Below are 57,671 nucleotides of genomic sequence, written 5' to 3'. Positions count from 1 at the left end.
TCGTTTTTGCCCAAAACTAAGTCTGTTACCATCGCTTCGCGGATGGTCAAATTCTCTTGATTTTCGACAATATTATTCATCACAGCGGCGTATTCCCGCTTGTCTGTTTGTGCTCGCAGGGCCCACACTGCGGGGCCTCTCGAAGCGTTGAGGACGCGCTTTTGTAAGTAGGTGCGATCGGCCATTTTGCCAATTTCCCCGCCTAACGCATCAACTTCGTTAGTAAGTTGGGTTTTAGCCGGGCCGCCGACAGCGGGATTGCAAGGTTGCCACGCAATTTTGTCGAGGTTGAGGGTGAGGAGAAGGGTGCGACAGCCGAGGCGAGATGTGGCGAGGGCGGCTTCGCAGCCGGAGTGTCCGCCACCTACTACGATGATGTCGAAACTGTCTTGGAATTGTACTGGAGTTTGTGCGGTCATTCGATTTTAGATTTTAGATTTTAGATTGAATAATAGACATCTGGCAAAATTAGGTTTTAGTTTCCTCAATTAAAACTATTCCTCTCCATTAGTGTAGCTGCTTTCTTCAAACATCGATGTTAATCCAGTAATTTTAACGGGGGGTCGATCTTTGAATTCTACGACAAATGACAACTCGCCACCCATTGCGGCGATATAACTTTGCAAAGTAGATACCAACAAATCCGCACGGCGTTCGAGTCGCGAGACATTTTCTTGACGCATATTTAATAATTCTGCCATGCGAATCTGAGTAAATTTCCTGGCTTTTCGTAAGTCTTGCAATGTCATTTCTTCAGCCATTAATTCAACCGATCGTTTTTCGACTATTGCTCGTTGTTCGGGAGGCAAATTCTCCATAATAGTCTTCAGGCTAATTGTCATCTGTTTCTTGCTCCATTAACTTATTCAAATGGCCGGTAAATCTACTATCTGCTATCTTAATTAGTTGCTTGTAAAATCGCTTCTCACTACTACCAGATTTGTCCCCAGCTACCAACAGAATCGCAGATCGGCGGGGGTCAAATGCAAAAGCGACTCGCCAAACTCCACCCGCCGCCTGAAACCTAAGTTCCTTCATATTGGTGTAGGTAGAACCATTGAGAGTATCGACGTGAGGACGCTTGAGGTTTGGGCCAAATTCTTGTAACAGTGTGAGTTTTGCTAAAAGCTCTAATCTGACATCAGTGGGGAATTCGGTAAACTCAGAGTAAAAATCAAAGTGAAACTCAATGTTCCATGTCATTTGGAGCAATTATGCCTTACATAGCATATTATAGGCAATAGTCGATCGAATAACAATATTTATATGCACCCTTCGCGTCTTCACGGTTCAATAATTCCGTACAATTGCAGTTTTGCGCTATGTTAGACAAAAAAATCTCAACAAGCGTACACAAGTGAAATACTTCTTCTTATCCGACGGCTGGAAAGTTGGGCGCGTCTGGGGCGTAGGTGGCGAGTGGAGTCACGCCGCCTGGAGGCGGGCGCCGGACATCCAGCAGCTAAACCTCTGTCTTGTCGATCGCAACGAAAAAATGTGGCTCTACCGCGTAGAAGACGCCGTACTCATGGTAGAGGTCCAACCAGGAGTCCGTCCCGATCCCGCCGATCCCGCCAAAAATATCGGCAACGTCACCCTCACCAGACTGATCGATGCCGAGCAAGTCCTCGAACGCCTCGGGACGATCGCCGCCCGCTGCGAAATGGGCAACCCACAACTAATGTAATGCCCAACATATTGCAATCGGTTCTAACACTCGATACACTTCTTTAAATAACTTTCATTTTTATGCCTCCACCTTTGAAGGTAGATGGCAGTCGGCAAAAGGCAGAGTTTACACCCTGCAGGTAACTGCTGGGATTCAGAATCTGATTTTTCCGTAAAAATAGACATCATCACTTACACCTTGGAGAACCGCAGTCAATGGGACTACCCTGGTATCGCGTACACACAGTCGTCTTAAATGACCCAGGCCGATTGATTTCTGTACACTTAATGCACACTGCCCTCGTGGCAGGTTGGGCCGGCTCGATGGCCCTTTATGAACTAGCAGTTTTTGATCCCACAGACCCAGTTCTGAACCCAATGTGGCGTCAAGGGATGTTCGTGTTACCCTTCATGACTCGCTTGGGAGTTACGGGTTCTTGGGGCGGTTGGAGCATCACCGGCGAAGGTAACGTCGATCCGGGCTTCTGGTCCTTTGAAGGCGTCGCCGTTGCTCACATCATCCTCTCTGGCCTGCTGTTCTTAGCAGCAGTTTGGCACTGGGTATTTTGGGACTTAGAACTTTTCAGAGACCCTCGCACCGGTGAACCAGCCCTCGACTTGCCAAAAATGTTTGGCATTCACCTGTTCCTCTCCGGCTTGCTTTGCTTCGGCTTCGGCGCATTTCACCTTTCGGGACTTTTTGGCCCGGGAATGTGGGTGTCCGACCCCTACGGCCTGACCGGTCACGTCCAGCCAGTGGCGCCTTCTTGGGGCCCTGAAGGCTTTGACCCGTATAATCCGGGCGGCATCGTGGCTCACCACATTGCAGCGGGCGTAGTCGGCGTAATTGCCGGTTTGTTCCACTTGACAGTGCGGCCGCCGGAACGTCTTTACAAAGCCCTGCGGATGGGGAATATCGAAACTGTACTTTCTAGCAGTATTGCTGCCGTGTTCTTCGCAGCCTTTGTGGTTGCGGGTACGATGTGGTACGGTTCTGCTGCGACTCCGATCGAACTTTTTGGCCCGACTCGCTATCAGTGGGACAGCGGCTATTTCCAACAAGAAATCGATCGCAGAGCTCAAGCTACCTTGGCCGGTGGTCAAGGGTTCCAAGAAGCTTACGAACAAATTCCTGAAAAATTGGCTTTCTACGACTACGTGGGCAACTCTCCTGCTAAAGGCGGTTTGTTCCGGGCCGGCGCGATGGTCAATGGCGACGGTATTGCTAAATCTTGGCTGGGCCATCCAGTATTTACTGATAGCGAAGGTCGGGTATTGTCGGTTCGCCGCCTCCCCAACTTCTTTGAAACTTTCCCAGTAATTTTGACAGACAAAGATGGGGTCGTTCGCGCTGACATCCCCTTCCGCCGTGCTGAATCAAAATACAGCTTTGAACAAAGCGGAGTTACCGTCAGCTTCTACGGTGGCGAACTTAACGGTCAAACCTTTGATAATCCTCAGGATGTTAAGAAGTTTGCTCGCGATGCTCAAAAAGGTGAAGTGTTTGAATTCGATCGCGAAACCTTGAATTCTGACGGGGTGTTCCGCACTTCGACTCGCGGTTGGTTCACTTTCGGACACGTTTGCTTTGCTTTGCTATTCTTCTTCGGCCATATCTGGCACGGTTCTCGGACTATTTTCCGCGACGTGTTTGCTGGAGTTGAGGCTGACTTGGAAGAACAAGTCGAGTGGGGCTTGTTCCAAAAGGTGGGCGACGTAACCACAAGAAGAGAAGAATCTATCTAGATTTCGCCAGCCTCTGGGTACGTGGGAAACTTCCCCCCTACACAAAAACCCGGTTTCTTGAAGAAACCGGGTTTTTTTAGTTAATAATAAAACCAACAATTAAGATAAAATAATACGGCAAGGGAAGATAGGGAAAATTTAACATGGAAAGTGTTGCTTACATTTTGATTCTGGCTTTAGCCATAGGCGTACTATTTTTTGCGATCGCCTTTCGGGAACCTCCCCGGATTGGCAAATAATTAGCTATACGCCTCCAGCAAGTCCAAAATATCTTGAACCGGACTGCGGTTAGCCCGCATCATAGGAATCTAATTTGATGCGGGACTATTTCACCGCTGTGTGCTAAGTGATTTTTCTAGTCCAGCCATTCATCAGACCCCAGGCGGTTAGATGAATGGCAATTTGCTGGCAACGCCTGTTAAAATCAGCAATCATGCGCTGTTCCTCCTGCCAACACACAAATAGCCGCGTTCTAGAATCGCGTTCAGCCGAATCAGGTCAAAGCATCCGTCGGCGGCGCGAGTGTTTGAGCTGCCAGCACCGCTTCACAACTTACGAACGCATAGAATTTGTGCCGATTACGGTGATCAAGCGGGACGGCAAGCGCGAATCTTTTGACAGGTCAAAATTAGTCAGGGGATTGATTCGGGCCTGCGAAAAAACAGGTTTGTCTTCGGGGCATCTCGAAACTCTGGCAGAAGAAATCGAAGCCCAACTCCAAGGTCGATCGCTCCGAGAAATCGCCAGCTCAGAAATAGGGGAACTGGTGCTGTTGCACCTGCGACCGCTCAGCGAAGTCGCTTATGTGCGTTTTGCCTCCGTATATCGGCAATTTCGAGGCATCCGAGATTTTGTAGATACCTTAAATCACCTTCAGAATCCCCTCAACGAAGCTGAAGATGCAGAAACTAGACCGAATTTTGACGCAGATTTGCCGGATTCGGAATCAGCCGATCGAGAAAGCCCAGCATCCTGCGCTACTCCCAGCTAAGCTCGCTTAAATTAATTTATAGAAATATTCTGGGAGATTGAAAACCGTGTTGCGAGGAAGGCCGGGAGGAATAGCGACTCAAGGGACTCTCATTCGAGCGAGTGTTCTTTTTTCTCAGTAAGAGTGCTGGGTGTGATATGATCGTCATCGGTCTAAAATAGAGTATAACTAGACAACGTAAAAACTTAACTGGATTAGTTGAGTGCGTAGTCACACCTAACGGTGTTGCAGTTTAGGAAAGCTCGCATTTGAACAAAACCTAACTAAAGATCGGTGACTAATTAAATACGGTAGGGCATACCGAAATTTACGCTTCTGGAGAAACCGACCTCTACTTAGACTGGAGTCATCCTGTCGCCAGCAAGTCGGCTCGTTGAATGAAGAATCTCAGTTTATTTATACCTGAGAGTGTCAAAATAGTCTACTTGACTCGGAATGTTAAGATCTCAACGTTTTAACACAGAGTATGGAGTAACAGTAATGGCAAGCGCTGGTGTGCATTTGCACCCGGCAAAAGTTAGCAAAAACTGACTTTAGTAAAAGATTTTGAAAGAAGTTAACCGCTTTTTCACCAAAATCTCGAATATCTGCCGGCACAAACGAAAAACATGAAGGAGAGAAATCCTAGGAAACTATTCGCATGGTCAATCTCAAAACCACAGTCAAAGACATCGGCTTTACTCACGAAGATTTTGCAGCCCTACTTGATAAATATGACTATCACTTTAGCCCGGGCGATGTAGTAGCGGGTACAGTTTTTAGTATAGAACCGAGGGGCGCTCTGATTGATATCGGTGCTAAAACAGCAGCGTACATTCCCATTCAGGAAATGTCGATCAATCGAGTCGAAACCCCTGAAGAGGTATTGCAATCAAACGAAACTAGAGAATTTTTCATCCTTACCGATGAAAATGAAGACGGACAATTAACCCTGTCCATCCGGCGCATCGAGTATATGCGGGCGTGGGAAAGAGTGCGACAACTGCAAGCAGAAGATGCCACAGTACGATCGCAAGTATTTGCCACCAACCGCGGCGGCGCACTCGTGAGAATAGAAGGCTTGCGAGGCTTTATTCCCGGTTCTCATATAAGTACCCGCAAACCGAAGGAAGAATTAGTCGCCGAAGAATTACCATTAAAATTCTTAGAGGTAGACGAAGACCGCAACCGCCTAGTGTTGAGTCACCGTCGCGCCTTAGTTGAGCGCAAGATGAACCGCCTCGAAGTTGGGGAAGTGGTCATCGGTACAGTACGCGGTATCAAGCCTTACGGTGCCTTTATCGACATCGGCGGCGTCAGCGGCTTGCTGCACATCTCGGAAATTTCGCACGATCACATCGATACGCCTCATAGCGTCTTCAATGTCAACGACGAAGTGAAAGTGATGATCATTGACTTGGATGCCGAGAGGGGCCGGATTTCTCTCTCCACTAAGCAGTTGGAACCGGAACCGGGCGCGATGGTCAAAAATCGCGAATTGGTGTACGAAAAAGCTGAGGAAATGGCAGCTAAGTTCCGCGAGAAAATGCTGGCTCAAAAGCAAGCTAAAGCAGGCATAGACATTCCTGTAGACTCAACTGATGCTGATGATGACTTCTCCGACGAACTCGAAGATGTGCCCTCAGCAATGGAAGAGGATCTGCCGGAAGTAGCACCCGAAGCAGCACCTGAAGCAGCACCCGAAGCAGCACCCGAAGCAGCACCCGAAGCAGTATTAGATGTAGAGGAAGAAATCCCTCCTGCGACGGAAGAATAACATCGCAGTTAGTGTGATTAAAAGAGGGAAAATTCCCTCTTTTTTTTTTATTTATTCATTAATTATTATCAATTCCGGTTGCACTCTTCCGGAATTGTTGACTGTTGACTGTTGACTGTTGACTGTTGACTCGATTTTATTACAATACGATTCAGTTAAGCTCGATCCCCCCTAGCCAAGGGCGGGCACGGGGGCACCGCCCCTACAAAGGGGGGGACAAGAACTTACTCAAAGTCCCCCTTCTTAAGGGGGATTTAGGGGGATCTCCGAGGAATAAATAGTTTTAACCCAAGCGTATTGGATTTTATTATTCCGATGCACGGAAACGATATTAGTCGCTGCTGGGTGGTTGACAATTCCCAATTCCCAATTCCCAATTCCCCATTTTTAATTACCGAGATTTAAGATATTTCTGTAGACCGATGCAGCGATCGCACTTTGAATTCAAACAAGTGACAGCGGAATCAATCTGCCTAAATAGGCATGGTTTTCATGGTGCTAATTTGTTAAGATTTATAAAGGCCAGAGACATCCGCACAGGTGCAAACTCATCAGAATTCTCCCGCCAAAACCAAGCAGACGAGCAAAGTATAAAACAAAATTCTTATAATTTCTTGCCCTGAGACTCAAAGGCAAGTGGATCATGAATATCGAACTATTAAAAGAAAAATTAGAACAGCTAAAAAAACGTCCCAATTGTAGCAAAGGAACGATCGACCAAATCGAAAAATGGTTAATCGGTTCCCACATTTTGCAGAGATTGAGAATTAACCCTTACTACGTCGCAGGGGATACAGTCAAGAATATTAAAAGAATTACTTCGGAATTTCTGCACGGAGTAAAAGCCGGGGCCTTCGACTTGCACTGGGATATTCACTGTCCCCACTGCAACATGATTACAGAAGAATTTAAGGACTTGGCAGATACATCAGAAATGTCTTTTTGCCCCATGTGCGAGCGCGAGTTTAAAATTGATTTGCTCGATCGCGTCGAAGTTACTTTTTCCCTAAACAAAGAAATCGAAGACCCGCAACTGCGGCCCGTCTGCGCTCCCCCTCCCGTACTCCAGAGCAAACTGCAACTGGTAACGCCTTTATACTGCACTGAATCGGAGATTGTCACCTTAGAAGAAGGTCGATACCGCTACTGCTGTCCCCTGACTTTAGCTAAAGGGATTTTAAAGGTTGAAGGCGAAGAAACAGAAGCCATACAAGAAATTAAAGTCCAGCAGTTAGCCGGCCCAGATTTTGACAAAAAAGAGCTGGCCGTGCGTCCGGGAAAAGTTAAGCTCGAACTAACTAATACCGATCACAATTTGTCCGGGTTGATTTTGCATTCAGATGAATTGCCCGAGGAACTGACAGTAGAACAACTGCCCTTGCGGCTATCAGGAATGCAACTGCTTCATCACCCGGATTATAAGCGTTTGTTCGGCGATCAAGTAATATCGGAAAGAGAGCGAGTCAAGATTCGGGCGATTACTATTATGTTTACTGATATTACCGGTTCTACCAGAATGTACGAAACGCTGGGAGATACTAAAGCTTACAATATTGTGCGCGACCATTTTGAAATTTTCTTTGACTCGATCGAGAAATTTGGCGGTAAAGTCATTAAAACCATCGGCGATGCCGTCATGGCTTCATTTATCAGCAACGAACAAGCAATTCAGGCAGCAGTCGGTGCTGTGGCTTGTTTCCGAGAGTACAATTTAACTCGCCCGCAAGCAGAGTGGGTTCAAGTCAGAATTGGCATTCATCGAGGTACGGCTTTGCTCGTAAATCTCAATAATTCGATCGACTATTTTGGCTCCACAGTCAACAAAGCCGCCCGCCTTCAAAATCTTTCTAAAAGTGACGAAGTTTCGTTTTCCGAAGATGTTTACAACGACCAAGCATTTTTAATAGCATTAAAAGCTGCTGGAGTGTCCGAAATTCACAAACGAGTTGAAGATTTAAAAGGGATACAAGGGGCCCAAGTCGCTTATACTGCTAGAATTAATACAGAATCTGTAATCGCGCTGTGTGCCTCATAGGTAATTGAAATCAGTAGAGAATTTTTAGAGCGCGATCGACTAATTTAGCAATTAGGTAGAAATCGGGTTTTTATTTCAAAAAAAAAAAACAGCCGGCAAAAGTAGAAAAAAACGGATTTATTCCGTATTTCTACATAAATTTTATAATCGCTATCAAACTCCGCCTAATCCTTAAGACGGTTGCCTTATCCGAGGAACTTAAGGTGCAATTAGAGTAGTCCGCATGACCTACTTCGAGGCTAACGAGATTGGTTGGCTGCGAATAAGTGCGCTTTAAATGGCTCTTATAAACTTATTTCCACAAAATACACAATAATAGATCGCGCCAGCTACCATCGACATGAAACCACCAGCAAAAAACGATGCCCCCTTTCCGATAGTTGGGATTGCCGCCTCAGCAGGAGGGCTGGAAGCATTCCGGGGGTTACTGAGCAATTTACCTGCAGATACGGGTATGGCGTTTGTGCTGATTCAGCATTTAGCGCCCCATCACAAGAGCCTGCTCACCGAGATTCTCGCGAGAGTCACGGAAATGCCTGTTAGTGAGGCAGAAGACGGCATAACTGTAGAGCCGAATCAAGTCTACGTCATTGCGCCCAACACCAAGATGGTGCTGTCTAAAGGCGTGCTGCAACTATCACCCCGCGAGAAGATTTATGGCAAATATATGCCGGGAGATGCGTTTTTTACGTCATTGGCAGCCGATCGCGGACACAAAGCGATCGGCGTAGTATTATCCGGGGGAGACGGAGACGGTTCACAGGGGCTCAGGGCAATCAAAGCAGCCGGAGGCATGACTTTTGCTCAATGTCAAGACTCGGCAAAATTCGATAGTATGCCGAATACCGCTGTTGCCACAGGGAATGTCGATTTCATTCTGCCACCGGAAAAAATTGCCGAGGCACTGGCAAACTACAGTCGCACTCCCCTTCTCTCTTCCACGATTTCCCTGAAAAAATTTCAGGAATCGCCCCAACAGGCAGATGCCCTGGCAACTATTTTTGCGCTGCTCAAATCGACCGCAGGCGTTGATTTTAGACACTATAAACCCACCACGATCGCTCGACGCATCCAGCGGCGGATGGTGTTGTACAAGCTCGATAGCTTGGAAGATTACGCCCAACACCTCCGACAAAATTCGGCTGAAGTCAAAGCTTTATATGAAGAAATCCTGATCCACGTTACCAGTTTCTTCCGCGATCCCGAAGTATTTGAAAAGTTAAAAGAGCTGGTTTTCCCCAGAATTATTCAAAATAAATGGCCAAACGATCCGATTCGGATTTGGGTGGCGGGATGTTCCACAGGTGAAGAAGTTTATTCGATCGCCATTTGCTTGTTAGAGTTTTTGAGCGATCGAATCACCCAGCCGCCGATCCAGATTTTTGCCACCGACATTAGCGAGAACGCGATCGGCAAAGCGAGGTCTGGTTTCTACTTAGAAAACCAGATGGTAGACGTTTCACCAGAACGGCGTACTCGCTTCTTTGTCCGCGCCGAACAAGCAGACGGTTATAGAATCTGCAAGGCAGTCCGCGAACTGTGTGTATTTGCCCGACAAGACTTAGGCAGCGACCCGCCTTTTTCCAATGTCGATTTAGTTAGCTGTCGCAATGTACTGATCTACTTGGCAGAACCATTGCAAAAAAAAGTGATGCCGATTTTTCATTACAGTCTTAGCCCAACGGGCTTTCTCCTGTTAGGCAATTCTGAGAGTACGGGAAAATTTTCATACTTGTTTACTTCAGTGGATAAAAAGTGTAAACTTTATGCGAAAAATTTGACTGCGAGTCGTCCCTCTTTTGCGTTTGCGCCGAGTTCCTATCACATCGCTAAAGCTGCTCAACAGCAGGGAGCGAATCAAGAAAAATTGATAAATAGGTTTGACTTGGATCGAGCAACTGACGAACTGATTGTGAATCGCTATTCCCCACCAAGTGTGGTTGTCAACGAGCAGATGAAAATCATGCAAGTGCGGGGAGACATCGATCCTTACTTGAGAGTGGCAGCCGGAACGCCGGACTTAAACTTGCTGACTATGGCAAGGGAAGGCTTGATTGTGGAGCTGCGGACTGCTATTTCTCAGGCACAAATGCAAAACATTACTGTTAGGAAAGAAAGGGTATCGATGGCTGCGGGCGGACGATATAATATCGTTAATATTGAGGTGATACCGTTCCCGTCACAACCCGCCGGAACACGCTATTTTTTGGTGCTATTTGAAGAAGCTTTACCCGCGGCGCTCAACTTCGACACCCTCTCTTCTGAAAGCCTCGATCGAGGTAATTTAGCTCCTGAAATTACACTGCTGAAGCAGGCACTTGTCAGCGCTAACGAAGAAAAAATGGCGGCTCAAGCGCACCTGCAATCGCTGATTCTAGAGCAGGAAATTCTCAACCAAGACCTCATAATTGCCAACGAAGAAATCCTATCGAGCAACGAGGAGTTGCAAAGCACCAACGAGGAGCTAGAAACTGCCAAAGAAGAGATTCAAGCTACTAACGAGGAACTCACCACTACTAACGACGAACTTCGCAATCGAAATTTTCAACAGCACCAGCTCAATAACGATCTGACAAATTTGCTGGCTAGTATTAATATCCCAGTCTTAATGCTGGCCAACGATTTACAAATTCGACGATTTACGCCAACGGCTCAGGAAATTTTTAATCTGATTCCGACAGATATTGGACGACCTTTTAACGATATTCGCTCGACTCTCGATCTGCCAGATTTGTCAGCGATGATTTTGGAGGTGATTAATACTCTCCAGACGCAAGAACAAGAAGTTCAAACTTTATCGGGATATTGGTACAACCTCCGCATTCGTCCTTACCGCACAGCGGAAAACAGGATTGACGGTGTGGTAATAGTTTTGATAGATATTGATGATCTTAAACGCAGTGCCAGAACTTTGGAGGAGTCCCGAAACTACGCTGAAACCATCGTGGAAACTGTGCAAACCCCTTTAGTCGCACTAAATGCTGATTTTCGAGTGAATAAAGCAAATCGAGCGTTCTATAAAACCTTTCAGGTTTCACCGTCAGAAACAACAAAATGTTCGCTGTTTGAGCTAGGCAACGGGCAGTGGAATATCCCCCAATTGCGATCGATATTGGAAAATATTTTGGTTAGCGATGTTGAGCTTCAAGACTTTGAGTTGGAGCACGTTTTTGAGCAGGTAGGGCAGAAAACTATGCTGCTCAATGCTTGTAAACTTGAACGAGAAGACCGAGCTTTAATGATTCTGTTGTCGATCGAGGATATTACAGAGCGCAAGCAATTTGACAAAGAGCGAGCGCAGTTATTCGAGCAGGAACAGTTGGCCCGCCAACAAGCAGAAACCGCTAACCGTGCTAAAGATGAATTTCTCGCAAATCTCTCTCACGAACTCCGCAATCCCCTGACTCCGATCCTGGGGTGGGCAAGCATCCTGCGCTCCGGCGTGCTTAAGGAAGCTGCAGTCGATCGCGCTCTAGAGGTGATCGAGCGCAGCGCGCAGACGCAATCTCAGTTAATCGAAGATATCCTGGATATTGCCAGGATTACGAGCGGCAAGCTGGCTCTTAATATCAATTGGATCGATCTGGTTGCGGTGGTGCAAGCTGCGCTCGATGTGGTTCAATTATCAGCCGCAGCAAAAAACATTGAAATTGTTTCGCAGTTGAGTGATGCGACTGTTTTAGGTGATGCTGGTCGCTTGCAGCAAGTTGTGTGGAATCTTCTGTCGAATGCCATTAAGTTTACTCCTGCGGGGGGACGAGTAGAAGTCACGCTGTCGGCGATCGAGAATCACGCTCAAATTCAAGTCAGCGACACGGGAAAAGGCATTGGGGCAGAATTTTTGCCGTATATTTTCGATCGTTTCCATCAAGTCGATTCCAGCATGACTAAGCGGGATCAAGGGCTAGGATTGGGTTTGGCGATCGTGCGCCATCTGGTAGAATTGCACGGAGGAACGGTGCAAGCCGAAAGTCCCGGTGACGGACAAGGAACTACGCTGACTGTGAGATTGCCGCTGCGATTGTTGCCTCAAGATTTGACTTCGGCGATCAATTTAAAGTCAACTGTTTTGCTAGGGCCTTTAAATCCCTCAAATGATACCGTCCCCTCTCTCGAAGGCTTGCACGTTTTAGTTGTAGACGATCGGATCGATACCCGGGAACTCTTAGAATTTGTGCTCAAAAACTACGGGGCGGAGATTACGACGGTGGGCTCTGCCAGAAGTGCGATCGTTGCTATGAAGGAAAACCCCGGCAGATATGACGTACTAATCTCGGATATCGGAATGCCAGAGGATGATGGGTATTTCTTAATTCGAGAAGTGCGAGCTCTGGCTGCAGAAGCCGGAGGAGAAATCCCAGCCGTTGCGCTGACTGCTTATGCGAGCGATCGAGAACGCGAAAGAGCGATCGAAGCTGGTTTTCAAATCCATATTTCCAAACCTGTCCAGCCCGATCAAATAGCATTAATAGTTGCCAATTTAGCGGGAAGATCTTAAATATTTTGGAGTTTTGATTTATGATATTTGAGATTAAATTAGGCAGTTAAACTCTTGTCCCCCCCTTCTTAAGGGGGGTTAGGGGGGATCGATCCGAGATTAGGAGGATGATGACCAAATTAAACGACTCGAATTTCCACCTACCTTACAACCCAAAACTCATCCCTATCGCCAAGGAACTTCGGAAAAATCCAACTCCAGCCGAAAAGAAACTTTGGGAAGATTTTCTCAGAAATTTCCCTTTTCGAGTTTTGAGACAGCGACCGATCGACAATTTTATTGTAGATTTTTATTGTGCTGCTTTAAGATTGGTAATTGAGGTTGATGGCGAGAGTCATTTTACCGAACAGGGGAAACAATATGATGCGGAAAGAACAGGGATTTTCGAGGGGTATGGACTGCAAGTTGTCAGGTTTACGAATGTTGATGTGTTGCAGTGTTTTGAGGGAGTTTGTCAGGAGTTGTTGGGTGCGTGCGATCGTCATTCTTAGGGGCAGATCCCCCCTAACCCCCCTTAATAAGGGGGGGACAAGAGTGCGATCGGGCATCTCGTAATAGTTAAGGCCAGATCCCCCCTAACCCCCCTTAATAAGGGGGGGACAAGAGTGCGATCGGGCATCTCGTAATAATTAAAGCCAGATCCCCCCTAACCCCCCTTATTAAGGGGGGGACAAGAGAGTTAGGTGGCGCTAAAAACAATTGCTAAAAATAGCGCCATATGGGAAAATATAAAATAATATAAAAATTGCGGAGTTATGATTCTTGGTAAATATTAAATGTCGGGGTATTACCTTCTCAAATATCGAAGCCGTAATCTTTGACAAAGACGGCACTCTAGAGGATTCTCAAGAATTTTTGAGACTCTTGGGAATTAAGCGAGCGCGCCTCGCAGACGCTCAAATTCCGGGCGTTGGAGAGCCTTTACAAATGGCTTTCGGTATCGAAAGCGGCAGCATCGACCCCACGGGCTTGCTAGCAGTCGGTAGTCGCAGGGAAAATGAGATTGTTGCAGCGGGATACATCGCCGAAACCGGCAGGGGATGGCTGGAATCTTTAACTATTGCGCGCCGCGCTTTTGACGAAGCTGACGAAATGTTTAAAAATAGTGCTGTTTCTCCTTTATTTGTCGGCAGTTTGGAGGTGCTGAAATATCTTTCGGAAGCGGGTTTAAAACTGGGAATTCTTTCGGCGGCTACGACGGAGGTTGTGCAGAAATTTGTGAAACACCACGCATTAGGTGACTACATTCAGTTAGAAATGGGAGTTGATTCAACGGTTCACAAACCCGATCCGAAATTGTTTTTGGAAGCTTGTGAGAAACTCGGAGTAAATCCCGCAGCAACTTTGATGGTGGGAGATTCAGCGGGCGATATTCAGATGGGTAAAAATGCGGGCGCGGCTGGCTGTATCGGGATTTGTTGGGGGAAGGCCCAGGTTAGTCATTTGGAAAATGCTGATGTGGCGATCGCATCTTTGGATGAAATTACAATTTTAGCAGATTGAGCAAACATCACATCGCCTGGGCAGGTTTTGCTTGGGAAAATCTCGCTTGTAGCCCAGGCCAGATCCCCCCTAACCCCCCTTAAGAAGGGGGGAACAAGAGTGTTCAAAGTCTCCCTTTTTTAACGGGGGGACAATAGTCTTCTGTTTCGTCCTCCCGTTAAGAAGGGGGCATAAGAAAGAGCATTCAAAGTCCCCCTTCTTAAGGGGGATTTAGGGGGATCTGGCCTCGGCTATAAGCGAGAGATACAAAGGTTTTTAATCTTAAGTTAACACGATAAAAAGCATTGGGGTGTCCCTACAGCTAACAACGCAAACCCAGAATTACGACATCTCTTTCAACACCGTCAAGTTCGGCAACTTGCGGCAGATATCCCCACCGCTGAAAGCCAAATTTCTCAAACAATTTTACACTCGGCTGATTGTGAGCAAAAATTATTCCGATGAGAGTTTTAAGCTTCAATTCTGGACTCCGCACAATTGCCGATTCCAATAAATTTTGTCCGATTCCGCAGCGTTGGCGATCGGGTGCGACGTAGATGCTAACTTCTGCTGTATGCTGATAGGCGGCGCGTCCGTAGAAAAGCTGAAAACTCAGCCAGCCAACAATATTTTGTTCTGATTCCATTACCAAAATCGGCCAGGAAGTGGGGCAGTGTTCTCTGTACCAGGGGAGGCGGCTTTCGACTGAGACTGGTTTTAAATCTGCTGTGGCCATTCTGCCCGGTATTGCTGCGTTGTATATTTGGACAATTGCTGGCAAATCGCTTTCTTCTGCGTCGCGGATTTTCATCGTTGGGTTGACTGTTGGCTGTTGGCTGTTGACGGTTGACTGTTGACGGTTGACTGTTGGCTGTTGACTGTTGACTGTTAACTAATGACTGTTGACTGTTAACTAATGAGTAATGACTAATAACTAATGAGTATTGTACAGTTCCATAATATCGCTGAGGGCCATGCGCGAATTTGCTCCCAAAGTTAGCGGCGATTTGTGTCCTCGCTGCAAGTGTTCTGCAGCGGCACAGCCAATCATTGCTGCGTTGTCCGTACAATATTTTAACGGGGGAAACAATACTCGCAAGTTGTGTTTTGCTGCTGCTGCTTGTAAATTTTTTCGCAGTCCGCTGTTTGCTGCAACTCCCCCACCCACTACAATAGTGGTCAGCCCGAAATTTACGGCGCAGTCGATCGCTCTTTTTGTTAAACCCTTGGCTACTGTTTCCTGAAAGCTGGCCGCAATATCATTAATTGTAGACGCAGGCAAGACGCCTTCCGCACCCACATTGTTATTTTGTTTCTTGAGTTTCTGTACTAATTGCAAAACAGCGGTTTTCAAGCCGCTGAAACTGCTGTCGTAAGGATGGTAGCCGCCACCAGGCAAGGAAATTCTGCCTTCTGGTAGAGGGTATGCTTGGGGATTGCCAAGGGCGGCCAATTTGTCAATCAGCGGTCCGCCGGGATATCCTAGCTGCAACAGTCTTGCAACTTTATCAAAAGCTTCGCCGGCGGCGTCGTCGCGTGTGTGTCCTACAGTTTCATAAACGCCGCAATCTTTGACATAAATAAAGCTAGTGTGTCCCCCGGAAACTAACAAACACAAAAACGGTGGCTGCAAGTCGGGTTCGGTAAGGTAAGAAGCGTAGATGTGCCCTTCGAGGTGGTGGACGCCTAAAAAAGGTTTTTGATGGACTATTGCCAAGCTTTTCGCCGCTGTCAGCCCGACTAACAATGCACCTACTAAACCGGGGGCACAAGTCGCTGCAATGCCGTCAATTTCTGACCAACTCAGGTTTGCTTCACCGAGACACTGGGCAATTACCTGATTGAGCATTTCTAGGTGACTCCGCGAAGCCACTTCCGGCACTACTCCGCCAAACTGCTCGTGGATTTTAATTTGCGATGCTACAACATTGCTGCAAACTTGACGATTCTTAACAATTGCTGCTGCTGTTTCGTCACAACTTGTTTCGATTGCGAAAATGGTTGCCATTAACTGGTAATTTTATTTGATAGGTTAGTTATTGCTAGCTTAACTAATTCGGCGCAAGTCCCCCGCTCTACCTGTACTCAGGTTATTGTTAAGGGATTTTTGCCCGATCGACAGGTAAGGCCATCATCTGATGCAATGAAGGAATATCCTTGCGGCATTGCTAGCTCAGCATTGACCTATCAAAACGCGAATCCCTCATTCTATTGGGATTTGCCGCATCAATGATGGATACTTTACACTGTCAACAAACACGGTAATCTGGGTTCCAGATTGGCAAGTTGAAATGCTTGTACAAAAACTTATTGTTTTGTAACAAAAGGAAACAATTCCATGCGACGATTGTTTGCTGCAATTTTAGTGTTGAGTGTCTGGTTCAGTTTTGCTCCAGTTGCTTCGGCTTACAATTTAGTGCCGTGCAAAGACTCTCCCGAATTCCAGGAACTGGCTAAAAATGCGCGTTCTACGAATGGCGACCCCGCATCTGCGAAAGCAAGATTCGATCGCTATTCTCAAGCTATGTGCGGCCCGGAAGGATACCCGCACTTAATCGTAGACGGTAACTTGAGCAGAGCAGGGGACTTTTTGATTCCTAGCATACTGTTCTTGTATATCGCAGGTTGGATTGGTTGGGTGGGCCGTTCTTATCTGCAAGTTACCAAAAAATCAGCAACTCCAGAGGAAAAAGAGATTATTATCGACGTTCCTTTGGCAATCAAATGTATGCTGAGCGGCTTTTTATGGCCTGTGGCAGCTCTCACATCAATCACCAGCGGTGAAATGTTTGCGAAGGAAGACGAAATTACTGTTTCCCCCCGCTAAAATAGGGAAATGGAGAAGCGCTAATAGCTAACAGTTAAGTAATTAACTGCAAATTAGCAATTAGGCGTAGACCGATCGGCAATTACCAACTGTCTCGAATTTTCAGGAGCAGAATTCATGCAATATTTTGTCAGGTTTCTTTCGACCGCACCAGTATTGGCTATCCTTTGGATATCTATTCAAGCTGCGGCTTTAATTGAATTTAACCGCTTTTTCCCAGACCTGCTTTTCCATCCGATGCCTTAAAAATTGAGGTAAATTAGGTTGCAAAACCTAGGGGTAAAAGTTGAGAGTTTTGATTTTTGAAGGATGAGTTACAGGTTAATTTAAAACTCAAATATCAAAACTCTCAAACCACACCAGTTGGTGCAAAACCAGCGCATAAATGGGTAAAAGCTAAGAATTTCAATTATTTAGTTATCAAATTAGTTCCAATGACTAATGATTAATGACTAATGATTAATGACTAAATGACTAATGACTAATATTGTGAATCGATGAAGTCTTATATCGCCGCAGCAATTCAAATGACTAGCTTGCCTGACCTGCAAAAAAATTTGGTTCAGGCAGAGGAATTAATCGACCTGGCAGTGCGTCGGGGTGCGGAGTTAGTTTCCTTACCAGAAAATTTCTCGTTTATGGGAGAAGAGGAGGAAAAGATTGCTTCAGCAGAGGCGATCGGACTCCAAAGCGAAAAATTCCTCAAAACGATGGCCCAACGGTTCCAGGTAACGATTCTGGGCGGCGGATTTCCAGTGCCGACTGCTGGGGGGAAGGTATACAATACTTGTTTGCTGGTAGACCCAAACGGCACTGAAGTGGCAAGGTACAAAAAAGTACATTTGTTCGATGTGGATGTTCCCGACGGCATTACTTACAGGGAATCGAACACAGTCAAAGCTGGTGAAGATTTGCCCCCTGTTTATGTGTCACCGGATTTGGGGACGCTGGGACTTTCGGTGTGCTATGACGTGCGGTTCCCGGAAGTGTACAGGCATTTGTCGTACAAGGGGGCTGATATTTTGTTCGTGCCGGCGGCGTTTACTGCTTACACTGGCAAGGATCACTGGAAGGTTTTGTTGCAAGCTAGGGCGATCGAGAATACTTGTTATATGATTGCCCCAGCACAAACTGGCCGCCACTACGGTCGCCGTCAAACTCACGGTCACGCGATGATTATAGACCCTTGGGGTGCCGTTTTGGCGGATGCTGGAGAGGAACCGGGTGTGGCGATCGCAGAAATTAATCCCGATCGACTAGAACAAGTCCGCCGCCAGATGCCGTCGCTGCAACACCGGGTTTTTATTTGAAGGAATTTTGAGATTAATTGGTCTGAAAATTTCAGTCCCCGTCAACGACAAGACCTGAAAAGTTTTTATTCTAGCGGGGAATTGTGTCGGTTCGTACACAAAAAAACTTAGATCGTGTGGGTGCGATCGACAACAATAAGCGGGTGGGGACGGATTTACGCCGATCGGTGAGTGATATTGTCGATCGAACGTGACTCTGGCCCCGACAGCTTAATATATTGTTTTTTCCCGCAGATGAACGGCCAATAACTCGCGATAAAATATCTAATGCAGGTTCAATGGGCGTGCACTTCTGCTAAAAGGCGAATTGGCGAAAGTAGAATTGCACGAAAAGCGTCTTTTTGGAGAAATGAAACACACTCTTTCGGTTTTAGTTGAAGATGAAGCGGGTGTCCTCACTCGAATTGCTGGTTTGTTTGCCCGTCGGGGTTTTAATATTGAAAGTCTGGCCGTTGGCCCGGCGGAACAAGGGGGAGTGTCTCGAATTACGATGGTTGTACCGGGAGATGACCAAATTATCGAGCAGTTGACAAAGCAACTGTACAAGTTGATTAACGTGCTTAAAGTTCAGGATATAACAGAAATTCCCTGTGTGGAACGGGAGTTGATGTTGCTGAAAGTTAATGCTGCTAGCGGGACGCGATCGGAGATAATTGAGTTAGCTCAAATTTTTAGAGCGCGAGTTGTGGATATTGGTGATGATACGCTGACATTGGAAGTTGTGGGAGATCCCGGTAAAATGGTGGCGATCGTCCAGGTTCTGAATAGATTTGGGATTAAGGAAATTGCTCGTACTGGAAAAATTGCCCTGACGCGCGAGTCGGGGGTCAATACTGAGTTTCTCAAGTCTTTGGAAGCGAAACTTTAAGGAAGTTGACGGTTGACTGTTGACGGTTGACTGTTGACGGTTGACTGTTGACGGTTGACTGTTAACCTTGAATTAAAGACACTTTTTATTATTATAAGGTCTAAAAGTTTATGCCAGTTCCTAATGAAGTTATAATTTTAGTGCCTGGTCTAAATACTCAAGAAAAAAATGAGTTTCTGGAAATTTTTTGTAGCTCTTTAAGCGAGCAGCTAGAGAGTTTTACTGTTCAAGAAAACGGTGAAATAAAAATAGCAGGACATACAGGAAAAAGATTTTCTATTTATAACAAACAAGAGTTGTACAAAACACTTGACATTTATGAAGCTTATTACATGGATGTATTCGCTAGTAATAAACTGAGTCAAAAAGATGAAAAAACTAAATTTATTAGAGGTGGTGAAGTATTGATATATTGGTTAATTTCTCCTATTTGGTTGTCCGTTAAGGAATCTCCTTCTTTATTTATATATTTTATTATTTCCGCTATTTTATTTACAGGTTGGTACTACGGAATTTTAGCGGCAGTTTTGATAGCTATAGGACAAACAAATAGTTTTTTTGGCGGGGCAATTCCGCTGGAGATGGCAAAAAAAATTGGATTTTTTGGTGAATCAATGAAAGGATGGTCTTTTTGGTTTTTTATTAGTATTTTATCAAGCTTTTTACCCATCAGTTCACTTATTGATATCTGTGAATTCTCCGCAGCCTATTTAGGGGAAGATACAGAGGGTAGTACAATCAGATCAAAGACTCGTGGTAGAGTATTAAATCTTCTCGAAGACGTATTGAAGAGCTCTAATTATGATAGAGCAACTATATTAGCTTATAGTTTTGGTGTGGCTGTGGCGACAGATACTCTGGCTGATTATCACAGAGAAAAATTTTTTCGATACATTACTTTAGGGGGAACTTTAAAGGTTTTATCTTATAAATCTAATTGGGGAGAGAGAGAAATAAATAAATGCTTAAACAATGCAACAATAACTACCTGGATTGACTGCTATTCTAATCAAGACTGGGTGGCTGCTAAGACTCCGTTACCTAAAGGAAGTTCCTCAGATAAAATGATTTACAAAAAAGTTTCGGCAAAATCTTCTTCTTTCCTCCAACGTTTCCTAGGAAAAACTCACGTTTGTTATTTTTATGACTCTAGCGTTTGGGAGACTATTATTGGGTAAAATTTATAACTTATGGAACTTTATAATACTAAATCCGGGTTGTCCACCCCCTTTATCATTCGGCGGTTGAACCGCAAAGAGAGTGACACGAAGTAGGCCGACGTAGACTCAAAGATAAAGGAGGTATTGAAGCCGGACTTGGTAGCAGACTCACTTCCACAGACAACTAGCCAGCTCTCTGTTTTTATTCCTAGAAACAGCAAACAGTCAACAGTCAACAGTCAAATCACCATTTAGGTTGACTTTCTATCAAAAGTGTGGCTGCGATGCTATCTATCGGCTTTGAGAAAAAGTATCCTTGTCCGTATTCGCATTGCAGAGCTCTGAGTAAATTAAGCTGTTCGCTGGTTTCGATTCCTTCAGCAATTACATCCATACCTAAATGACTGGCTAAAATTAAAATAGTCTGTACAATCGCTTCGTTGCCTTCATCTTCAGTCATGCGGCTGACAAAAGCTCGATCGATTTTTAAAGCATCAGTTGGAAAAGTGTGCAAGCGGCTCAAAGAAGAATAGCCAGTGCCGAAATCGTCAATATATAATTGAATTTCTAACTTTTTCAATTCCGCAAGGATAGCGACTGCTGATTCGGCATTTTCCATGATGACGCCTTCAGTAATTTCTAACTTTAAACTGCGGGGGTCAAGCTGAGTTTCTTGTAAAATTTCACGAATGCGATCGATTAAATCCGGTTGTTTAAATTGTTGGTTAGAAAGGTTGACGCTGACAGTCAACGGCGGATTTGCTGGGAATTTTTGGTGCCACTCGTGGATTTGACGACAAGCCGATCGCATCATCCACCAGCCCATAGGTATAATCAATCTAGTTTCTTCAGCTACTAAAATAAACTCGCCGGGAGATACGACACCCCGCTGCGGGTGATACCACCGGATCAGCGCTTCAAAACCGCTGATTTTACCGGTAACTAGAGAGACAATGGGCTGATAGTAAAGCTGAAATTCCTGGGAGTCTAAAGCGCGTCGCAGGTCGTTTTCCAGTTGCAAAAGGGCGACGGCGCGAGTGTGCATACTTAAGTCAAAAACTTCGTGGCGAGCTTTGCCCAATCCCTTAGCATGATACATGGCAGCATCTGCATCTCGGAGCAGTTCTTCAGGCCGATCGTACAAGATGGACAACGGGACATTGGAAACAGGAGAGTCGGAAGATAAGCAAGACAAAGAAGTTTCCCGATCGATATTTCCCAGATTTTCGGGACTCGACAGTTTGCTAGTTTCCGTTGGAGACGGAGGAAGACCAGAACAAACAATCCCAATGCTAGCACTGGTAAAAACTTGATACTCGTTAAGGTAAAAAGGCTCTGCTAGTTCTGCTTGCACTCGTTCGGCAATCTGGATCGCATCCTCGGTGCTTTTGATATTTTCCAGCAAAATAGCGAATTCGTCGCCCCCGAGACGGGCAACGGTATCTCCAGCGCGCAAACAGATTCCCAGGCGCTGCGCGATCGCGATCAGCAACCGATCGCCCACTAAATGCCCCAAACTGTCGTTAACAACCTTAAAGCGATCGAGATCGATAAACAGCACCGCAAACAAAATCTCGGGGCGGCGTTTTGAAAGATCGATCGCGTGTCCCAAGCGATCCATAAATAAAGATCGGTTGGGCAAACCGGTTAGCATATCGTGCAAAGCATCGTGTACTAACTTATCTTCTGCTATTTTGCGGAGGGTAATATCTTCGACAGTGCCTTCGTAATAAAGTAAATTTCCGTCAGGGTCGCGAACTGCCCGACCGTTCTCGGAAACCCAGATAGTAGTGCCGTCAGCGCGGTAAACTTGGGACTCGAACTCAGACACAAAACCGTGTTTTTCGATCGCGCGCAAAAACTCGACGCGCCGGTTGGGATCGACGTAAAGTTGGCGGTCTATGTCTTGGATATTCGCGATCAATTCGGCGGCCGACTCGTAGCCGTAAATTCTCGCCAAAGCAGGGTTAGCGCTGAGGTAGCGTCCGTCGGGCGTTGTCTGAAAAATGCCTTCGATCGCATTTTCAAAGATACTGCGGTATTTCTCTTCCGCCTGTTGCAGCGCGAATTCTGCCTGCTTGCGATCGGTGATATCCGTCAACGTGACGAGATAGCCTAGAACTTCACCGCTTTTGGTCATTTCTGGCACTGCTTGCCAAAAGACCCAGGTTGTGAAGTCACCCTTGCAAAAACGGTACTCTAACTTACAGGGCAACTGGTCTGTGACAGCGCGATACCACTGGCTCAAAACACGCTCGCGGTCTTCCGGATGCAAACTTTGCGCCCAACCTTCGCCTATTGCCTTTAGCGCAGTCAGTCCCGCCATCTCCAAAAATCGCTCATTGACGTACAAGCAATCTCCAGCAGCGTCGGCGCGGAAAATCCCCACCGGCAGTATTTTTGCCAAGGTGTAATAGCGGTATTCGCTTTCTAGCAGCGCGCTGGCAGCTACTTTAGTCTCTGTGATGTCAAACATGGCCCCCTGAAGAATGACAGACTTGCTTGCTTCATCGCGAACTGCGGTCGCTTGATCGCGGAACCAGACGACTCGACCGTTGCGGGCGATCGCGCGGTATTCTGAAACCAGCGACCCCTCGCAGAAGATATCTTCTCCATCAGTGAATTTCTGTGTGGCGTTTTCAACTAACACGCGGTCACGGTCTTCTGGATGAACGAGTTTCAGCCACAGGTCGGGATCTGCTCTCCATTCAGCTACAGAATAACCTAGAAAAGTCTCTATTTGCGGGCTGATGTAAAGTTTGGCAGCCTTGCGGTTGAGGGGAGAAATGTAGGTGACAGCGGGCATTTGTTCTACCAAGGCGCAGTATTTCGCTTCTACAGTGGACAGTGCAGCTTCTAGGCGCTGCCGCTCTAATTCGGCGGCGGCCCGTCCCGCAAAGATGCTGAGAATTAATCGGAATTTGGCAAGATGTGCTTCGACCAGGGGTCGATCGTGAAAAATACAAATAATGCCTAGAGGTTCCCCGTAAGAGTTTTTCAGCAAGACTCCCAGGAAACTGCGCGCACCTGTCACTATCGGTCTGCGGTCTTCTGGAAAGGTTTCCCAGAGGTAGTCGGGACACGAATACATTCCCGCCTCAAGCACCCGCGCTTCGGGAGTATTGGCGGTGTCGCACTCAAAGTTTGGCTGCTGCTGCTGTCCGTCGCTCCAAAAACTGATAAGTTGCAATCTATTGGCCGCAGCATTGGTGCGTGCCTTCGACTTAATCGATTTGGCAGCGACGGCGGTGCGAACTCCTAGTGCTGAGGCTAAGTGGCAAACTAAGGCATCAAAGAATTCAGCTCCCCCCGGCGAATCAGTAGCTGCTAGGATTTCGCCCAGCAAATGTTCCTCTAATTGCTCGGAAGCAGTAACTTTGGGAGGATTTTCGACATTCGGGCGATCGAGATTTTCCCCCATCGAACCCGAAATGCTCAGACTTAAGGTTTTGCAGGTTCCAGGCCCCACAATAGGTGAAGACTTCACAGTTAGCCGCTGTTGCTTCGCCAAGAAGACAGCGTGGCCAATACCTAAAACTTTACCCAAGAAGCTGTCAATTGCCGGCCACCGATTTGAGTTGGGAAAAATCAAAAAGTTTTTCCGCATTTTCAATCCCGCAGATAAATCGTCGGGCTTTAATTCTGCCAACTGCCGTTGCTCTTGGGCTAGCGGTAGACTAGATGGCCTTCGCTGCCACTTGAAATAAATCGCGGACACCAAGGCTAAAGTCGCCGATAATCCCAGAAGATATGCAAGAATCTCAAAGTAAAAAAATAAATCTAGCTCGAACATCGATTAGCACCGCTCGACAATTGTTGTAGTTATCTGAAGCCAATCTATTTAAAAATAACTAAGTATCGCCACGGATGGGTAACGAATACAAGGTCAGATCGCCCTGAAGGCGACAAGAGAGTTAACAGTTCACAAAAAACCGGGCAATACTTGGCATTACCGAACTTTTTGTGGTTATTTCCGTACAGGATCAACCCGTACAGGTGAAATTGCAGACATATATATACGGTTGTGGCACTCCTCTAAGGGTGAGTTTGCGTTTACTTTTATAATCATATTTAACGCTGGATTCACATCAGCATTAATTCGGCTTTCATTGAAAAACCTAAACCACCCATGTTTACCTCTCTTACCCTGGTAAGACTCTTGCTTACCGACCGGCTCTAAATCCCAAAACCTGCGCTTATTTGTATAAGATCCTTGTCTAACTATTACCTTGACACCGAATAACGCAGTTTTGTAAGTAATAAATTTTATGACCTGTGTAGGAGTAATTACTACAAATCTCTTATGCTTTTTTTGTAATTTTAGATTTTGTTTATACCTCACATTTGTACCAACAATTAACTGATTTTTTTTCTCACCCACCAACCGCTTGATAATCAAACTTGTGGTTTGAGGAAGGTAGTTTTCTAATCGCTTGTTGCGATTAAAGGTGATTTGCTGGATTTGGCGCGTTGTAGATTTTCCCCGGTCAAGTTTTGACTGTAAAAATGGTCGGCGCTGATTGAAACCTTGATTAATTGATTTGAGATTTTTTTTATCATAGATAGGTGGAGTAACTGTTGGCTTATTGGATGCCAAAACTACGAGGTTATCAATCCCTAAATGTATACTTGGTCTGAAGTGGTAATTTAAATACACCAACGTTACAGGCTTTTGATTGGCAACCTCAATAAAGTATATTGCTGCTGTAAAACCTCTCCTTATTTTGATTGCATTTGGAGATTTTGTAGAAATAATTGTGTCATTTTGAGATAAATGAAGGAGTTCATTGTTTTTGTAATGTTCCCTTTTTTTTAGTGATTGGTTATCATGCACGAACACTTTACTTCCCCAGATTTTATGTTGGTATGGGGGGAGGCAGGGGAGACATGAAAATCGAGGTAGCTCTCGCTCATAAGCTATTATTGACTTTTGGCAATCCTTTCTATCGTAAATAAGTTGTTTGAGAACTTGATTGCTAATTTTAGCAGGAAATAATTGAGAGCTGTCTGTAGGTTCTAAGAGGGAAGATAACTGTCTGATAATTCTGGTACTACCAACTCGATCTCCAGAAGTAAAAAAGTGTTTCCTCATATAATATTGACCATGATAGTAGAAATTTATCGACAGAAACGATAAGTCATCAAACTGTTTATAAAACTGATGCTGCCCATCTATGTAAGGCCTTTCAACAACAATCATAAATTTTGGGATAAACGAAATTTTTTTTGTTGCTTTGCTAAGCAATATACAATAAAGTCTAGGGATTATCCGATCTAGTGTAACACCCATGATGAAAGCGATCGTTTTTCAAACGCCCGGAAGCCCGTCCGTATTGAAGCTGCAAGATATCCCCCCCCCCACTATACAAACAGAAACGGATGTTTTGGTACGGTTGCGAGCAGCGGGTATCAATCCGATCGATACTAAGTTGCGATCGCGCGGCACTTTTTACCCCGATAAAGCTCCTCACGTTTTGGGGTGCGACGGTGCTGGAGTCGTAGAGGCTGTCGGTGCTGGTGTGCAAAGTTTCCAAGTGGGAGACGAGGTTTTTTTCTGCAATGGCGGTTTGGGCGGGTCGATCGGTACTTATGCTGAGTTTGCCGTTGTAGACGAACGCTTTCTCGCCCTCAAGCCTGCTGCTTTAAGTTTTGTGGAGGCGGCGGCGGCACCGTTAGTTTTAATTACAGCTTGGGAATCGCTGTACGATCGAGGGCGCTTGCAAGCCGGCCAAAAAGTGCTGGTTCAAGCTGGTGCCGGCGGTGTCGGCCACGTCGCGGTACAGTTGGCGAAGTTGCAGGGGGCAGAGGTTTGCACGACTGTTAGTTCTGCGGAAAAAGCCAATTTTGTCAAGCACTTAGGTGCAGATTCAGTTATTTTATACAAAAATACCAATGTTGTCGATGAGGTTTTGACTTGGACTCAAGGACAAGGAGTTGATTTGGCTTTCGATACAGTCGGGGGAGAAACTTTTTACCAAACTATTCCTGCTGTGAAGATTTATGGAGATTTGGTAACAATTTTGGAACCCGATCCAGCTTTGGGCAATTTGAAAACAGCGAGAATGCGGAATCTGAGAATTAGTCTGGAATTAATGTTAACCCCGATGCTAGAAGGTTTGGTGGAGGAACAGGAACAGCAGGCTCATATTTTGCAGAAGTGTGCTCGTTTGTGCGATCGCAACTTGCTAAAAATTCACGTCAGCAAAACTTTCCCTCTCGAAGAAGCGCAAGCCGCTCACGAACTGTTAGAAACAGGCTCAGTAACCGGTAAAATAGTGCTTGAAATTGGGGGTTAAAAATGCGGATGCTTAAATAAGAAATTCACAACTGATATCATATCCGGTCGAGGAACCGCGATTTTTGTAGGGCGGGTTCACCATGAAGACCTGCCAATAATTGACAATCTCAAAAACTCGCCTCGACCGGGATATTATGCTTAATCGATCGGACATGATATGAAATTATTGGAGAGAAAAGTGCAAAATCCTGGTTAATAATTTTGAGAGAGTTCTGGCTAATTCAACGACCAAGGTGAATCTTGGTTTTATATCAAATCCGTTGGCATCGGAATGATTCATCTGTCTCTTCCGTTTCTCTGTATCCTCTGCGCCCTCTGCGGTTTAATCATTCCGATACAACCGGAATTCATATTATTACGCTGATGATTAAAAGGCGGGCAGCCTAAAAGATGTCAAATGGTTTCTATAAACAAGAGCAAAAACCGCATAGGGAAAATGCCGCTTTCGATCGAGAAATTTGAAGATCAACTGCTGAAGTTGACACGACGAAAGGCACGGCCCCGTACCCTAATTGGGGGTAACTAACGGCGATTTACTTGTAACCAAATTTCCAGCGTCACCAGCAGCCACAGCTTCAGCCCATAGCGGGGAAAAACTTCGCCACGATAGTTTAGCCACTCGCTGATTAGTGTTCGATCGAGGTAAGGCGCGATCGCCGCATGACGATTCAGCAGCAACGATCGCGCTTGCCGCTGCCAATCCCTCAAAAACCACTGCTGCATCGACATCACCATGCCGCTTTTCGGACGGTTGACAATGACATCGGGCAGCAAATCCGCCACAGCAGCCTTGAGAACCGCTTTTTCCTGCGCGCCCGAAAGCTTGTACTCTGGCGGAATTTGCAAACTCAGTGCCACCATCCGCGCATCAAACAAAGGCGATCGAGCTTTTAGTCCCGCCGCAGCCGTGAGATTATTTACCTTGGTCAAAATGTAATCGGCTCCTTTAAACTCAATGTTGAGCCGCATCAGCCGATTCAAAAACGTCGTTTCTGTCTGTTGCAATTCCTCAGCAAAGACGGAAGGCGCATTCTTCACATTTTCCCAAACCTCCGGCTTCAGCAAACGTGGCAAATCCACATAGCATTTTTGAAACGAAGTCAAGTAAGCTGCGATCGGATCGGCTTTACCCTGAATCGAACCATACAAACTATTGAGTAACATCGGCTTATTTTTCGGCCCGCCAAAGCACGGATCGCCACCTTCGCCATTCAGTACCACGTCTGCGAATTGCTTTGCCGATCGCCCCAACAGCAAATTGGGAACCGTCAAGCCTTCCCCCACCGGATCATCCATCGCCGCCAGCGTTTCCGGTAGCAACTCCCAAATTTGCTTTGGCGAAACTTCCAAAACGTGGTGCTCAGTGCCACAATGTGCTGCGACGATGTTGGCAAATTCAATCTCGCTGGGATATTGAGCGCCAAAGTGCATCGAGAAAGTGTGTACCGGGCGATCGTGCAGCCTGGTGGCGATCGCCGCGACGCAACTTGAATCAATACCACCCGAAAGATATGCTGCGACTGGTTCTCCCGCTGGTAGCGCTTCCTGCACCAGTTGTTCCAAAAGCGATCGCACTTGTTGACTGTGCCATTCCAAAGGGCGATCGGCGTTAGTAATTTGCTCCTGTGGCTGCCAGTATCTCTGCGCGTCAATATCCGGTAAGTACAAATAGCTACCGGGCCGCAACTCTCGCACGGCTTCCCACAGCGTTTGTGCTCCGGGTACAAAGGCACAGCACAAGTAGTCGCGCAAAGCAACTAAATCCAGTTCTCGATCGTGATACGGATTGAGCGATCGCAGTCGGGGCGCAATCCAGCGAGTCGTTCCTGCACGGGTGTAATAGAGGGTTTTGGCTCCAACGCGATCGCGCCCCAGACACAAGGTTTCCTCGTCTCTATCCCACACGGCAAGGGCAAATTGTCCTGACAGCAAACTCAGTGTTTTAGTACCGTACTCCTCCCACAGCCGCGCGACGATCGCCAAATCGGTCAATCCATCTGTATCAATCTGTTGTTTGAGCATTGGAGTGCGATCGAAGCAGCAGTCACCTACCAGCACAAATCGCTGATTGGGGCTGAAGGTGGGTTCAGCTCCGATTATGGCAAAACCGGAAGTTTCCCAAGTTGCAGGGTGCGATCGGGCTGCGGGACCCCAAGCAATGACCCAATTAGGGTAGATAGACTTCTGAGTGTGCATTTTAAATTAGACATCTCCCATAATTAATTATTGTGGAACAGGCATCTTGCCTGTTCAAAACAGGCTTTTCTGGAGATGACTATTACATTAAAAAACGTTTGAAAGTAACTTATAAATCAAGCGAAAAATAGCTGTTCCAGCGATCGCACCCAAAGCACCCAACCATCCCACAAACAACACGCCAGTGATCGGAGAATTCGGATAAATCGCAACAGCCGCCGTCTGCAAAGCCGGGAAAAACCACAGCAAAGCCACAGTACCTGCGCCAATAATCAACATCTCAGTTTGTTCGATCGCCCTGCGGTACTGCCCGTAAATCAAACCCGCCACAATCATCCCCAACAATCCGATACTCAAGCCAGGAGAGGGCAACAAACTCGTCAGGGCGATCGCCAGCACCCCTCCCTCAAAACCCGTAAACGCCGCCCCCGACAAAACCTCCCAAATCGAAAAAGTCGCTCTCTGCGAAGGTTGCAGCCCTCCTGGAGGTGTTGCAGGAACCCGTACAGGAGGAGGCAGAGTCGGTTGAAGAGGTATCGGAGGCGGCGCCACCACGACTGTAGGTTGTTGAGAATGTTGTTGAGGCCGAGACATCAGAGCCGCTTCCACCTCACTCGCAGATTGAAAACGCTGGCTGGGAGCTGATAATAACATTCGATCGAGAACGTGAGCCAAACGCGAACTTACCTGCACTCGCGACTGCCAATTCCACTCGTTTCTGTAACTCTCAAAAAGCTCCGTCGGCTGCAAACCGCTCAGCAAAGTAATACAAGTCACAGCCAAAGCATACAAATCCGTTGCCGGATAAACTTCTTGCCCGCTCATCTGTTCTGGCGGAGCGTAACCCAAAGAATAAATACCAGTCGAAGCTTTTGCACTCCCAACACTTTGTGTTACTTGTTTAACAGCCCCAAAATCTAATAAATAAAGCCGACCATTTTTACCCCGCATAATATTAGCAGGTTTAATATCCCGGTGAATCGAACCGCGAGAGTGTACAAAATCGAGAACCTTCAAAATTTCCCGCAGCACCTCCACCGTTTCCGCCTCCGAAAACCTGCCTTTAACAGCTAGTTCATCCTCCAAGTTTATACCGTCAATAAATTCTTGAACCAGATAGAAAAACTGATCGTTTTTTCCCGGCTGCAAACTCGTAACAGTCAGCTCAAAAAAAGCCAGCAAACTCGGAATTTGGGAATGTTCGTTTCCCAGTTCTTCCAGCACCGCCGCTTCCCGTTCAAACAGAGTTTGAGCGATTTTTAGCTGGGGCGGAGTCAGACTTACCGACGGTTGCAAAAGTTTAGCAACGCACTGCCGCATCGCGGGAGTATAGCGGTCTCTGGCCAAAAATGCCGCCCCAAAACCGCCTTGACCCAACAACCTCACGGGCAAATAGCGGCCGCTCAAAATCATGGGCATCCCGCAAGCGGTGCAAAACTTTTGCTGCACCGTTTTCAGCCGCGAACTGTCATCGAGGTCGGGAAAATAGTTTTGAGGGCGCGGGCAGCCCGGTCGGGTGCAGTAAACTTCCATTTTTGTTTGCTAAGAAGAAGGAAGAGGGAAGAAGGAAGAGGGAAGAATGAAAAGGGAAGAATGAAGAAAAAGTGATGGTTAAACCAAATTTCGATTTCTCAACTAACCGCGAACTGCTAACTGCCAGCGACCTAAGAGATTAACTTCCCGCCGAGTTGGGAGTTGCTATTTCTATGAATCCCAAATCGAGCGCCGGGGGTTCTTTCTTCTCCAGGATGGTCGAATAAGTAGCAAACTGGGGCAAAATTTCATTGCTGAAAGCCTCTGCTGCTTTAGAACGGTAGCGGTTGGGGTTGTAAATCAGCGACAAAATTCGAGTTACCAAAACTTCGTCCATTTGAGATTTGTGCAAGACGCCCATGAGCAACTCTTTTTCGATCGCCGAAACCGAGACAAAAGCAGCTCCCAGCCCCGACTGAACGGCATTTTTAATGGCTTCGATCGAATTTAGTTCCATCTCTATTTTCAAGCGGCGCGTGTCTATGCCGCAGCGAGTCAGTACCTGATCGATTACTTTGCGGATCGTAGACTGCGAGTCGAGGGATATAAACTGCAATTTGTAAAGGTCTTCTTTTTGGATAGTTTCTTGTTGTACCATCGGGTGAGACGGAGGAAGAATCAAAGCCAGTTCGTCCTCAGCGTAAGGAACAATTTCTAAAGCTTCTACAAGTTCGGTAGGAATCTCTCCGCCAACAATTGCCAAATCGATTTGCCCGTTTGCCACACTCCACGCCGTGCGGCGGGTCGAGTGAACGTGAAGCTGTACTGCTACATCCGGGTACTTTTGGCGAAACATCCCAATCATCCGGGGCAGCAAATAGGTTCCCGTTGTTTGAGAAGCGCCGACGATCAAAGTACCGCCTTGGAGATTTTGCAAGTCTTCCAGAGCTCGACAAGTTTCCTGGCAAAGCGATAAAATTTTCTCGCCGTAACTCAGCAGCAGGTGTCCGGCTTCGGTCAGTTGCGCCCGCCGCCCCCCCCGGTCAAACAGCGGCACGTCCAACTGTCTCTCTAAGTTTTGTACCTGCAAGCTAACTGCTGGCTGGGATACATAGAGGCTGTCCGCGGCGCGTTTGAAGCTTCCTTCAGAGGCGATCGCCTTGAGAATGCGTAACTGGTCTAAAGTGAAAGGAAGGTCAGACATATATCTAAATTGTCAGTTGTCAGTTGTCAGTTGTCAGTTGACGGTTGACGGTTGACTGTAGGCAGCGAACAGCAAACAGCGAACAGTCAACAGCGAACAGTCAACAGCGAACAGCGAACAGTCAACAGTCAACAGCGAACAGTGAACAGTTAACTGACTGATAACCGCTGAATGCTCCCATAGATACTTTGTGACACAAATTGGCCGAGAATCAATAACTTTTCTTAATATTTGCAATGACGATCGACTTGGCGCTCGACTCCCACTTAGTTATTCTGGGTCTGTTACTGGTTTTTGCGATCGCCCACAGCGGTTTAGCAGCCCTCCGGCCCAAAGGTGAAAAGCTAATCGGGCCGAGACTTTACCGCGTTTTTTTTGCCCTTGTCAGTTTGCCGCTAGCCGTCATTCTGATTGTCTACTTTTTCAACCACCGCTACGACGGCGTACAGCTTTGGCAAGTACAGGGCGTCCCCGGAGTTAAACCCGCAGTTTGGATACTTTCGGCAATTTCCTTTCTGTTTCTTTACCCAGCAACTTTCAACCTCCTAGAAATTGCCGCCGTCCAAAAGCCCCAAGTTCACCTCTACGAAACTGGCATCATTCGTATCACCCGTCACCCGCAAATGGTGGGACAGGTGATTTGGTGCGTGGCCCACACCCTGTGGATTGGCACTAGCTTTACCCTCGTCACTTCCATCGGTTTGGTACTTCACCACCTGTTCGGAGTGTGGCACGGCGACAAGCGGCTTCAGGCTCGTTTTGGAGAATCCTTTGAAACCATCAAATCTCGAACCTCAATTATTCCTTTTTTGGCAATCCTACAAAAGCGTCAAACCCTTGATTTGCTTGAGTTTCTGCGCCCTTCCTATCTAGGTGTAGTCATTTTTACTGGTTTGCTGTGGGAAATTCATCCTTTTTTGATGCGTGTCACTAGGAACATATACTGGTAGCATGATCCCTAGGATAGAAAAAAAATTATTAAATTTTGAGGGCTCATGGTGTTGTCGGTTAGCGAACGCACTTTTGCACAAGAGGTGTTTCAAGCCTCTACCCCCGTTTTAGTTCACTTTTCGGCTCCTTGGTGCGGTTTGTGCCGCGCGATCGACCCCACGCTTAAGACTTTTGAGGCACAGTGGGCAGAAAAAGTCAAGCTGGTTGGGGTGAATGCCGATCAATGTTTCAAGTTGGCCCACACTTATCGGCTGACAAGTCTGCCCACGCTGATTTTGTTTGAGGGCGATAAAGTTCGATTTAGATTTGAAGACTACCAAGGACGCGACGAACTGCGGCGGACTCTGGATTCCTGGATGCTCGCGGCTCACGTAGCTTCCCCATCTCAACGGCTGCAACTTCAGGAAGTAGTCAACAGGTAACATTATTTAAGTCCCATAGCTGTTATATCCCCGACTTCTTAAAAAATTCGGGGATATAACAGCTATGGTGCCGGTAAGTACAAGATTTAACGAATTTAACACGTGTTAATACCACCATGTCTAATTTAGTTAAGGTTGACTTGCCCGCTGCCTCGGAAGCGGGAAATCTCGAAGCATTAGCACTGTCTAATACAGAAATTGACGAAAAGCTGCGCTCGGTGCCGGTGTTTACGATTACAGACGCTCAGGGTGCGCCCCTGATCGCTTCTGTTCCCAAACAAGGTGAGGGTCAAAGCGGCAATGATTCAGTGGCAGGAATTTTTATCAGCCAGCAGGATGCTCAAGCTTTTATCGATCAACTGAAAACTACAAACCCTCAGTTGGCGGCCTCCGTGCGCGTGACGCCGGTGTCGCTAGGGGAAATTTACCAGCTTTCTCAAGCAAATAAAGGCAAGCCGGAGGAGATCCAATTTTCTTACGTTCCGGCTCCGCAGCAGGTGCAGTTGGCTAAAACTGTACTTCAGCAGACTGGTCAGCAGGTTAACGAGTTCAACGGTGTACCTCTGTTTTTGGCAAGAGGTGGCCCGGAAAATGGTTATTTGACGATTCAGCGCAACCAGCAAGAGGTGATTCCCTTGTTTTTTAACAAGGAAGAACTGCAGGAACTGGTGGAGCGCTTCCAGCAGCAGCAGCCGAATCTCACTGCCACAATTAAGATTGAGGTGGTGAACTTGGAGAGGGTTTTGGAAACTTTGCGTACTGAGGACGACGCGTTCTTGAACCAATTGATTTTGATTCCGTCGCGGGAGTCGCGGGAATTTGTGCGGCAGCTTCCTGGAAGTATCACAGACTTTGAGCAGTTGAGCGTTTTTAATAAGTTATTGACTGCATCTGCTAGCGGAGGTTTTTTTGACTTAACTATTGGCAATGATTTATTTCAAATACCTCCAAACAGTGCGACTCAATTTCCTGGCGGCGTGCGAGCCTTAGACGGTAACGATACCGTGAGCGGTTCATCAGATGATGATTTAATTAATGGGAATACTGAAAATGATGTGCTGCGCGGCGGCGCTGGTAGCGACTTGCTGCGGGGTGGCAAAGGCAGCGATTTAATTTTCGGAGATGATGGCAGCGATCTGCTCAGCGGCGGTCAAGATAATGATAGTCTAGACGGCGGAAGTGGCAGTGATTTTTTGCGGGGAGGTAGAGGAAATGATACTCTCAACGGCGGCGAAGGCAATGATTTTTTGCTAGGCGATGCAGGTTTTGACATTCTTACTGGCGGCGGCGAAATAGATAATTTTATTATCAAAATAGATGGTGATGCAGGGGTGCGAAATGCCAATTTTGCCGATCGAATTACCGATTTAAATCAAGGGGATAGAATTGCGATCGCAGGCAGTATCACTCTTAATGACCTCAATTTCAATTCCGAGGGTGCAAACACGCTAATTTTGTTAGCTAATGGCGACATTTTAGCCAATGTTTTAAATGCAGAACCCGCAACGGTTCGCAGTGCCACATTCATCGCATCCACTACAGATTCGATTCTAAACTTGGGGTAATAGCGATCGAGCGCTCCGGTGCATTGATTCATCCCGACCCCTGTCCGGGTGGGATTTCTGGGACATTAACTTGTAAAAACCCAAATCGATAACGCGCCCAACTCGGCATACTTCAAAAAAAATCAAGCATTTATGCCCGTTCATGCAGGCGTGTGTCACAATTGTTTACAGTTTTGGCAATATCTAGTAGAAACTTTAAACTACCTATCAGTGATGGAACTGCTTTATCAATATGCTTGGCTGATTCCTGTCCTGCCACTGGCAGGCGCAATGCTAGTAGGTCTAGGCTTAATCACCTTTAACCAGGCAACCAACAAACTCCGACAAGCGAATGCGATATTAATCGTCTCCGCACTCGGAGGGTCAATGGTACTCTCTTTCGCATTGCTGTGGAGTCAACTACAGGGCCACGCACCCTACACCCGCAGTATTCAGTGGGCTTCTGCTGGCGACTTCTCGCTGAATATGGGCTATATCATTGACCCGCTGACGGCGGTGATGCTGGCGATCGTCACGACGGTCGCCTTTTTGGTGATGATTTACACCGACGGCTACATGGCTCACGATGACGGGTACGTGCGCTTTTACGCCTACCTGAGCATCTTCAGCGCGTCGATGTTGGGTCTGGTAATCAGCCCGAACATCGTTCAGATTTACATTTTTTGGGAACTGGTAGGTATGTGTTCGTACCTGCTAGTCGGATTTTGGTACGATCGCAAACCCGCTGCTGACGCTTGCCAAAAAGCTTTTGTCACCAACCGCGTCGGCGACTTCGGCCTGTTGCTGGGCATTCTCGGCATTTACTGGGCCACCGGCAGCTTTGAATTTGAGGTGATGGGCGAACGCCTGCACTCATTAGTCGAATCCGGTGCTCTTTCGGCGACTCTGGCGACAATCTTCGGCGTCCTCATATTTTTGGGGCCAGCAGCAAAATCCGCTCAATTCCCCCTCCACGTCTGGTTGCCAGATGCAATGGAAGGCCCGACACCGATTTCGGCTCTGATCCACGCCGCGACAATGGTAGCCGCCGGCGTATTCCTGATCGCTCGGATGTACCCGGTGTTTGAAGGGCTGCCGGCCGTCATGAATTTGATCGCCTGTACTGGCTGTTTTACCGCATTTATGGGTGCTTCGATCGCGATTACCCAAAATGACATCAAAAAAGGCTTAGCCTACTCCACCATCTCCCAACTCGGCTACATGGTGATGGCAATGGGCGTCGGCGCTTACAGTGCCGGACTTTTCCACTTGATGACTCACGCTTACTTCAAAGCAATGCTGTTCCTGTGTTCGGGTTCAGTGATTCACGGGATGGAAGCAGTTGTAGGCCACAACCCCGCTCTCGCTCAAGATATGCGAGTCATGGGCGGCTTGCGGAAATATATGCCCATTACGTCTGCTTGCTTTTTAATCGGAAATTTGGCAATCTGCGGAATCCCGCCGTTTGCTGGTTTTTGGTCAAAAGACGAAATTCTCGCCAGCGCCTTCGCAGCAAATCCCGCTTTGTGGGCTGTTAGCTGGCTGACGGCCGGGATGACCGCGTTTTATATGTTCCGAATGTATTTCAGCACCTTTGAGGGCGAATTCCGGGGCAATGACAGCGCCATCAAGCGGCAACTCTTGCAACCCGGCGTTGTTTTTGGCCCGGGAGCGATGAACGTTAAGGAATTGGCATCAACTGGCGACAGTCACGATGAGCACGACCATTTGCCTCACGAATCTCCTCTGACAATGGCTCTGCCGTTAGTCTTGCTGGCAGTACCTTCTGTGTTTATCGGTTTTCTCGGTACGCCGTTTGCCAATTATTTCGAGCAGTTTGTTCGCGCTCCAGGCGAGTCTCTAGAAGAAGTTTTGCAACACGCTGCTGAGTTCAATTTGACGGAATTTTTGATTATGGGCGGAAGCTCTGTAGGTATTGCTTTGCTGGGCATTACTTTGGCTTCTCTGATGTATTTGAGCCGTAAAATTGACGCAAGTGCGATCGCCCAAAAAATCAAACCGCTTTACGACTTCTCCCTCAACAAGTGGTATCTCGACGATATCAACGATTTTCTCTTTGTCAAAGGCAGCCGCCGTTTAGCGCGGCAAGTCATGGAAGTGGATTTGCGAGTCGTCGATGGTGTAGTCAACTTAACAGGGCTTATCACCCTGGTTAGCGGCGAAGGTTTGAAATACTTTGAGAGCGGTCGCGCTCAATTTTATGCCCTGATTGTGTTTGTCGCAGTTCTGGGTTTTGCGATCGTTTCTGGAGTCGGTTAAATCTGTAGGGAAATGGGAGTGCCTTTTAGTGCCAACAAACAGGTAAAACCGATAGTCCGACAGTCCGACAGGGAATGAATTCCCTGTCTCAAAGCTAAAGTCCTCGCTATGAGGACTGAGAAAAACACTTTTCAAATCATTAGTCCTATGCAAGAGGACTTTCGCTATTAGCCAGGGGTTGAAACCCCTGGCGGACTCGCGGAATTGCAGATGATCGGCTTAAGTTGACACCAATGGGCAATGCCATTTCCCACCAGAAGATATTTTAAGAACTGGTATTAGCTCAAGAACTCACAATTGACAATTAGCAAATAGAAATAAATCTTTCATTAAAATTCACTGTTGCGATCGCATAAATTGTCCAAATAATAGCAAAAAAAAATGTTCCGTCTAAAGAAAGTATAAAATTTAGGCTAAAATTGCCAAAATGTGTTTAAACCTAATAACTGATGGATCATTTTAAAACGCAATGGATACAGCTAACTTTCCCTGGTTAACAACAACAATTCTGTTTCCCATTGCTGCGTCCTTGCTGATTCCTTTAATTCCCGATAAGGATGGCAAGACGGTGCGGTGGTATGCCCTAATTGTGGGTTTGATCGATTTTGCCCTACTTGTTTACGCTTTTTACACTCAGTACGACTTCAGCAATCCAGATTTGCAACTGGTAGAAAGCTATACTTGGGTGCAGCAACTCGATTTGAATTGGTCGGTGGGTGCTGACGGTTTATCAATGCCGCTGATTCTGCTGACTGGTTTTATTACTACGCTGGCTACTTTAGCTGCTTGGCCTGTCACATTTAAACCGAAGCTTTTTTACTTTTTGATGCTGACAATGTACGGCGGCCAAATCGCAGTTTTTGCCGTGCAGGATATGTTGCTGTTTTTCCTGGTTTGGGAACTGGAATTAGTCCCGATTTACCTGATTTTGTCCATCTGGGGCGGCAAGAAGCGCCTTTACGCAGCAACTAAGTTTATCCTTTACACCGCAGGCGGTTCGCTGTTTATTTTGCTTGGCGGGCTGACGATGGCGTTTTACGGCGATACGGTGACTTTTGATATGCGGGCGATCGCAGCGAAAGATTACGCCCCCAATGTAGAATTGATCCTGTATACAGGTTTCTTAATAGCTTACGGCGTCAAACTGCCAATTTTTCCGCTGCACACTTGGCTCCCTGACGCTCACGGGGAAGCAACCGCACCCGCCCATATGTTGCTAGCAGGAATTCTGCTAAAAATGGGCGGTTACGCTTTACTGCGGATGAATGCGGGAATGCTCCCAGATGCTCACGCTACCTTCGCGCCCATCTTGGTAATTTTGGGTGTGGTTAACATTGTTTACGCGGCATTAACTTCTTTTGCTCAGCGAAATTTGAAGCGAAAAATTGCTTATTCTTCCATTTCGCACATGGGCTTTGTGCTGATTGGGATAGCTTCGTTTACCGATTTGGGAACCAGCGGTGCAATGCTGCAAATGGTTTCCCACGGTTTAATTGGGGCGAGTTTGTTCTTTATGGTAGGATGCACTTACGATCGTACTCACACGCTCATGCTCGACGAAATGGGCGGTGTGGGGCAGAAAATGCGTAAGGTTTTTGCCATGTGGACTGCTTGTTCTATGGCTTCCTTGGCTTTGCCGGGAATGAGCGGTTTTGTAGCAGAATTAATGGTGTTTGTAGGTTTTGCCACCAGCGATGCTTACAATCCAGTGTTTAAGGTTTGCGTGGTATTTCTAGCTGCTGTCGGGGTGATTTTGACTCCGATTTATCTGCTGTCGATGCTGCGGGAGATTTTCTACGGGCCTGAGAATAAGGAATTGTCGGAACACGAGGAATTGGTGGATGCGGAACCGCGAGAAGTGTTTATTATTGCGGCTCTGTTAGTGCCGATTATTGGCATTGGTTTGTATCCGAAGATGCTGACTCAGGTTTACGATGCGACCACTGTACAGTTGACTGCAAAATTGCGCGATTCTGTGCCGTCGCTTGTGGCTAAGGGTGCTACGGATAAAACTCTGTCTCTGCGTGCTCCGGCGATCGAGCCGAGCAAGTTGTGATTTGAACTGGATTTAGCAAGAAAACCCCCAAACTTTATTTTTAAAAGGGTTTGGGGGTTTTCTATATACCGGATCAAAGTAAATCGATTAGATTGGGATTTTTAAACCGCAGATTTCAGCAGATAAACACAGATGAACGCTGATGTGATTTTGAGTATTGTCGTTCCTCAAAAAGCATAAAAGAGCATGATAGGCTATATTCGATGTTGCAACTGCAATATAATTAATAGTTGAGCAACATAAAAAGTTCTAGCCTAAGAGGGAGACGGAAAAATGAGTGACGACATACTTGGCTCGAAAGATGCGGTCGTACTCTCAGCAGAAAGCATGAATAGCGATGATATCCGCGCGACGATCCAATCAAATATTGACTTTGTGAATGCACTATTTGAAGAGCTTCTGAATCTATCAGAAATTTCTCACGACGCACTCCTCAGTTACTACGTTGATTACTACCTCGGGCAGGTGAATAATGGCGGTTTTGCTCAGTTTGTCTATAACACAAGGTGGCAGCCTGCGGTCATCGCGCTAGTTAAAGAAGGCCTTCAGCAAATCGGCGCGACACAACATACCGATCTTTTTGCAAAAGGAGAGGCGCTGGTTACAGCACGAAAGACAAAGTTAGCATCCTTCTTTTCGAGTGAGTTATTCGGCGAAAATGCTGAGAGAGACAGGCTAAATGGCATAAATGAGGACTTTTATTCGATCGCACAAGAAGAGAGTCTCGAACGATTAAATGCTAACTGGTTAAAAGCGCGCCCCGGCCTGATTGTTGTACCAGAAGATCGAATCCAACAGGAAGTCACTCGACGAGCATTGAGTATTTCCGATCGCGAGGCCCGGCTCGCCCAGACCCGTGCTGCCGAGCCGAGATACATTAAACTAATACGAGCCTTGTGCGATGCAGCCGGCCATACGCTTGAGCGCGTTACGGCAGGCGATACTATGAATGAGTACGGTGGCAAAAGAATACTCGCTTGGCACTTTATTACTGACAATGGGCATCACTTCATGGTGGAGGCTGACGGGAAGGCAATGATGTTTTCTGGAAAGTCCAAGGAACAGATTGCAGAGCTGGTAGTGGTATAACTATGCAGCCAAATTAATAGTTAGGTTGAGGCACTATCTTTTTTTGTCTTTACTCTTAATTGTTCTTATTTCTATACTTGCTAAAATAAAAGGGAATACTAACCGAACGGCAAAGCGTTATTGTTAAGCCAAGAGTGCGATCTTTGTTAAGGGCGATCGAAGTGTTAGACCGCAACTACAGTATAATTAATAGTTATGCCATGTGAGTTATCTTTCCAGGCATAATTGTAAGGTTACTGGTGGGTAATGAAGATTTATGAGCTATTCAGAAGCATTTTCACCCAACTACATTACTGCACGAGAGCGCTTTCGATCAGCATCTTCATCTTTGGGTTATCAGCAGACAGCCTATCCAATTGATCGGGTTAGTCCAACTGGTGAAGAATTAACTATTGATGTGGCGATCGGTGGTTCTTTCAACCCACGACGATGTGTAGTCATTTCTAGTGGCTTGCATGGAGTAGAAGGCTTTTTGGGTTCGGCAATCCAACTTACCTTGTTAGAAAAGCACCAACTTCTCACATCGTTGTCACCTGATATTAAAGTTGTACTTATTCATGCTCTGAATCCTTATGGTTTTGCATGGCGACGACGTTGGAATGAAAATAACATAGACTTAAACCGTAACTTTTTATTATCTGAAGACGTTTTTGAGGGCAGCCCAAAAAACTATCCTAAATTCAATTCCTTTCTAAATCCAACTTTACCTCCCTCACGATTTGAACCTTATATTATTCAAGCTATATGGCTGATATTGAGATATGGAATGACCAGTTTGAGAAACACTTTTCCTGTAGGGCAATACGATTTTCCAAAGGGACTTTTTTTTGGTGGTCATGCTGCATCCAAAACTCAAGAGATTCTAGCTAGCAATTTGCCCCAATGGATTGGTAATGTTTCAGAGGTAGTGCATATTGATTTCCACACAGGTTTAGGACGCTGGGGAACTTATAAGCTTTTGCTTGACGCCTCTGCAACATCAGAATCTTGTTCAAGACTAACTAAACGATTTGGAGCAGAAACAATAGAACCGAACAGTACAGAAGGTGTGTCATATCCAATTCGCGGTGGATTAAAAACTTGGTGCCAAGCTCTTCTACCAGAATGTCGCTATGATTTACTAACCGCAGAATTTGGCACTTACTCAACGATTCAAGTCTTGAAGGCATTGCGGGCGGAGAATCGTGCTTACTGGTGGGGTAAGTCAGACCAGAGCTATGAATGGACAAAAGACCAGTTGGTAGAAATGTTTGCACCCATATCTCGCAAGTGGCGAGAACAATGCTTAACTCAAGGACTTGATGTGTGTAAACGAGCCTTGATGGACTGAAGGAGTTGCGACGGTAAGCGATCGCAATACCCAATACTTCAAAATTAGCAGTGGGTCGATCGCTCTTTTAGTTTTTCGTCTGACAGTAATGGACGCCACGGGGTCTACTCAAATTAACTTTTAGGGTGCTTCAGGTAAGTTTCTCGACTGGTTATTGATGGTTTAAAGCTCTGACGCACCTTACTAATTGCATAACAGCATTGCAGCTTTTACTCAGATCCCACTGGAAATAGCAATAACAACTACTCATCAGGTTTGGCTTTGCAAAGCCAATTTTTGATAGTCCTGCCTAATAGGAATCTGAATGATGAACTCTGCTCCCTGACCGGGATGAGAAACACATTTCAACTGTCCACGGTGTTTTTCTACCACAATCTGGTAGCTGATTGACAGCCCCAGACCCGTGCCCTTCCCTACGGGTTTCGTCGTGAAGAACGGGTCGAACAGCCGCCGGTTCACTTCCTCTGTCATACCGGGGCCATTGTCGCAAATGCGAATCACAACAAATTGGGGAGCTTTGCGGGTCGGGCCGAGGTTGGGGGAATCCACCTCAGCCGAAGAAAATGTAGAGCTTTCCGCAAGGAGGGGATTAGAAATCGGGGATTTTTCTTCTTCCCCATACCCCACTGAGGTGCGAATTGCGATCGTGCGCGGCCCCCTTTGGTCATGAAGAGTGTCAATCGCATTCGCCAGTAAATTTACAAACACCTGGTTCAGTTGGCCGGCATAGCACTCCACCAGCGGCAGCGGGCCGTACTCTTTAATTATTTGAATAGCAGGCTGGTCTAATTTGGCTTGCAGTCGGTGCTGCAAAATCAGTAGCGTGTTATCGATGCCTTCATGGATATCGACCTCTTTCATTTCCGCTTCATCCAGTCGCGAGAAGTTTCGCAGGGAGAGGACAATTTCGCGAATTCGGTCTGCCCCCACCTTCATCGAATCCAGCACTTTGGGTAAGTCTTCCATCAAGAAATCTAATTCGATTGCCTCAATATCCTCAACAATCGCTGCTGTGGGATGGGGGTATTGTTCTTGATAGAGTTTCACCAGTCCTAGTATGTCTTTACTGTAAGTCTTGACGTGAGTTAGGTTGCCATATATGAAGTTAATCGGATTATTGATTTCGTGGGCCACCCCGGCCACCATCTGTCCCAGGGAGGACATTTTCTCAGTCTGAATTAGCTGGGTCTGGGTGCGCTTGAGTTCTTGGAAAGAAAGCTCTAGTTGTTCGGCTTGTTTTTTTAATTGCGCTTCTGATAGTCGCAGAGCTTGCTCTACCTGCACGCGATCGCGAATTTCCTGGCTCAGGAGCAGATTTTTTTCCTGTAATTCCTGCGTCCTCTCTTCCACTTTATGTTCTAAAGTCCGGCTGTAATCTTCTAATTGCTCATTGGCTTGTTTCAGGTTGTCAGTCGCCTCAGACAAATTGGCATAGAGTCGCGCATTTTCCAAGGAAATCGCCGCTTGAGAACAAAGCACGGTTAAAACTTCCAGGCGATCGGGAGTAAACGCACTCCTTGTCAGATTATTTTCCAAGTAAAGCAGACCAATGAGCTTTCCTTTATGGACGATAGGCATACATAAAACTGACTTGGGTTGGGCGTTAACTATATAGCTATCCCTGGTAAAAATTCCCTCCTGACTCGCATCATTTAAAACCACATTCTTCAGAGTTCTAGCCACATAATTGAGGAGAGAAAAGGGCAATTTATGGCTCGTTTCTATTGGTGTCGATTGCAGCACCACTACCTCATTATTACCTATGCTTGCCGTCCCTTCTACCACCAGTTGACCATCTTTTTCTAAAATTAAGTAGCTTTTTTCAGCCCCAGCATTCTCAATCGCAATTGTCAATAACTTAGAAAGCAGACTTTCCAGAACAATTTCGCCAGAAATAGCTTGAGAAGATTTCATGACAGAGGCGAAATCCAGTGCTGCAAAACTCCCAGTAGTCGTCGAGCACGTCGTCCGTGATACGTCGAAGCTGGGGGCTTCTTTCGTCAGTATTCGCGAGAAGAATTCAGGATATTCTTCTGATAAATCCTGCACTTTTGCTTTCGCTCCCCAGCGAATATAGCCATAGTAAGCATCCGTCAAATAAACCTCCGCTATCTTCTCCCGACCGCGAGAGAAATAAAACTCGGCTGCCCGTTCATTAGCTAGGGCTTCTTCCTGAATATATCCCTGTTCTCTGGCTCCTTGAATGCTGGCGTCATAATACTCCATCGCTTTTCCAATCTTTCCCAATACCCGCGCTTTCTCCGCCTCCACTAATTCGTACTTATGCTGGAAGTTAGACGGGGCATGAAATGCCCATTTCTGCATTTTTTCTTGATTAGCTTCAACTAAGCTGATGTATTGTTGTTGTTCGGCGTGTGAAGCTTGAGGATAAACAGCGAGTAGAGCCAGGGAATAATAGAAGTTGTGAGGAGCGGTAACTACCATTCCAATCACGCTCACTAGGTGTTCTGCGGCTAAACTGGCATTGGCAACGGCATTCTTTGGTTCCTTAAAGAGATATAATAGAATTGTCTTGGCTAGATAAGTAATAAACAGCAAAATCCTATTGTTAGTTTCAATAAAAACAGGCAGCATTTGTGTTTCATTAAAACTTGTGCCCACCAAGTGACTTGTGACCTCAGTTTCATTTTGAAGATTTAGCGTCAATTGGTGAAATATCTGGATGTAATAGATAGAATAATCTTGTTTTAGTTTGAGCGCTACATCACTATATTTCTCTTGTTCCTCTTCTACAATGTCTAATCGTTCCCCAGTCAAAAATATGCTCGCACAATAGACAGTAACAGAATAACCAGCATATTCTATATCTCCAGTTTCCAGTCCACTTTGAAACGCTGACAGTAAGGGGAGTAAAGCTTTTTTAGCTGGCTCTTTCCAGTGTATAACAAAGCCATAAAATAATTGATTAACTTTACATTGAAGCGAGTTAGCATTAAATTTATTCAACAACTTTAAGGCCAAGTTACCAGACTGATATCCGGCATCTATATCCCCTATTACCGAACACAGTATTATACTATAAAAAGCATACGCAAAAGCAGCAAGAGAGGAATGGCCATACTCCATGCAGATTTTAACCAACGTCACTGCAAGTGGGAGCAAAATTGCGGGATTAGCAGTAATAACCGGAGAAGTAAGAAAAGTCAGTATACTTAAAGCCGCTATTTTGTAAGGGTCTGTCATCTCTGGGATATTGTCTAAGTCGGCGATATCTGGCAACTCCACCAGAAAACCCCCGTTACCCTCGTCATTTGACAAGGTAACACCCAGCATATCCAGCACTTGCAGCCCAGTATCAATGGCTTTTAACATCTGATTTTGAGCCATATAAAACTGGATTTGTAGCTCGTATACTTTCACTTTTTCGAGCAAGGTGGTGGCTTGTTGCAGAACAACCTCAGCAAGAATTGCTGACCTTTCGTAATTGGTATTAAGATATTCCGCTTCCACCGCTTCTACATAGAGTGCTAGTGTCAGATCGTAGTTACTCTGCCAACTGTTTTGTGCCAAGAGTTCTAACCCTACTCTTAGTTGCGTGACAGCAGCTTCATAAGCTGACGCTGCTTTGGCTTTTCGACCAGCTATCAAATTTAATCGGGCTAGACGATCTTTTTTTGCCTGATTGGTGATGAAGTCAGCCCCAACATTTAACTGATTGACAATCTCAAAGATATTTTCTTCAATCTCCTCTGTTGGAGTATGCTCTAGTAGCAGTTCACCAATTTTAAAGTGGGTCTGTTGTTTCTGAAATTCCGGAATGAGAGAATACGCCGCTTGCTGCACCCGGTCATGGAGAAATTTGTAAGCGATAGGCCCGTGATGGCTGTAAGGCAAAGGGGCAGGTGAGGATGATAGCAGAGGAGAATCTGGAGCTATTCTCTCCTGTACTTCCCTGCTCATTTCATCGGAGGTAAAAACGAGAGGGATTTTGTAGGCTTCGCTCAAAGGCAAAACCAAGCCAGCCTGAAGTGCTTGCCACAAATCAGCCGCCGTTTCCGATTGAGATTTTTCATTGACAATAGCCAAAACTTCTAAATTAAATTTGTCTCCAATACAGGCGGCTAACTTTAAGACATCCTGCGTCTCTTCCGGGAGTTTTTGAATATTTCTGGAAATCAGTTCGACGACATTATAATCTGTGATCCCTACTGCTTGAATTTGGTTTAATGACCAATGCCAGCACCCAGCACTGAAATCAAAGGTCAATAGCTTTTCTTGATGCAGAGTAGCGAACATCTGAGTCAAGAAGAAAGGATTGCCTTGCGTTTTATTGAAAAGTAGCTCGGACAATTCAGAAACCCGGTTTTTCAGAGCGGAAGACTCATTGAGGGTATCTGCTACCAGCAAGCTGACGTTGCTAATATCCAAAGGACGGAGAATTATATTATTTACAACCGCCCCATTCTTTTGAATCTCCTCCAAGGTCAGCATCAACGGATGGGTCGGACTGACTTCGTTATCTCGATAGGCTCCCATCAGCAGTAAATATTGGCTGTCCGGGTCACAAATCAGCAAATCAATCAACTTGAGCGATGCCGAATCTGCCCACTGTAAGTCATCCAAAAATACGACGAGCGGGTGTGAGGGTTTAGTAAATACATGAATGAATTCTTTAAACACGCGATTAAAGCGATTCTGGGATTCAAAGGCCCCCAATTGCGGAACAGATACTTGAGGGCCGACAATCAGTTCGACTTCGGGAATAACATCTACTATGACTTGGCCATTTGAGCCTAAAGCTTCTAAGAGTTGCTCTTTCCAAATGGCTAGTTTTTCCGAACTTTCTGTTAACAGATGCCGCATCAAGCCGGCGAAAGCTTGAATCAAAGAAGCATAAGGAATATTTCGCTTTAATTGATCAAATTTACCGGAGATAAAATACCCGCGCTGCTTGAGAATCGGTTTTTGAACTTCATTCACTAAGGAAGATTTGCCAATCCCTGAGTAACCGCTCACTAGCATCATTTCGCTGTTTCCGCCGGAGACTCGCTCAAAAGCTGCCATCAAAGTCGCTACTTCTTGCTCGCGACCGTAGAGCTTTTGCGGGATGATAAATTGTCCAAATTTATCCCTCTTACCGATTGGAAAGTTGGCAATTTTTCCCTGCGTTTGCAGTTGATGACGGCATATTTCTAGATCAGCTTTTAGCCCCCTAGCGCTTTGGTATCTGTCTTCAGCAGTTTTGGCTAATAATTTCATTACAATATCAGAAATTGCTTGGGGAATCTCACCGATTTGCTGATGGGGCGGCACTGGTCTTTTAGCGATATGGCAGTGAATTAATTCCAGGAGATCCGTGGCTTGATGGGGCAGCTTTCCAGTTAGCATTTCATAAAAGGTGACACCTAATGAGTAAAAGTCGGTGCGGTAGTCAATTGATCGATTCATCCGCCCGGTTTGTTCTGGGGACATATAGGCAAGGGTGCCTTCTAGCAAGTTGGGACTGCTGAGGCTCTGGTTTTCTCGCTCTAGGTGCGTGGCAATGCTAAAATCGATAATTTTTATTTGACCATTTTTGGGGTTGATAATAATATTCTGCGGTTTAATATCTTTATGAATAATCTTATTTTCATGCAGTTGAGCTAGGGTCTCTGCTAGATGAATTGCCAGACTCAGAAATTCGTTGATTTCAAGGTGTTTAGCCGTGATTAGCTTTTTCAGGGAGTCTCCTCCAACATCTTCTAATATCAGCGCCAGACCGTTATTATGCTCTTCCACAGAGTAACCTTGGATAATCCCGGCTAGGTTCAGAGTTTTGAGAATTTTATATTCATGCCTCAATCGTGCGATTTCTTCTATTGTGGGATATTCGGGTTTGAGGGTTTTTACTACAACCGGAGTTAGGTCGGACTCCCTAACCCCGCGATAAATAACTGTATTGACACCTTCATGAAGGGGCAACGATAAAAGTTTGTAACCGGGCAGCGTGGTTTTCATATTCGTTTTTTCGAGGTGTCGGATTATTCGGGTGGGGAATTGATGGATGGGAACCTGAGACAGCGACGTTCGATCGCCTGTTGGGAAAAATTAAAAGAGCAGAGCATCAGATTGTTAGCAAGTGCCAATATTTGTCCGCTCATTCAATGCTAAAGTGCATTATGGTCTAATCTTTAACTATAAATATAATACCTGTGCTAGAGTTGGAAAACCCAGAATTGGCGCTTGGATAAGCGCATCCTGAGAAATTCTGCGATCGCGCTCTAGAAACCATCTGTTTAAAGCTCTCTGGACGTACTCCGAACAGACGCTTAATAGTTGTGAGAACTCAGGTTTTTTACATCCCAGTAGCTCATTATCTGTCTCACCCTGAATTATTCCAACTTAGGATTATACATCCTACTACAACCTATTTGTACCAATTCGACCGGGCGCGAGCGTTGCTCTTAACAGTGTACAGGTCGCGATCGCCTTGCCTACTTTTTTAAGAGGTCTATTGTAAGAGTGTGCTAACCATGACTGACTGACTTGAGCGCGCGATCGTCGCTAAGTTGAAAACCTGGTCTGTAAGCGAGCAAGATGCGATTATGGAAGAACTTGAAGATGAGCCCAGATGGGAACTAGCCCATGCTTGTTATCCCGATGCTCTTGCCCAACTTGCAGCGCCACGGGCTGAGTATCACGCAGGTAAAACCCAAGAACTCGCTCCAGAAACATGGTGAATTCGCGTAATACAGCCTACGTCCGTAACAAGATCTAAAGTTACAAACAAGGGGGAATGTATGCAAACCATCCTTGGGAGTCGTGAAGAAGTCCCGCCTCGTGCCAAACATTTGTATGAGAGCAACATCCGCCCCAAAATTGACTTAGAAGAGAATGTTGGTAAGAGGGTCATCATTGATCTAGAAACAGGCAACTATAAAGTTGATGAAAATGGTTTACAGGCTGCTGACTACCTAAGTGCGAAACATCCAAATGCTAGACTCTTGCGTCTTTGTATTTGATTTAAACTTGCTGCATCTCTAGGTAGTGTCAGTGAGCGTTTCTCTAAGTGATTTCACGTATGGTAGGTGATAGATATGCTAAACTTAATTTTATTGGATATTGCTTGAAAGTCAAGCTGTTTGAGTTTAAATTGAGGAAAAGGTTTACTGTGGTAGTTCCGAAAGACCCTGACACGAATTTATATGTAGTCTATGTTCCCGCTTTCTAAGAGAGCGCATTCTCAAGGAGAAACTTTAGACGACCTACAAGCGAACTTATGTGAAGCGGGTGAAATGTTGTTGGAAGATGAGATTCCAGCATTAAATTGACCTTCTATATCAGCAATAGTCCGGACAGTTTTTATATGGCCCAATGGCTTATTCTCGCTTGACTTTGAGCCACTGTGGATAATTAAATCAATGTCAGCTCCACCCCTGACTTGCATTTAACTCGACTTTATTTATGATCCTTGCCCTGTAAAGCTTGTAGTCTCGTTACAAAAAGTGTCCGGAGTATTGTATCAGTACAAGCTTCAATTAAGTACGATCGCTCTTTTAGTCTTTACCCTTAATTATTCTAGTTTGTATAGTTGCTAGGATAGCAGCCAATACTAACCGGACTGCAACTCAGGCTAAAAAGCATCAAAGGTATTTGCCTCACTTGCCAAACAATTCTATGATGGTTCATCATAATCTTGATTATTGTTTGATTTCATTCTTCTAACTAAGCTAATATGCGATCGCTTGTGTTGGCTCTAGCTCTCATATGTTTAGCCGCCCCCGCTGTTGCCACAACCTGCGAGGAAAGCTTTCAAAAAAAGGGGGACTTTTTGAATGGTGCCGCCTTTTCTGCACCTGTTCAGGTTGAGGGGTGATCGATAGAGAGAGCATTTTCCCAATTACGACCCATTTTGCCCCGCGAGGGTATCAAGACTCTCAGCACGGATCTGAACTTAGGTGTAATGAAAGCCAAAAATACCGCCACAGCATTTCAGCGTGCTTTGCCAATTGAGGTATTTACCTCAATGAACGGCAATCTATTAGATGTTGAAATGATCTTTACGCTTCCGAGTGGGGTGGGTGCAAGTAAAGACACGGTGAAGGGATACTTGTGCGGTGGACTAAATCAATAGTTGCCCCAAACTACAAAGTAATATCTAATCATTCATTTGATGAAGTTTAGTTTCCAACACTCGATCGCAATACCCGATACTTCAAAATTATCAGTAGAGCGATCGCTCTTCAATTAAGTGCCATCGCTCTCGGGGTTTCTAGCGTTAAGTTTATTGGTGGGTGTTCTGCATCAAGTTGGATGGAGAGGTTTTTACACTTGGCAAATTATATTTGGTCGCGGAAAGCTGTGCAACCATTTCTGCACGAGACGAAACCTCAAGCTTACGGAACATTCGCTTCAAAGCTTGCTTGACTGAATTCTCAGTGATCCAAAGTTCCCTCCCAATTTCTGCGTTGGTTCGCCCCAAAGCAACCAATTCGGCAATTTGCAATTCACGAGGCGTTAGGCGTGAGCTCTTGAAAGCTTGGTGTTGCGATTCCCTACCGGATAGCTTCGCTTCGCGCACTGTTGCAGCCCAAACAGACAAGTGCAAACAGATAGCACTCAAATCGGCTAGATTTTGTGTATCAAAGGCGGGCATTGACTGTTCTCGGGTACAGCCCACTACACCCGCTAATTTACCGCTATTTACGATCGGCCCCGCCATCACGTGCCAATGATCGGGTCGGGGACAAATTATTGTCCAAACCTTGGGTGATGCCACCAATGCTTCATGGACAGGAGCATGACGTTCCGCTAAATAACGCACAACAGGATTGTGCTCGATCGATAGCCCAACTTTCAGTATTTTCTGAAGATTATTATCTACCAAGGGCAGTTGATCGAAGAAAAAGATTCCCGATCGCTTAGCTGCAAAATACTCACCGATTTGGGGCAGGACTTGCGATCGCAAATCTTGTTCGTCCTTCACCTGGTCGATCGCTTCAAATAAAAGCTGCAAGGGACTTTTCATGGTCATGGTCTCAAAAAGAGTACCCGATCGAGGTCTAGAAGCATTGGAATACTCGAATTATATTACCCTTGTAATCTCAAAAGCAACTTGACATGACAACCTGTTCGGAAACCGACCGCGAGCGCACTCCCACACGTTGGATACAGATCGGCTTTTACGCGACTTCAATAGTCTTTAATGTCTGCTTAATTGCTCAGTTATTGACGGTTGGAGTTGCCTACTTCAATAATCCTGCATGGTGGAATATTCATGTTTGGCTAGTGCGAGGGTACAGTGGATTGTCATTAGTATTACTGGGATGGTCGTTTATCGCCCCATTCTCACGCAGAATACGACATCTCGCCGCAAGTATGCCCGTGCTGCTCGGACTACAATTTGCCAGCATTCATCTCAAGAGTCCTCTTCACCTAGAGATACTACATCCTCTGATTGGATTTACGTTGCTATATGTTTCTTCAAGCCTGGTACATCGCATATCGCGCACTTTATCGCCCACCCACCCTCAGAATAATCAAATTGGAGAGGTATAAATGATCCAAGAAGCAATCTTTACTCCCTTCTTTGCCACAGTGTTTCTAACACTCCTAGTCTGGGTGTATATGTACATCCGCCGTATCAGTTTTATCACAAGTAGAAAGCTCGGTCAAAAGGATTTTGCTGTACCGGGCGCACTGGCACAAATCTCGCCACCAAGCGTATCCCATCCATCGGATAATCTAAAAAACCTTTTCGAGATCCCGATACTTTTCTATGCACTTGTCCTATATCTGTTCATCACAAAACAGGTGGATACAGTGTATGTGAACGCCGCGTGGGTCTTCGTTGTGTTTCGCACATTGCATAGTGCTGTTCATTGCACATTCAATCTCATCATACTTCGGTTCTACCTCTACCTATTTGCCACGCTCGCGGTGTGGTTCATCGCGATCCGCGCAGCACTTATCCACTTTGGCACAATCAATTAACCCCGTTCAAATGAGGTAGAAGTTATCAACAGTCGCCGAACAATGAGCGTGCAGCGGAAAGCCCACCCTGTTTCTGCGTGTGTGTTTGGGGTCTTGCGGGGCGGTCTGCCACTGAACCAAGTCGGTAGGTCGCGATCGCAATACCCAATACTTTAAAATTACCAGTAGAGCGATCGCTCTTCTATTCGGTACTATCGCTCTCTGAATTTCTCGTCTTATTGTTCTGCGAAGATTGCGATTTTTGTTTGAGCATCGCGCTTCTAAGATTCTTACGGCTTCAGATCGAGCAGTTGGCGGTAATTGACACTCCGATCGATTATGGTATCGCCTCAGATTGTTTGAGGGCTGCACTGAACGCGAAGTGGTTAAGATTGAGCAGGAATCGGGAGTGCTGAAATTGTCTGTTGCCGAATGGGGAGCTGAATCACAAACTTAGTGCCTGAGCCAGGTGTAGAAAAACATTTGATTTTACCGCCATGTTTTTCAGTAATGATTTGATAACTAATCGACATCCCCAAACCCGTACCTTTACCGATGGCTTTGGTCGTGAAAAATGGGTCAAAAATGCGCTGCTTCACTTGGTCTAGCATACCGATTCCGTTGTCAGCGATCGCAACCTCCACCCATTGATTGTCGATCGCAGAAGTCCGAATCGTAATCTGGTTCGGGGTGTCTTTAAGCTCCTGATAGGAGCGTTTGGTATTCCTGTCATCTAGGGCATCCAGCGCATTAACCAAAATATTCATGAATACCTGATTGAGTTGTCCGGGGAAACATTCCACCTTGGGCAATGTGCCATAGTCTTTGATCGTTACCACGCCTGGACAGTCTGGTTTATCTTTGAGCCGATGTTGCAAAATCAGCAATGTACTTTCAATTCCCTCATGAATATCAACATCTTTGAAGTCTGCTTCATCCATACGAGAAAAGTTTCGCAACGAGAGGACAATACCGCGAATTCGCTGGGTTCCTACCCTTAGAGATGAAATTATCTTTGGGATATCTTCACTGAGGAATTCCAACTCGATTTCCTCTGCCATTGCTTGCACGTCTGGATCGTTGCTGGGATGGCGCTGTTGATAGAGTTCTATCATCTGCAGCAGATTTTGGGTATATTCGTCCAGGTAGGTGAGATTACCGTGGATGAAGTTGACCGGGTTATTGATTTCATGGGCAATTCCCGCAACCAACTGCCCCAAGCTAGACATTTTTTCGCTTTGGATAACTTGCATCTGGACTTTTTTCAGTTCGTTTAGGGTTGTCTCCAGTTCTTTAGCTTGCGCGGTCGAGGAAATTGCTAGTTCTTCTATCGCAGCAACCTGGGGCAGACTTGTCCAGCAAGCAATTGCCACTCCCACAAAGGCCAGCGTCATCAACACAATAATCAGCAGATAGGGATTGTTGGTTCCGGCTTCTACCCGCAGCCAGGAGCGAATCAGCCAACTGATCGTCGCTGTACCACAAATCAGCGTAATCAAAATTCCGACCTGAAGCACCACAAAGTATTCGTTTTTAGGAGGAATTACTGGCTTGGTATGGAGTCGATCCCACCATGGTAAGTGCAAACATGCCCAAGGAATCCGCAGAATTGCAGCGTCGATCGCTATCACTGCTAAAGGCAACAGCAACCCGAGAGCAAAATCCATCCCTCCCCAGGCAACACCACCCACCACCAGGGAAATGAACTCCACCACCAGCAATGCTAAGGATAGTCGCCCCCAACGCACGACTGGATCGTTGCGCTGCATCCACAGCCCCAAGTGCAACCCCATGATAGAAATGAATAAACTCACCCCTGACACCACGACAATTCGAGTGGTGTTGCCCCATACTAAAAATCCTAAACTACAGATAAAGCTTAGCAACAACGCGGGTTCTAGGGCACCCCGACGGGACGCTGCGCCAAACACTGGAGACAACAGCCCATCCTGCGCGAATTGGAAAAGAATGCGGGGTGTGTTGCAAACGCTAGTCGCAGATCCCAACAAACAGGTAGCCGCAACCAGCAATGTGACTATGACAGGGGCAGCGTCTCCCCAGAAAGGCTTGGCAGCCACCAAGAAATTGCCGTACAAATTGCCTTCTAAACCGGGAGCGGTTCCCAACTGCACCAACACTAAACTGCCACCCACAAACACCAGAGGCATGAACCACGCAACCCAAGACAGCGCCTTGAGGGTGTCTTTTGGGTGGAGACTGTCTGCTACAAAGGATGAAGCTGTGTCACAGCCATAGAAGCTATAAGCGGCAAACAAGTACCATTTCAGCCAGTCCTGGACACTGAGGGCATCAATGCTACTGGGCAAGAGTCCGGGGCTTTGGGGCGAAAAGGCAAGCCAGCCTAAACCCTGAACGCAGAAGAGCAGTAAAAAGCCGATCGAAGGAAAGATAAAAAAGAGGTGCAGAATGGCGACGGCGCGAGTGCCACTGAATGCTAAAAAGTAAGCGATCGTAGTAAAACCGATCTCAAACACTTTTTCTGGAATACTCAGCCCCATCGGCTCTAAATGGAATTGGATCAAATTTGTGATGACGATCGCATTAATTGGCGGAAAGGAAACCCACCCCAAGAAGTAGGCAATCCCCAAGTAGCGGGAAAGGGCAGGGTAACGATGGAGCAATCGCGTGATGTAATTTGGCGTTCCCCCAGATACATCTGGATATTTCTCACCCAAACTCTTAACTTGAAGGTTAAACAGAATTCCGGCGATCACACCAGGAATCCAGACCAAAAGCGATGCAGAGCCAATTTCTGCTTGCATCGAGGGCGCTAAGGTAAACCACATCAGATATCCAACTACACTCAACCCCCAAGCTTCCGCAGAGGACATGGTGCGCCGGAGGCGATTCAGAAATGGCACACGATCTATTTCCATAAAAAGCAGATAGGGGTAATGCTATTGTGATAGAATAGCAATTTTTACAGTCAATAAAAAACAAATACCTAGTGTTTCCTTCTAGGGATGAAAATTCTAAGCTCGATCAGATGTAGCGGTGAAAGATTGAGGCAATGAGTTGAAGTTGCTAGCGATCGCAATACTCAATACCAAATACTTCAAAATTACCAGTGAGTCAAGCGTCATTCAATGAGCGTGCGTAAGCGTTGCCCTCGAAGAGGATCGCTCTTTTAGTTTCTAGTCCGATCGTTCTTTTTTGTGAGACATATAGATATCCTATAATTAAAGCTGTTGGTGTCGTACTACGATGATTTCTATGCTACAAATTACAAGCTGAATACCCATCAACAGTGGGACATTACCATGAGAATTGACCGAGTAAAAATCGAAAACTTCAAGAAATTTTCAGACTATACCCTTGACTTGCATCCCCAATTTACCTTGCTAGTTGGGGACAATGGCACAGGTAAAACGACGATCCTCGATGCTTTGGCGATCGCGGCTGGAATTTGGCTGGTCAACTCCCCCGACACAACCCTCAACAATAGCCGCCGTAACATTCTTCCCTCAGAAATTCGCTTAGAAGCGATCGAATCCGACACCATCACCCAATTTATAGAACGAAAACCCGTCCAGATTGAAGCGATCGGCACGATTAACCGTCAGCCAGTCCAATGGCTCAGACAAATCAAAACTAACGGCTCTAGAACCTCCAACACAGAAGCCAAAGACGCTCTAGAAATTATCTCCACTTTATTTCGACAGGTTGAAGAAGGCGAAAAAATTTGGCTACCCATCATCGCCTACTACGGAGCAGGTCGAGCTTGGCTACCCTCCAACCAACGTGACCCCAAAGCCACTACCCACACCAGCCCCGCCCGCCGTTGGGATGCCTTCTATGACTGCTTTAAAGAACGGATTAGAATCGCCGATCTCCATACTTGGTTTCAGAAAGAAGCGATCGCTTCGGTCAATCGACAGGGACAAATGCGCCCTGGTTACAAGGTGGTAAAGTTGGCTATTTTGCGTTGTATTCCCAATGCAGATGACCTATGGTTTGACCCAGAGCGATCGGAAATAGTTGTTTCTATCCAAAGCAACCCCCAACCCTTTAGTAACCTTAGTGCAGGTCAAAAAATGATGGTAGGTCTAATTGCCGATATTGCCATCAAAATCGTTACTCAAAATGCCTCTTTCCTAACCGAAAAATCAGAATATATATCTAGTCAAAAATTGCCTCTGATTTTGCAAAAAACACCAGGGCTAGTCTTAATTGATGAAATAGATGTACATCTCCATCCGAAATGGCAACGTCAAGTTGTGAATGACCTCACCAAAACCTTCCCCTCAATCCAGTTTGTTTGCACTTCCCATTCGCCGCTTGTTATTGGTGAAGTCGAAGCAAGCTGTATTAGAGGCCTCGAACGTGATGAAGAAACTGGCAAAGTTATTTCTACAATTCCATTAGAATCTTATGGTCTTGATGCCAACCGAATACTAGAGGAGCAGATGGGAGCGTCAGAACGTAATCAAGAGGTAGCAGACAAGCTTCACGCTCTTTTTAGACTAATTGATGAGGAAAATTTTGATGGCGCACGTCAAGCTATGATGCCCCTTGTTGAAAAAATTGGACACGAAGCTCCTGAGATTACTCAAGCTCGATCGCTGATTAAATTCTTAGAAGGTAATGAATGAGAAATATCCAGAAAAAGACCGAACCAACGTCGTTGACACAGCATCGGTGCAATACAAATAGTGACTATGATAACTATGCCGGAAAAGATGACCTGAGAGCAAGTCTGGTGAGCGAGCAAAGAGGAATTTGCTGTTACTGTATGAAACGGATTCGTCCTGACTCAGAAAACATGAAAATCGAACACTGGCAAAGCCAAGATATATACCCTCAGAGACAGCTAGAATACAATAATCTCCTTGGGGCTTGTCGAGGAGGAGAAGGGCAAAAGAAAGATAAACAGCACTGTGACACAAAAAAAGGAAATCTCGATCTAACTTTTAACCCTGCCAATCCATCTCATAACGTCGAAGGTAAAATACATTTCTTGGCAGACGGTACAGTTGAATCAGATGATACCCAATTCGATACAGAAATCAAGGAAGTCTTGAATTTGAATGAAAGTGCGTTGGTTCGTACTCGTAAAGGAGTATTAGAGGCCTTTCGCAAAGGATTGATTCAAAAACAACCCTCTGATGCAGATATACGAAAAGAACTACGCAAGTGGAATGGCGATAATGGAGGAGAACTCGAGCCATTCTGTCAGGTTGTTGTTTATTATCTTCGTAAAAAGATCGATAGAATGGCATCAAAAAGAACTTCCAAATGAGCCTTTGAAAATGCGATCGAAGATGTCCTCCCAGGACTGAGCGCCATTAGGGGATGAGAACGCATCCTTCTGTCAGCATGGCACCGAGCTCGTTTAGCGAGAAACCCAAATGGTTGGAGGAGAGATTAAAGAACAACAAATGGCTACCATTTACCTATAGCGACAAGACACCGCCGCAGCTCAAAAACCGAGTCTCTACCCGACCAAAACGATGATGGCACATCGCCAACGACAGTTTGCGACTTTCCTCACCGTTGCCGTTCTCAGCAGCACGTTCGCGCTGGCAACCGTTGGCGAAGCCTCGGGAAAAAGTGCCTCAGATCCCGAGATTGCCACCTACATCAAAAAGTTAAAAACCGATTGTTAGAGATGCTGAAAGATGCTGTTCAGGGTTGGTTTGAAGCCGCCAGTCAAAAAAATGAAATTGCGCCGGAGAAACAGTTAATTGAGTTATCTCTATGAAATATGTTGCTGGCAAAGCACTCTGCAACATCTTTAAGCAACATAATTTTAAGCTAAAAATAACCCCTTTATCTAGCAATACGGTTTACTTAAGACCGAAAAAGTGATAAACTAGGTATGATGTACAAAAAAGTAAATCAAGTATAGTGCCGTACAAAAAAATATTATTAGAATCCCCCAAGCTCAAAAGTAGCGATATATTCAAAGCAATAGAAATAGCAATCCCATCAACAGAAATAGAAGCAGCTATTCTCAAAGCGAAAGCAAAAGAGAAACGGCATCGTGGGCTACGATCACAAGTGGTAGTATGTCTAATCATAGCAATGAGCTTATGGTCAAAAGACTCAATGCGCGACGTACTAAAAAATCTAATTGATGGACTTAATGAAGTCTGGTTGAAAACGGGTAAATATTGGAAAACTCCCTGCAAGGCAGCTATTACTAAAGCCCGAAAAAGATTAGGACCTCTTGTAATGAGCAAGTTATTTCATCAGTTGGTACGACCAATGGCTACAACTGAAACAATGGGAGCTTTTCTGAATGGATTGAGAGTTGTAGCAATAGATGGAACCTGCTTAGACATCCCAGATAGTAATGAAAATGCCAGAGTTTTTGGGCGTCCAGGTAGCCGTCCAGGTACAAGGGCTGCTTTTCCCAAGGCTAGATTAGTTATTTTAGTAGAAGCAGGAACACACTTAATATTTGATGCCTTAATATGTCCGTACAAGATGGGAGAAAGAGTCAGAGCCTTAAGATTATTGCGCTCAGTTACGAAAGAAATGTTGTTAATGTGGGATAGAGGTTTGCATTCATATGCAATGGTGTCAGCCACCCTCAGCAAGGGTTGTGAATA

44 protein-coding genes (1 of these 44 running past the window's edge) are annotated in these 57,671 nt (G+C 45.9%); 31 read left to right on the top strand and 13 right to left on the bottom strand.

Going from position 1 to position 57,671, the window contains the following annotated elements; all coding sequences use genetic code 11:
- The 3 genes from mnmG to QUB33_RS12805 form a co-directional block, all read right to left on the bottom strand.
- Nucleotides 1–419, bottom strand: the 5' end (the start) of a protein-coding gene (gene mnmG, locus QUB33_RS12815; RefSeq protein WP_333350917.1) for a tRNA uridine-5-carboxymethylaminomethyl(34) synthesis enzyme MnmG. 1,498 nt of this gene lie to the left of the window's left edge; only the first 419 of its 1,917 coding nucleotides appear in the window; its start codon is at nucleotides 417–419; its stop codon lies beyond the left edge, outside the window.
- Between the two features lie 75 nt (nucleotides 420–494).
- Nucleotides 495–842 carry an XRE family transcriptional regulator gene (locus tag QUB33_RS12810; RefSeq protein ID WP_190733644.1) on the bottom strand — a complete coding sequence of 116 codons (348 nt, stop codon included), beginning with the start codon at nucleotides 840–842 and terminating at the stop codon, nucleotides 495–497.
- The gene (locus tag QUB33_RS12805) at nucleotides 832–1,203 is read right to left on the bottom strand and encodes a type II toxin-antitoxin system RelE/ParE family toxin (RefSeq protein ID WP_190663872.1); all 372 of its coding nucleotides are present in this window, start codon (nucleotides 1,201–1,203) and stop codon (nucleotides 832–834) included. The genes QUB33_RS12810 and QUB33_RS12805 overlap by 11 nt, the downstream gene beginning before the upstream one ends.
- A gap of 154 nt (nucleotides 1,204–1,357) precedes the next feature.
- Here QUB33_RS12805 and QUB33_RS12800 point away from each other — a divergent pair, with 154 nt between their 5' ends.
- From QUB33_RS12800 to QUB33_RS12760, 9 genes are all read left to right on the top strand, one after another.
- Entirely contained in the window at nucleotides 1,358–1,687 is a 330-nt protein-coding gene (locus QUB33_RS12800; RefSeq protein ID WP_190733642.1) for a hypothetical protein, read from the top strand.
- Nucleotides 1,688–1,884: 197 nt separating this feature from the next.
- On the top strand, nucleotides 1,885–3,414 hold the full coding sequence (psbB, locus tag QUB33_RS12795) for a photosystem II chlorophyll-binding protein CP47 (protein ID WP_333350911.1): 1,530 nt from the start codon (nucleotides 1,885–1,887) through the stop codon (nucleotides 3,412–3,414).
- Nucleotides 3,415–3,557: 143 nt separating this feature from the next.
- Nucleotides 3,558–3,653, top strand: coding sequence for a photosystem II reaction center protein T (locus tag QUB33_RS12790; RefSeq protein ID WP_006635641.1), 96 nt, complete (start codon nucleotides 3,558–3,560; stop codon nucleotides 3,651–3,653).
- 194 nt (nucleotides 3,654–3,847) lie between these two features.
- Nucleotides 3,848–4,405 carry a transcriptional regulator NrdR gene (gene nrdR, locus QUB33_RS12785; protein ID WP_333350947.1) on the top strand — a complete coding sequence of 186 codons (558 nt, stop codon included), beginning with the start codon at nucleotides 3,848–3,850 and terminating at the stop codon, nucleotides 4,403–4,405.
- A gap of 640 nt (nucleotides 4,406–5,045) precedes the next feature.
- A complete protein-coding gene (locus QUB33_RS12780; RefSeq protein ID WP_333350908.1) occupies nucleotides 5,046–6,161 on the top strand; it encodes a 30S ribosomal protein S1 in 1,116 nt (371 codons plus the stop codon).
- Between the two features lie 643 nt (nucleotides 6,162–6,804).
- A complete protein-coding gene (locus QUB33_RS12775) occupies nucleotides 6,805–8,196 on the top strand; it encodes an adenylate/guanylate cyclase domain-containing protein (protein ID WP_333350906.1) in 1,392 nt (463 codons plus the stop codon).
- A gap of 340 nt (nucleotides 8,197–8,536) precedes the next feature.
- Nucleotides 8,537–12,694, top strand: coding sequence for a chemotaxis protein CheB (locus tag QUB33_RS12770; RefSeq protein WP_333350903.1), 4,158 nt, complete (start codon nucleotides 8,537–8,539; stop codon nucleotides 12,692–12,694).
- 107 nt (nucleotides 12,695–12,801) lie between these two features.
- Nucleotides 12,802–13,185 (top strand): endonuclease domain-containing protein, encoded by a 384-nt coding sequence (locus QUB33_RS12765; RefSeq protein WP_333159538.1) that lies wholly within the window; start codon nucleotides 12,802–12,804, stop codon nucleotides 13,183–13,185.
- Between the two features lie 271 nt (nucleotides 13,186–13,456).
- Complete coding sequence (locus QUB33_RS12760) at nucleotides 13,457–14,197, top strand: HAD family hydrolase (RefSeq protein ID WP_333350901.1); 741 nt, start codon at nucleotides 13,457–13,459, stop codon at nucleotides 14,195–14,197.
- 301 nt (nucleotides 14,198–14,498) lie between these two features.
- On the opposite strand, the gene QUB33_RS12755 is transcribed toward QUB33_RS12760, so the two are convergent.
- Both QUB33_RS12755 and tsaD read right to left on the bottom strand, forming a co-directional pair.
- Complete coding sequence (locus QUB33_RS12755; protein WP_333350898.1) at nucleotides 14,499–14,987, bottom strand: N-acetyltransferase family protein; 489 nt, start codon at nucleotides 14,985–14,987, stop codon at nucleotides 14,499–14,501.
- Nucleotides 14,988–15,110: 123 nt separating this feature from the next.
- The gene (gene tsaD, locus QUB33_RS12750) at nucleotides 15,111–16,184 is read right to left on the bottom strand and encodes a tRNA (adenosine(37)-N6)-threonylcarbamoyltransferase complex transferase subunit TsaD (RefSeq protein ID WP_190738936.1); all 1,074 of its coding nucleotides are present in this window, start codon (nucleotides 16,182–16,184) and stop codon (nucleotides 15,111–15,113) included.
- Nucleotides 16,185–16,514: 330 nt separating this feature from the next.
- Here tsaD and QUB33_RS12745 point away from each other — a divergent pair, with 330 nt between their 5' ends.
- The 5 genes from QUB33_RS12745 (at nucleotide 16,515) to QUB33_RS12725 (ending at nucleotide 20,359) form a co-directional block, all read left to right on the top strand.
- The gene (locus QUB33_RS12745; RefSeq protein ID WP_190663882.1) at nucleotides 16,515–17,003 is read left to right on the top strand and encodes a Photosystem I reaction center subunit III; all 489 of its coding nucleotides are present in this window, start codon (nucleotides 16,515–16,517) and stop codon (nucleotides 17,001–17,003) included.
- A 117-nt stretch (nucleotides 17,004–17,120) separates the two neighbouring features.
- The gene (gene psaJ, locus QUB33_RS12740) at nucleotides 17,121–17,249 is read left to right on the top strand and encodes a photosystem I reaction center subunit IX (RefSeq protein WP_190739993.1); all 129 of its coding nucleotides are present in this window, start codon (nucleotides 17,121–17,123) and stop codon (nucleotides 17,247–17,249) included.
- A gap of 251 nt (nucleotides 17,250–17,500) precedes the next feature.
- The gene (locus QUB33_RS12735; RefSeq protein ID WP_333350893.1) at nucleotides 17,501–18,313 is read left to right on the top strand and encodes a carbon-nitrogen hydrolase family protein; all 813 of its coding nucleotides are present in this window, start codon (nucleotides 17,501–17,503) and stop codon (nucleotides 18,311–18,313) included.
- A 349-nt stretch (nucleotides 18,314–18,662) separates the two neighbouring features.
- Nucleotides 18,663–19,181: an acetolactate synthase small subunit gene (gene ilvN / locus QUB33_RS12730; protein WP_039887977.1), complete on the top strand. Its 519-nt coding sequence runs from the start codon at nucleotides 18,663–18,665 to the stop codon at nucleotides 19,179–19,181.
- Nucleotides 19,182–19,291: 110 nt separating this feature from the next.
- Nucleotides 19,292–20,359: a hypothetical protein gene (locus tag QUB33_RS12725; RefSeq protein ID WP_333350890.1), complete on the top strand. Its 1,068-nt coding sequence runs from the start codon at nucleotides 19,292–19,294 to the stop codon at nucleotides 20,357–20,359.
- 226 nt (nucleotides 20,360–20,585) lie between these two features.
- On the opposite strand, the gene QUB33_RS12720 is transcribed toward QUB33_RS12725, so the two are convergent.
- Together QUB33_RS12720 and QUB33_RS12715 are read right to left on the bottom strand one after the other, a co-directional pair.
- Complete coding sequence (locus QUB33_RS12720; protein WP_333350888.1) at nucleotides 20,586–24,134, bottom strand: EAL domain-containing protein; 3,549 nt, start codon at nucleotides 24,132–24,134, stop codon at nucleotides 20,586–20,588.
- Nucleotides 24,135–24,308: 174 nt separating this feature from the next.
- Complete coding sequence (locus QUB33_RS12715) at nucleotides 24,309–25,541, bottom strand: RNA-guided endonuclease TnpB family protein (protein WP_333350886.1); 1,233 nt, start codon at nucleotides 25,539–25,541, stop codon at nucleotides 24,309–24,311.
- Nucleotides 25,542–25,632: 91 nt separating this feature from the next.
- Between QUB33_RS12715 and QUB33_RS12710 the strand changes: the two genes are divergently transcribed.
- Nucleotides 25,633–26,637, top strand: a complete 1,005-nt coding sequence (locus QUB33_RS12710) for a zinc-dependent alcohol dehydrogenase family protein (protein ID WP_333350945.1) — start codon at nucleotides 25,633–25,635, stop codon at nucleotides 26,635–26,637.
- A gap of 524 nt (nucleotides 26,638–27,161) precedes the next feature.
- Here QUB33_RS12710 and QUB33_RS12705 read toward each other — a convergent pair.
- The 3 genes from QUB33_RS12705 to QUB33_RS12695 form a co-directional block, all read right to left on the bottom strand.
- Nucleotides 27,162–28,835, bottom strand: a complete 1,674-nt coding sequence (locus QUB33_RS12705) for an asparagine synthase-related protein (RefSeq protein WP_333350884.1) — start codon at nucleotides 28,833–28,835, stop codon at nucleotides 27,162–27,164.
- Between the two features lie 87 nt (nucleotides 28,836–28,922).
- Complete coding sequence (locus tag QUB33_RS12700; RefSeq protein WP_333350882.1) at nucleotides 28,923–30,368, bottom strand: protein kinase domain-containing protein; 1,446 nt, start codon at nucleotides 30,366–30,368, stop codon at nucleotides 28,923–28,925.
- Between the two features lie 139 nt (nucleotides 30,369–30,507).
- Nucleotides 30,508–31,512, bottom strand: a complete 1,005-nt coding sequence (locus QUB33_RS12695; protein ID WP_015174889.1) for a LysR family transcriptional regulator — start codon at nucleotides 31,510–31,512, stop codon at nucleotides 30,508–30,510.
- A 236-nt stretch (nucleotides 31,513–31,748) separates the two neighbouring features.
- Between QUB33_RS12695 and QUB33_RS12690 the strand changes: the two genes are divergently transcribed.
- The 7 genes from QUB33_RS12690 (at nucleotide 31,749) to QUB33_RS12660 (ending at nucleotide 41,184) form a co-directional block, all read left to right on the top strand.
- Entirely contained in the window at nucleotides 31,749–32,462 is a 714-nt protein-coding gene (locus tag QUB33_RS12690) for an NnrU family protein (protein ID WP_333350879.1), read from the top strand.
- Between the two features lie 45 nt (nucleotides 32,463–32,507).
- On the top strand, nucleotides 32,508–32,885 hold the full coding sequence (locus tag QUB33_RS12685) for a thioredoxin family protein (RefSeq protein ID WP_333350877.1): 378 nt from the start codon (nucleotides 32,508–32,510) through the stop codon (nucleotides 32,883–32,885).
- 116 nt (nucleotides 32,886–33,001) lie between these two features.
- A complete protein-coding gene (locus tag QUB33_RS12680) occupies nucleotides 33,002–34,450 on the top strand; it encodes a Tic22 family protein (RefSeq protein WP_333350875.1) in 1,449 nt (482 codons plus the stop codon).
- A 213-nt stretch (nucleotides 34,451–34,663) separates the two neighbouring features.
- Nucleotides 34,664–36,709, top strand: coding sequence for an NAD(P)H-quinone oxidoreductase subunit 5 (locus tag QUB33_RS12675; protein ID WP_333350943.1), 2,046 nt, complete (start codon nucleotides 34,664–34,666; stop codon nucleotides 36,707–36,709).
- Between the two features lie 469 nt (nucleotides 36,710–37,178).
- Complete coding sequence (locus QUB33_RS12670; RefSeq protein WP_333350873.1) at nucleotides 37,179–38,765, top strand: NAD(P)H-quinone oxidoreductase subunit 4; 1,587 nt, start codon at nucleotides 37,179–37,181, stop codon at nucleotides 38,763–38,765.
- 273 nt (nucleotides 38,766–39,038) lie between these two features.
- A complete protein-coding gene (locus QUB33_RS12665) occupies nucleotides 39,039–39,854 on the top strand; it encodes a DMP19 family protein (protein WP_333350871.1) in 816 nt (271 codons plus the stop codon).
- A gap of 256 nt (nucleotides 39,855–40,110) precedes the next feature.
- On the top strand, nucleotides 40,111–41,184 hold the full coding sequence (locus tag QUB33_RS12660; protein WP_333350869.1) for a M14 family metallopeptidase: 1,074 nt from the start codon (nucleotides 40,111–40,113) through the stop codon (nucleotides 41,182–41,184).
- Nucleotides 41,185–41,433: 249 nt separating this feature from the next.
- On the opposite strand, the gene QUB33_RS12655 is transcribed toward QUB33_RS12660, so the two are convergent.
- Nucleotides 41,434–47,142 carry an AAA family ATPase gene (locus QUB33_RS12655; RefSeq protein WP_333350866.1) on the bottom strand — a complete coding sequence of 1,903 codons (5,709 nt, stop codon included), beginning with the start codon at nucleotides 47,140–47,142 and terminating at the stop codon, nucleotides 41,434–41,436.
- Between the two features lie 587 nt (nucleotides 47,143–47,729).
- Here QUB33_RS12655 and QUB33_RS12650 point away from each other — a divergent pair.
- From QUB33_RS12650 to QUB33_RS12640, 3 genes are all read left to right on the top strand, one after another.
- Entirely contained in the window at nucleotides 47,730–47,864 is a 135-nt protein-coding gene (locus QUB33_RS12650) for a hypothetical protein (RefSeq protein ID WP_333350864.1), read from the top strand.
- 60 nt (nucleotides 47,865–47,924) lie between these two features.
- Nucleotides 47,925–48,146, top strand: coding sequence for a hypothetical protein (locus QUB33_RS12645; protein ID WP_333350862.1), 222 nt, complete (start codon nucleotides 47,925–47,927; stop codon nucleotides 48,144–48,146).
- A gap of 941 nt (nucleotides 48,147–49,087) precedes the next feature.
- Nucleotides 49,088–49,258, top strand: coding sequence for a hypothetical protein (locus tag QUB33_RS12640; RefSeq protein WP_333350860.1), 171 nt, complete (start codon nucleotides 49,088–49,090; stop codon nucleotides 49,256–49,258).
- Between the two features lie 150 nt (nucleotides 49,259–49,408).
- Here QUB33_RS12640 and QUB33_RS12635 read toward each other — a convergent pair whose 3' ends face one another.
- On the bottom strand, nucleotides 49,409–50,152 hold the full coding sequence (locus QUB33_RS12635; protein ID WP_333350858.1) for a LuxR C-terminal-related transcriptional regulator: 744 nt from the start codon (nucleotides 50,150–50,152) through the stop codon (nucleotides 49,409–49,411).
- 92 nt (nucleotides 50,153–50,244) lie between these two features.
- Between QUB33_RS12635 and QUB33_RS12630 the strand changes: the two genes are divergently transcribed.
- Both QUB33_RS12630 and QUB33_RS12625 read left to right on the top strand, forming a co-directional pair.
- Nucleotides 50,245–50,682, top strand: a complete 438-nt coding sequence (locus tag QUB33_RS12630) for a DUF6220 domain-containing protein (RefSeq protein WP_333350855.1) — start codon at nucleotides 50,245–50,247, stop codon at nucleotides 50,680–50,682.
- Complete coding sequence (locus QUB33_RS12625) at nucleotides 50,683–51,117, top strand: MAPEG family protein (protein ID WP_333350853.1); 435 nt, start codon at nucleotides 50,683–50,685, stop codon at nucleotides 51,115–51,117.
- Between the two features lie 365 nt (nucleotides 51,118–51,482).
- On the opposite strand, the gene QUB33_RS12620 is transcribed toward QUB33_RS12625, so the two are convergent.
- A complete protein-coding gene (locus tag QUB33_RS12620; RefSeq protein ID WP_333350851.1) occupies nucleotides 51,483–53,993 on the bottom strand; it encodes an ATP-binding protein in 2,511 nt (836 codons plus the stop codon).
- Nucleotides 53,994–54,308: 315 nt separating this feature from the next.
- Here QUB33_RS12620 and QUB33_RS12615 point away from each other — a divergent pair, with 315 nt between their 5' ends.
- The 4 genes from QUB33_RS12615 to QUB33_RS12600 all read left to right on the top strand — a co-directional run.
- On the top strand, nucleotides 54,309–55,709 hold the full coding sequence (locus QUB33_RS12615; RefSeq protein ID WP_333350849.1) for an AAA family ATPase: 1,401 nt from the start codon (nucleotides 54,309–54,311) through the stop codon (nucleotides 55,707–55,709).
- Entirely contained in the window at nucleotides 55,706–56,356 is a 651-nt protein-coding gene (locus tag QUB33_RS12610; protein ID WP_333350846.1) for a retron system putative HNH endonuclease, read from the top strand. The genes QUB33_RS12615 and QUB33_RS12610 overlap by 4 nt, the downstream gene beginning before the upstream one ends.
- A 211-nt stretch (nucleotides 56,357–56,567) precedes the next feature.
- Complete coding sequence (locus tag QUB33_RS12605) at nucleotides 56,568–56,723, top strand: hypothetical protein (RefSeq protein ID WP_333350844.1); 156 nt, start codon at nucleotides 56,568–56,570, stop codon at nucleotides 56,721–56,723.
- Nucleotides 56,724–57,054: 331 nt separating this feature from the next.
- The coding region (locus QUB33_RS12600; protein WP_333350941.1) for a transposase domain-containing protein at nucleotides 57,055–57,671 on the top strand (617 nt) is incomplete at its 3' end.

The sequence above is a fragment of the Microcoleus sp. B3-A4 genome (genome assembly GCF_036705385.1).
In the GTDB taxonomy this organism is placed as follows: domain Bacteria; phylum Cyanobacteriota; class Cyanobacteriia; order Cyanobacteriales; family Microcoleaceae; genus Microcoleus.
This window is presented reverse-complemented; position numbering and strand designations above follow the sequence as displayed.

Excerpts from the sequence above, each read along its gene's own strand:
- QUB33_RS12810 (WP_190733644.1), bottom strand. The coding sequence starts at position 842 with ATGACAATTAGCCTGAAGACTATTATGGAGAATTTGCCTCCCGAACAA.
- QUB33_RS12805 (WP_190663872.1), bottom strand. The coding sequence starts at position 1,203 with ATGACATGGAACATTGAGTTTCACTTTGATTTTTACTCTGAGTTTACC.
- psbB (WP_333350911.1), top strand. The coding sequence starts at position 1,885 with ATGGGACTACCCTGGTATCGCGTACACACAGTCGTCTTAAATGACCCA.
- QUB33_RS12790 (WP_006635641.1), top strand. The coding sequence starts at position 3,558 with ATGGAAAGTGTTGCTTACATTTTGATTCTGGCTTTAGCCATAGGCGTA.
- nrdR (WP_333350947.1), top strand. The coding sequence starts at position 3,848 with ATGCGCTGTTCCTCCTGCCAACACACAAATAGCCGCGTTCTAGAATCG.
- QUB33_RS12780 (WP_333350908.1), top strand. The coding sequence starts at position 5,046 with ATGGTCAATCTCAAAACCACAGTCAAAGACATCGGCTTTACTCACGAA.
- QUB33_RS12775 (WP_333350906.1), top strand. The coding sequence starts at position 6,805 with ATGAATATCGAACTATTAAAAGAAAAATTAGAACAGCTAAAAAAACGT.
- QUB33_RS12770 (WP_333350903.1), top strand. The coding sequence starts at position 8,537 with ATGAAACCACCAGCAAAAAACGATGCCCCCTTTCCGATAGTTGGGATT.
- QUB33_RS12765 (WP_333159538.1), top strand. The coding sequence starts at position 12,802 with ATGATGACCAAATTAAACGACTCGAATTTCCACCTACCTTACAACCCA.
- QUB33_RS12755 (WP_333350898.1), bottom strand. The coding sequence starts at position 14,987 with ATGAAAATCCGCGACGCAGAAGAAAGCGATTTGCCAGCAATTGTCCAA.
- tsaD (WP_190738936.1), bottom strand. The coding sequence starts at position 16,184 with ATGGCAACCATTTTCGCAATCGAAACAAGTTGTGACGAAACAGCAGCA.
- QUB33_RS12745 (WP_190663882.1), top strand. The coding sequence starts at position 16,515 with ATGCGACGATTGTTTGCTGCAATTTTAGTGTTGAGTGTCTGGTTCAGT.
- psaJ (WP_190739993.1), top strand. The coding sequence starts at position 17,121 with ATGCAATATTTTGTCAGGTTTCTTTCGACCGCACCAGTATTGGCTATC.
- QUB33_RS12735 (WP_333350893.1), top strand. The coding sequence starts at position 17,501 with ATGAAGTCTTATATCGCCGCAGCAATTCAAATGACTAGCTTGCCTGAC.
- ilvN (WP_039887977.1), top strand. The coding sequence starts at position 18,663 with ATGAAACACACTCTTTCGGTTTTAGTTGAAGATGAAGCGGGTGTCCTC.
- QUB33_RS12725 (WP_333350890.1), top strand. The coding sequence starts at position 19,292 with ATGCCAGTTCCTAATGAAGTTATAATTTTAGTGCCTGGTCTAAATACT.
- QUB33_RS12720 (WP_333350888.1), bottom strand. The coding sequence starts at position 24,134 with ATGTTCGAGCTAGATTTATTTTTTTACTTTGAGATTCTTGCATATCTT.
- QUB33_RS12715 (WP_333350886.1), bottom strand. The coding sequence starts at position 25,541 with ATGATTGTTGTTGAAAGGCCTTACATAGATGGGCAGCATCAGTTTTAT.
- QUB33_RS12710 (WP_333350945.1), top strand. The coding sequence starts at position 25,633 with ATGAAAGCGATCGTTTTTCAAACGCCCGGAAGCCCGTCCGTATTGAAG.
- QUB33_RS12705 (WP_333350884.1), bottom strand. The coding sequence starts at position 28,835 with ATGCACACTCAGAAGTCTATCTACCCTAATTGGGTCATTGCTTGGGGT.
- QUB33_RS12700 (WP_333350882.1), bottom strand. The coding sequence starts at position 30,368 with ATGGAAGTTTACTGCACCCGACCGGGCTGCCCGCGCCCTCAAAACTAT.
- QUB33_RS12695 (WP_015174889.1), bottom strand. The coding sequence starts at position 31,512 with ATGTCTGACCTTCCTTTCACTTTAGACCAGTTACGCATTCTCAAGGCG.
- QUB33_RS12690 (WP_333350879.1), top strand. The coding sequence starts at position 31,749 with ATGACGATCGACTTGGCGCTCGACTCCCACTTAGTTATTCTGGGTCTG.
- QUB33_RS12685 (WP_333350877.1), top strand. The coding sequence starts at position 32,508 with ATGGTGTTGTCGGTTAGCGAACGCACTTTTGCACAAGAGGTGTTTCAA.
- QUB33_RS12680 (WP_333350875.1), top strand. The coding sequence starts at position 33,002 with ATGTCTAATTTAGTTAAGGTTGACTTGCCCGCTGCCTCGGAAGCGGGA.
- QUB33_RS12675 (WP_333350943.1), top strand. The coding sequence starts at position 34,664 with ATGGAACTGCTTTATCAATATGCTTGGCTGATTCCTGTCCTGCCACTG.
- QUB33_RS12670 (WP_333350873.1), top strand. The coding sequence starts at position 37,179 with ATGGATACAGCTAACTTTCCCTGGTTAACAACAACAATTCTGTTTCCC.
- QUB33_RS12665 (WP_333350871.1), top strand. The coding sequence starts at position 39,039 with ATGAGTGACGACATACTTGGCTCGAAAGATGCGGTCGTACTCTCAGCA.
- QUB33_RS12660 (WP_333350869.1), top strand. The coding sequence starts at position 40,111 with ATGAGCTATTCAGAAGCATTTTCACCCAACTACATTACTGCACGAGAG.
- QUB33_RS12655 (WP_333350866.1), bottom strand. The coding sequence starts at position 47,142 with ATGAAAACCACGCTGCCCGGTTACAAACTTTTATCGTTGCCCCTTCAT.
- QUB33_RS12650 (WP_333350864.1), top strand. The coding sequence starts at position 47,730 with ATGGAAGAACTTGAAGATGAGCCCAGATGGGAACTAGCCCATGCTTGT.
- QUB33_RS12645 (WP_333350862.1), top strand. The coding sequence starts at position 47,925 with ATGCAAACCATCCTTGGGAGTCGTGAAGAAGTCCCGCCTCGTGCCAAA.
- QUB33_RS12640 (WP_333350860.1), top strand. The coding sequence starts at position 49,088 with ATGAAAGCCAAAAATACCGCCACAGCATTTCAGCGTGCTTTGCCAATT.
- QUB33_RS12635 (WP_333350858.1), bottom strand. The coding sequence starts at position 50,152 with ATGAAAAGTCCCTTGCAGCTTTTATTTGAAGCGATCGACCAGGTGAAG.
- QUB33_RS12630 (WP_333350855.1), top strand. The coding sequence starts at position 50,245 with ATGACAACCTGTTCGGAAACCGACCGCGAGCGCACTCCCACACGTTGG.
- QUB33_RS12625 (WP_333350853.1), top strand. The coding sequence starts at position 50,683 with ATGATCCAAGAAGCAATCTTTACTCCCTTCTTTGCCACAGTGTTTCTA.
- QUB33_RS12620 (WP_333350851.1), bottom strand. The coding sequence starts at position 53,993 with ATGGAAATAGATCGTGTGCCATTTCTGAATCGCCTCCGGCGCACCATG.
- QUB33_RS12610 (WP_333350846.1), top strand. The coding sequence starts at position 55,706 with ATGAGAAATATCCAGAAAAAGACCGAACCAACGTCGTTGACACAGCAT.
- QUB33_RS12605 (WP_333350844.1), top strand. The coding sequence starts at position 56,568 with ATGATGGCACATCGCCAACGACAGTTTGCGACTTTCCTCACCGTTGCC.